The organism is Acinetobacter sp. P37 (assembly GCF_057480965.1).
In genome coordinates, this window is record NZ_JBLIYY010000010.1 from 57672 (window position 1) to 115342 (window position 57671).

At 40.1% G+C, this 57671-nt stretch carries 50 protein-coding genes, 2 pseudogenes and 1 riboswitch (2 of these 53 cut by a window edge); of the genes and pseudogenes, 30 read left to right on the forward strand and 22 right to left on the reverse strand.

Annotated features, from left to right (window positions below):
* The 6 genes from AC25JC_RS10705 to AC25JC_RS10730 all read left to right on the forward strand — a co-directional run.
* Positions 1-24 carry the 3' portion of a sensor histidine kinase gene (locus AC25JC_RS10705; protein ID WP_180066678.1) on the forward strand. Its footprint begins 1254 nt before the window's first position, so only the last 24 of its 1278 coding nucleotides appear in the window; the start codon falls outside the window, past its left edge; it ends in the stop codon at positions 22-24.
* Between the two features lie 117 nt (positions 25-141).
* Positions 142-2901, forward strand: coding sequence for a bifunctional [glutamate--ammonia ligase]-adenylyl-L-tyrosine phosphorylase/[glutamate--ammonia-ligase] adenylyltransferase (gene glnE / locus AC25JC_RS10710; RefSeq protein ID WP_180116405.1), 2760 nt, complete (start codon positions 142-144; stop codon positions 2899-2901).
* 18 nt (positions 2902-2919) lie between these two features.
* Complete coding sequence (locus tag AC25JC_RS10715; protein ID WP_078191262.1) at positions 2920-3846, forward strand: branched-chain amino acid transaminase; 927 nt, start codon at positions 2920-2922, stop codon at positions 3844-3846.
* A gap of 83 nt (positions 3847-3929) precedes the next feature.
* The gene (locus AC25JC_RS10720) at positions 3930-4817 is read left to right on the forward strand and encodes a mitochondrial fission ELM1 family protein (RefSeq protein WP_486924000.1); all 888 of its coding nucleotides are present in this window, start codon (positions 3930-3932) and stop codon (positions 4815-4817) included.
* Between the two features lie 96 nt (positions 4818-4913).
* On the forward strand, positions 4914-6635 hold the full coding sequence (locus AC25JC_RS10725; protein ID WP_486924001.1) for a sulfatase-like hydrolase/transferase: 1722 nt from the start codon (positions 4914-4916) through the stop codon (positions 6633-6635).
* A 170-nt stretch (positions 6636-6805) separates the two neighbouring features.
* Positions 6806-7612, forward strand: coding sequence for a polysaccharide deacetylase family protein (locus tag AC25JC_RS10730; protein ID WP_180106719.1), 807 nt, complete (start codon positions 6806-6808; stop codon positions 7610-7612).
* On the opposite strand, the gene AC25JC_RS10735 is transcribed toward AC25JC_RS10730, so the two are convergent.
* Positions 7613-8545 (reverse strand): glycosyltransferase family 2 protein, encoded by a 933-nt coding sequence (locus AC25JC_RS10735; protein ID WP_486924002.1) that lies wholly within the window; start codon positions 8543-8545, stop codon positions 7613-7615. It abuts the gene before it with no gap.
* Position 8546: 1 nt separating this feature from the next.
* Complete coding sequence (locus tag AC25JC_RS10740) at positions 8547-9518, reverse strand: ELM1/GtrOC1 family putative glycosyltransferase (RefSeq protein ID WP_486924003.1); 972 nt, start codon at positions 9516-9518, stop codon at positions 8547-8549.
* Between the two features lie 182 nt (positions 9519-9700).
* Between AC25JC_RS10740 and AC25JC_RS10745 the strand changes: the two genes are divergently transcribed.
* The 6 genes from AC25JC_RS10745 to AC25JC_RS10770 are packed head-to-tail and all read left to right on the forward strand — an operon-like array spanning position 9701 to position 15322.
* Positions 9701-10765 carry a glycosyltransferase family 4 protein gene (locus AC25JC_RS10745; protein WP_486924004.1) on the forward strand — a complete coding sequence of 355 codons (1065 nt, stop codon included), beginning with the start codon at positions 9701-9703 and terminating at the stop codon, positions 10763-10765.
* Positions 10766-10795: 30 nt separating this feature from the next.
* On the forward strand, positions 10796-11854 hold the full coding sequence (rfbB, locus tag AC25JC_RS10750; RefSeq protein ID WP_486924005.1) for a dTDP-glucose 4,6-dehydratase: 1059 nt from the start codon (positions 10796-10798) through the stop codon (positions 11852-11854).
* On the forward strand, positions 11854-12735 hold the full coding sequence (gene rfbA, locus AC25JC_RS10755) for a glucose-1-phosphate thymidylyltransferase RfbA (RefSeq protein WP_486924006.1): 882 nt from the start codon (positions 11854-11856) through the stop codon (positions 12733-12735). The genes rfbB and rfbA overlap by 1 nt, the downstream gene beginning before the upstream one ends.
* Positions 12732-13832 carry a DegT/DnrJ/EryC1/StrS family aminotransferase gene (locus AC25JC_RS10760; RefSeq protein ID WP_486924007.1) on the forward strand — a complete coding sequence of 367 codons (1101 nt, stop codon included), beginning with the start codon at positions 12732-12734 and terminating at the stop codon, positions 13830-13832. The genes rfbA and AC25JC_RS10760 overlap by 4 nt, the downstream gene beginning before the upstream one ends.
* A 1-nt stretch (position 13833) precedes the next feature.
* Positions 13834-14403: an acyltransferase gene (locus AC25JC_RS10765; RefSeq protein WP_486924008.1), complete on the forward strand. Its 570-nt coding sequence runs from the start codon at positions 13834-13836 to the stop codon at positions 14401-14403.
* Position 14404: 1 nt separating this feature from the next.
* Entirely contained in the window at positions 14405-15322 is a 918-nt protein-coding gene (locus tag AC25JC_RS10770; RefSeq protein WP_486924009.1) for a glycosyltransferase family 2 protein, read from the forward strand.
* Positions 15323-15326: 4 nt separating this feature from the next.
* Here AC25JC_RS10770 and AC25JC_RS10775 read toward each other — a convergent pair whose 3' ends face one another.
* The 5 genes from AC25JC_RS10775 to AC25JC_RS10795 all read right to left on the reverse strand — a co-directional run bounded on the left by AC25JC_RS10775 (position 15327) and on the right by AC25JC_RS10795 (position 20785).
* Positions 15327-16415 (reverse strand): glycosyltransferase, encoded by a 1089-nt coding sequence (locus AC25JC_RS10775; protein WP_486924010.1) that lies wholly within the window; start codon positions 16413-16415, stop codon positions 15327-15329.
* Between the two features lie 77 nt (positions 16416-16492).
* The gene (locus AC25JC_RS10780; RefSeq protein WP_111885360.1) at positions 16493-16711 is read right to left on the reverse strand and encodes a hypothetical protein; all 219 of its coding nucleotides are present in this window, start codon (positions 16709-16711) and stop codon (positions 16493-16495) included.
* A 125-nt stretch (positions 16712-16836) separates the two neighbouring features.
* Positions 16837-17703 (reverse strand): lysophospholipid acyltransferase family protein, encoded by an 867-nt coding sequence (locus tag AC25JC_RS10785; protein WP_486924011.1) that lies wholly within the window; start codon positions 17701-17703, stop codon positions 16837-16839.
* A 357-nt stretch (positions 17704-18060) separates the two neighbouring features.
* Positions 18061-19845 carry an aspartate--tRNA ligase gene (aspS, locus tag AC25JC_RS10790; RefSeq protein ID WP_078194161.1) on the reverse strand — a complete coding sequence of 595 codons (1785 nt, stop codon included), beginning with the start codon at positions 19843-19845 and terminating at the stop codon, positions 18061-18063.
* 160 nt (positions 19846-20005) lie between these two features.
* On the reverse strand, positions 20006-20785 hold the full coding sequence (locus tag AC25JC_RS10795; RefSeq protein WP_486924012.1) for a DUF4184 family protein: 780 nt from the start codon (positions 20783-20785) through the stop codon (positions 20006-20008).
* Between the two features lie 147 nt (positions 20786-20932).
* On the opposite strand from AC25JC_RS10795, the gene znuD reads away from it, so the two are divergent.
* Positions 20933-22993, forward strand: a complete 2061-nt coding sequence (gene znuD, locus AC25JC_RS10800) for a zinc piracy TonB-dependent receptor ZnuD (RefSeq protein ID WP_486924013.1) — start codon at positions 20933-20935, stop codon at positions 22991-22993.
* A gap of 109 nt (positions 22994-23102) precedes the next feature.
* A complete protein-coding gene (locus AC25JC_RS10805; protein ID WP_486924014.1) occupies positions 23103-24569 on the forward strand; it encodes a phospholipase D family protein in 1467 nt (488 codons plus the stop codon).
* Positions 24570-24656: 87 nt separating this feature from the next.
* Here AC25JC_RS10805 and AC25JC_RS10810 read toward each other — a convergent pair whose 3' ends face one another.
* Positions 24657-25115 carry a hypothetical protein gene (locus tag AC25JC_RS10810; protein ID WP_180035824.1) on the reverse strand — a complete coding sequence of 153 codons (459 nt, stop codon included), beginning with the start codon at positions 25113-25115 and terminating at the stop codon, positions 24657-24659.
* A gap of 183 nt (positions 25116-25298) precedes the next feature.
* Between AC25JC_RS10810 and AC25JC_RS10815 the strand changes: the two genes are divergently transcribed.
* Positions 25299-25763 carry an RcnB family protein gene (locus AC25JC_RS10815; RefSeq protein ID WP_486924015.1) on the forward strand — a complete coding sequence of 155 codons (465 nt, stop codon included), beginning with the start codon at positions 25299-25301 and terminating at the stop codon, positions 25761-25763.
* A 68-nt stretch (positions 25764-25831) separates the two neighbouring features.
* On the opposite strand, the gene AC25JC_RS10820 is transcribed toward AC25JC_RS10815, so the two are convergent.
* Positions 25832-26329 carry a phosphate-starvation-inducible protein PsiE gene (locus AC25JC_RS10820; RefSeq protein WP_078194156.1) on the reverse strand — a complete coding sequence of 166 codons (498 nt, stop codon included), beginning with the start codon at positions 26327-26329 and terminating at the stop codon, positions 25832-25834.
* 170 nt (positions 26330-26499) lie between these two features.
* Between AC25JC_RS10820 and AC25JC_RS10825 the strand changes: the two are divergent.
* Together AC25JC_RS10825 and AC25JC_RS10830 are read left to right on the forward strand one after the other, a co-directional pair.
* Positions 26500-27132 (forward strand): annotated as a pseudogene (locus AC25JC_RS10825) (FMN-binding negative transcriptional regulator).
* A gap of 14 nt (positions 27133-27146) precedes the next feature.
* Entirely contained in the window at positions 27147-27692 is a 546-nt protein-coding gene (locus tag AC25JC_RS10830) for a GNAT family N-acetyltransferase (protein WP_486924016.1), read from the forward strand.
* A 111-nt stretch (positions 27693-27803) separates the two neighbouring features.
* On the opposite strand, the gene AC25JC_RS10835 is transcribed toward AC25JC_RS10830, so the two are convergent.
* From AC25JC_RS10835 to AC25JC_RS10845, 3 genes are all read right to left on the reverse strand, one after another.
* Positions 27804-29585, reverse strand: a complete 1782-nt coding sequence (locus AC25JC_RS10835) for an acyl-CoA dehydrogenase C-terminal domain-containing protein (protein WP_180010979.1) — start codon at positions 29583-29585, stop codon at positions 27804-27806.
* Positions 29586-29778: 193 nt separating this feature from the next.
* Positions 29779-31581 (reverse strand): acyl-CoA dehydrogenase C-terminal domain-containing protein, encoded by a 1803-nt coding sequence (locus AC25JC_RS10840; RefSeq protein WP_078194152.1) that lies wholly within the window; start codon positions 31579-31581, stop codon positions 29779-29781.
* Positions 31582-31898: 317 nt separating this feature from the next.
* On the reverse strand, positions 31899-32507 hold the full coding sequence (locus AC25JC_RS10845; protein ID WP_486924017.1) for a hypothetical protein: 609 nt from the start codon (positions 32505-32507) through the stop codon (positions 31899-31901).
* A gap of 134 nt (positions 32508-32641) precedes the next feature.
* Between AC25JC_RS10845 and baeS the strand changes: the two genes are divergently transcribed.
* The 4 genes from baeS to AC25JC_RS10865 all read left to right on the forward strand — a co-directional run bounded on the left by baeS (position 32642) and on the right by AC25JC_RS10865 (position 38659).
* Positions 32642-34312, forward strand: a complete 1671-nt coding sequence (baeS, locus tag AC25JC_RS10850; protein ID WP_486924018.1) for a sensor histidine kinase efflux regulator BaeS — start codon at positions 32642-32644, stop codon at positions 34310-34312.
* Between the two features lie 12 nt (positions 34313-34324).
* A complete protein-coding gene (locus tag AC25JC_RS10855) occupies positions 34325-35011 on the forward strand; it encodes a response regulator (protein ID WP_486924019.1) in 687 nt (228 codons plus the stop codon).
* A 243-nt stretch (positions 35012-35254) separates the two neighbouring features.
* Positions 35255-36952: a peptidase associated/transthyretin-like domain-containing protein gene (locus AC25JC_RS10860; RefSeq protein WP_486924020.1), complete on the forward strand. Its 1698-nt coding sequence runs from the start codon at positions 35255-35257 to the stop codon at positions 36950-36952.
* A gap of 351 nt (positions 36953-37303) precedes the next feature.
* Positions 37304-38659, forward strand: a complete 1356-nt coding sequence (locus tag AC25JC_RS10865; protein ID WP_180116386.1) for an amino acid permease — start codon at positions 37304-37306, stop codon at positions 38657-38659.
* Positions 38660-38959: 300 nt separating this feature from the next.
* Here the strand turns inward: AC25JC_RS10865 and AC25JC_RS10870 are convergent, their stop codons facing one another.
* Positions 38960-39115 (reverse strand): 3-hydroxybutyryl-CoA dehydrogenase, encoded by a 156-nt coding sequence (locus tag AC25JC_RS10870; protein WP_257223815.1) that lies wholly within the window; start codon positions 39113-39115, stop codon positions 38960-38962.
* A 115-nt stretch (positions 39116-39230) separates the two neighbouring features.
* On the opposite strand from AC25JC_RS10870, the pseudogene AC25JC_RS10875 reads away from it, so the two are divergent.
* A pseudogene (locus AC25JC_RS10875) lies at positions 39231-40192 on the forward strand (IS5 family transposase).
* 241 nt (positions 40193-40433) lie between these two features.
* Here the strand turns inward: AC25JC_RS10875 and AC25JC_RS10880 are convergent.
* From AC25JC_RS10880 to AC25JC_RS10895, 4 genes are all read right to left on the reverse strand, one after another.
* Positions 40434-40805, reverse strand: a complete 372-nt coding sequence (locus AC25JC_RS10880; RefSeq protein WP_486924021.1) for an MmcQ/YjbR family DNA-binding protein — start codon at positions 40803-40805, stop codon at positions 40434-40436.
* Between the two features lie 35 nt (positions 40806-40840).
* Positions 40841-41446, reverse strand: a complete 606-nt coding sequence (locus tag AC25JC_RS10885) for a L,D-transpeptidase family protein (protein WP_486924022.1) — start codon at positions 41444-41446, stop codon at positions 40841-40843.
* A 112-nt stretch (positions 41447-41558) separates the two neighbouring features.
* Complete coding sequence (locus AC25JC_RS10890) at positions 41559-43004, reverse strand: protein adenylyltransferase SelO (RefSeq protein WP_486924023.1); 1446 nt, start codon at positions 43002-43004, stop codon at positions 41559-41561.
* Between the two features lie 122 nt (positions 43005-43126).
* Complete coding sequence (locus AC25JC_RS10895) at positions 43127-44287, reverse strand: acyl-CoA desaturase (RefSeq protein ID WP_486924024.1); 1161 nt, start codon at positions 44285-44287, stop codon at positions 43127-43129.
* Positions 44288-44476: 189 nt separating this feature from the next.
* On the opposite strand from AC25JC_RS10895, the gene AC25JC_RS10900 reads away from it, so the two are divergent.
* Positions 44477-45010, forward strand: coding sequence for an META domain-containing protein (locus tag AC25JC_RS10900; RefSeq protein ID WP_486924025.1), 534 nt, complete (start codon positions 44477-44479; stop codon positions 45008-45010).
* A 66-nt stretch (positions 45011-45076) separates the two neighbouring features.
* On the opposite strand, the gene AC25JC_RS10905 is transcribed toward AC25JC_RS10900, so the two are convergent.
* The 3 genes from AC25JC_RS10905 to AC25JC_RS10915 all read right to left on the reverse strand — a co-directional run bounded on the left by AC25JC_RS10905 (position 45077) and on the right by AC25JC_RS10915 (position 48461).
* Positions 45077-45790 (reverse strand): glycerophosphodiester phosphodiesterase, encoded by a 714-nt coding sequence (locus tag AC25JC_RS10905; RefSeq protein ID WP_180005543.1) that lies wholly within the window; start codon positions 45788-45790, stop codon positions 45077-45079.
* Positions 45791-45975: 185 nt separating this feature from the next.
* Positions 45976-46560 (reverse strand): cob(I)yrinic acid a,c-diamide adenosyltransferase, encoded by a 585-nt coding sequence (locus tag AC25JC_RS10910; RefSeq protein ID WP_111885379.1) that lies wholly within the window; start codon positions 46558-46560, stop codon positions 45976-45978.
* Positions 46561-46607: 47 nt separating this feature from the next.
* Positions 46608-48461: a TonB-dependent receptor plug domain-containing protein gene (locus tag AC25JC_RS10915; RefSeq protein WP_486924026.1), complete on the reverse strand. Its 1854-nt coding sequence runs from the start codon at positions 48459-48461 to the stop codon at positions 46608-46610.
* 236 nt (positions 48462-48697) lie between these two features.
* Positions 48698-48853: riboswitch (cobalamin riboswitch) on the forward strand.
* A gap of 126 nt (positions 48854-48979) precedes the next feature.
* Between AC25JC_RS10915 and AC25JC_RS10920 the strand changes: the two genes are divergently transcribed.
* The 6 genes from AC25JC_RS10920 (at position 48980) to AC25JC_RS10945 (ending at position 55426) form a co-directional block, all read left to right on the forward strand.
* Positions 48980-50800, forward strand: coding sequence for a TonB-dependent receptor domain-containing protein (locus AC25JC_RS10920; RefSeq protein WP_486924027.1), 1821 nt, complete (start codon positions 48980-48982; stop codon positions 50798-50800).
* Positions 50801-50959: 159 nt separating this feature from the next.
* Positions 50960-51601: a phosphoribosylanthranilate isomerase gene (locus AC25JC_RS10925; RefSeq protein ID WP_078194140.1), complete on the forward strand. Its 642-nt coding sequence runs from the start codon at positions 50960-50962 to the stop codon at positions 51599-51601.
* Positions 51585-52811, forward strand: coding sequence for a tryptophan synthase subunit beta (gene trpB / locus AC25JC_RS10930; RefSeq protein ID WP_486924028.1), 1227 nt, complete (start codon positions 51585-51587; stop codon positions 52809-52811). The genes AC25JC_RS10925 and trpB overlap by 17 nt, the downstream gene beginning before the upstream one ends.
* Before the next feature lie 211 nt (positions 52812-53022).
* On the forward strand, positions 53023-53748 hold the full coding sequence (locus AC25JC_RS10935; RefSeq protein ID WP_180103187.1) for a CPBP family intramembrane glutamic endopeptidase: 726 nt from the start codon (positions 53023-53025) through the stop codon (positions 53746-53748).
* A 21-nt stretch (positions 53749-53769) separates the two neighbouring features.
* Positions 53770-54288, forward strand: a complete 519-nt coding sequence (locus tag AC25JC_RS10940; RefSeq protein ID WP_078194137.1) for a DUF1543 domain-containing protein — start codon at positions 53770-53772, stop codon at positions 54286-54288.
* Between the two features lie 145 nt (positions 54289-54433).
* Complete coding sequence (locus tag AC25JC_RS10945; protein ID WP_078194136.1) at positions 54434-55426, forward strand: DUF2804 domain-containing protein; 993 nt, start codon at positions 54434-54436, stop codon at positions 55424-55426.
* 52 nt (positions 55427-55478) lie between these two features.
* Here AC25JC_RS10945 and AC25JC_RS10950 read toward each other — a convergent pair whose 3' ends face one another.
* Positions 55479-56354 (reverse strand): metal-dependent hydrolase, encoded by an 876-nt coding sequence (locus AC25JC_RS10950; RefSeq protein WP_486924029.1) that lies wholly within the window; start codon positions 56352-56354, stop codon positions 55479-55481.
* 145 nt (positions 56355-56499) lie between these two features.
* On the opposite strand from AC25JC_RS10950, the gene AC25JC_RS10955 reads away from it, so the two are divergent.
* Positions 56500-57528, forward strand: coding sequence for a helix-turn-helix transcriptional regulator (locus AC25JC_RS10955; RefSeq protein ID WP_486924030.1), 1029 nt, complete (start codon positions 56500-56502; stop codon positions 57526-57528).
* Between the two features lie 84 nt (positions 57529-57612).
* Here AC25JC_RS10955 and AC25JC_RS10960 read toward each other — a convergent pair whose 3' ends face one another.
* Positions 57613-57671 carry the 3' portion of a Na+/H+ antiporter NhaC family protein gene (locus AC25JC_RS10960; protein ID WP_486924031.1) on the reverse strand. It continues 1276 nt past the right edge of the window, so only the last 59 of its 1335 coding nucleotides appear in the window; its start codon lies beyond the right edge, outside the window; its stop codon occupies positions 57613-57615.

A 57671-nucleotide genomic window follows, 5' to 3' on the forward strand; every position in this document is an offset into this window, starting at 1 on the left:
GCACAGAAAGATGCGACCTTATAAAGATGGGACCTTAAGTGAACTTTAATACGCATCTATTGGTATAAAAGCCTAAAAATACTTTTCCCTAAGCGTTATCAACTGTTATAACTAGAAAAAAATCACGCTAGGGTTTGTGAAATGAATGCGGAGCAATTGCAGAAAACATTACGTGCCAGTCAATATGCTGAACAGGTGCTCGGAATCCATCAGGCCAGTTTAGAACAAGACTATGCAATTGATCAGTTTCAAACCTCGCTCAGTACAGCACAAATTCAACATTTTGTCGCAAGCAGCCTTGCCGATATCCAAGATGAAAATAGTTGGATGCGTGCAATTCGTGTGCTGCGCGCACGTCTGATGTTTCGTTGGATTTGGCAAGATGCCAATCAACTCACCGATGTCGTCACCTTAACTCGAGAGCTTTCAGACTTTGCCGATGCGTCCATCTGTGCGGCAAAAGATTTTGCGCTGAATCCGTTGATTGCGAAATATGGCGAACCGCTAGGCTATAAGGGGAAAGTTCAAGACCTAATTGTGGTTGCCATGGGAAAACTTGGTGCACAGGAACTTAATCTTTCAAGTGATATTGATCTTATTTTTGCCTTTGATGAACAGGGCGAAACCAATGGTCGAAAATGTATCGATGTACAGCAGTTCTGTATTTTGTGGGGACAAAAATTAATTTACCTGCTTGACCATATTACCGCAGATGGTTTTGTCTTCCGTGTAGATATGCGCCTTCGCCCATGGGGTGATGGTTCTGCCTTGGCAATCAGTCATGCGGCATTAGAAAAATATTTAAGCCAGCATGGACGCGAATGGGAACGCTATGCCTGGATTAAGGCACGTATCGTCACGGGCGGTAAAGAAGGCGCCGAGTTATTGGAAATGACCCGACCTTTCGTCTTCCGCAAATATGTCGATTACACCGCTTTCGAAGCTATGCGTGACATGAAAGCCATGATCGAACGTGAAGTGCTACGTCGTAATATCGAAGATGATATTAAACTCGGTGCAGGCGGAATTCGTGAAGTTGAGTTTATTGTTCAAGTCTTTCAGCTCATCTATGGCGGTTCAAAACTCGAGTTGCAAGACCGTCAATGTTTAGTGAGTCTGCATCATTTAGGTGAAGTTGGATTATTAGAAAAAACCGCAGTTGCTGATCTAGAAGATGCATATTTATTTTTACGTCGCATTGAACATGCGATTCAAGCGCTCAATGATCAGCAAACCCAATCGTTGCCACATGAGCCTGAACCCCGCCAACGTATTTTAGATACTTTAGGTTTTGCATCTTGGGATGACTTTTTGCATGTGCTCAATCAGAAACGTGCCAAAGTCATTTACCAATTTGAACATCTTATCAAAGAAAAAGAACCCGATCCGTTATTGGAAAGTTTTAGTCATTTAGAAGCCCAGTTGAACGATGTTCTAGATGATGATGCCAAAAATTTAATTCACGAATTTTGGTATGGACATGCGCTGAAAAAATTACCTGCCAAAGCTGTACAGCGCTTAAAAACCTTTTGGCCACATCTCATTGAGGCGATATTACAGTCAGATAAACCTCAGGTGGCCTTACTACGTCTCATGCCTTTGGTGGAGTCGGTGCTGCGCCGTACAGTCTATTTGGTGATGCTGATTGAGAGCAAAGGGGCATTACAACGATTAGTGAAAATGGCAACAGTGAGTCCTTGGATCTGCGAAGAATTGACGCATTATCCCGTGCTGTTGGACGAGTTTCTGTCGATGGATTTTGAGCTACCAAAGCGTAAAGATTTAGAAGACTCTCTACGTCAACAACTACTTCGAATTGAAATTGATCAAGTTGAAGATCAGATGCGTGTTCTTCGATTATTTAAAAAATCCAATGTCTTAGCAGTAGCTGCTAGTGATGTGTTGGCCGAAAGCCCATTGATGAAAGTATCGGATGCATTGACCGATATTGCTGAAGTGTCGGTGAATGCAACCTTGCATTTGGCATATCAAATTGTTGCCAAAAAACATGGTTATCCAATCGATGCAGAAGGGCAGCGTTGTTCGATTGATCACACGGCTTTCGCGGTAATTGGCTATGGCAAGGTGGGTGGCATCGAGCTGGGTTATGGTTCGGACTTGGATTTGGTGTTTATTCACTATATGGACGAACAAGCCGATACCGATGGACAGAAACCAATTAGTGGCTTTGAATTTGCCATGCGGGTGGCACAAAAATTTATGTCCTTAATGACCACGCAAACCCTAGATGGTCGAGTGTATGAGGTGGATACACGTTTACGACCTTCGGGAGAGGCGGGGTTACTGGTGACCAGCTTAAAAGCCTTTGAGCAATATCAACATAAAAATGCTTGGGTCTGGGAGCATCAAGCTTTAGTACGTGCCAGAACGATTGCAGGTGAGCACAGTTTACGGATTGAAATTGAAAACTTGCGCTGCAATATTTTGACTCAGCCACGCGATGAGAACAATGTTCGTGCAGAAGTGCTCAAAATGCGCCAAAAAATGAAAGACCATCTAGGTTCTTCTAAAGAGCAGCAAAAAGATGGAATTTTTCATTTAAAACAAGATGCAGGTGGTATCGTTGACATCGAATTTATGGCACAGTATGCAGTATTAGCATGGAGTGGGTCGAATCCCGATCTCGCCCATTACTCTGACAACGTACGAATCCTTGAGGATGCCGCAAGAACGGATTGCTTATCCAGCGCCGATGCGACAGCATTGATTCAAGCTTATCTCCGTGAACGAGCCGAGAGCCACCGTTTAGCACTTGCGAATCAATCCATGCAAGTTTCAGCTGACGATTGGCACGATACCCGAGTGGTCGTTTGCAAGCTATGGCAAAGATTAATTGATCCAACTGCAACGTTTGCATTGGATAAAAATGACTGTGTATAAAAATTTGGAGTGTGTGCCATGAACTTGGCTGATCGTGATGGTTTTATTTGGCAAGATGGACAATTGGTTGACTGGCGTGAGGCGAAAACTCACGTATTAACACATACATTGCATTACAGCATGGGTGTGTTTGAAGGCGTCCGTGCTTATGAAACTCCGAATGGAACGGCTATTTTCCGTTTAAAAGAACACACTAAGCGTTTATTAAATTCTGCAAAAATTTATCAAATGAAAGTCCCATTTGATCATGCAGCATTAGAACAAGCTCAAATTGATGTGGTTCGTGAAAATAAATTGGCTTCTTGCTATTTACGCCCAATTATTTTTATTGGTTCAGAAAAATTAGGTATTGCAGCAACTGACAATACAATTCATGCCGTTGTTGCTGCATGGAGCTGGGGTGCTTACCTTGGTGATGAAGCGATGGCGAAGGGTATTCGTGTTAAAACGTCTTCATTTACGCACCATCATCCAAACGTGACCATGTGTAAAGCAAAAGCATCTGGTAACTATACTTTGTCAATTCTTGCACACCAAGAAGTGGCACATGCTGGCTATGACGAAGCAATGTTACTCGACCCACAAGGTTATGTATGTCAAGGTTCAGGCGAAAACGTATTCTTAGTTCGTGATGGCGTGATTCATACTCCTGACATCGCGGGTGGTGCACTTGATGGTATTACCCGTCAAACCATTATTACGATTGCGAAAGACCTTGGTTTTGAAGTGGTTGAACGTCGTATTACACGTGACGAATTCTATATTGCTGATGAAGCATTCTTCACAGGTACTGCTGCTGAAGTGACGCCAATCCGTGAATATGATGACCGTCAAATTGGTGAAGGTTGTCGTGGTCCAATCACTGAGCAAATCCAAACTGCATTCTTTAATGCGGTTCAGGGTAAAGACCCTAAATATGCGCACTGGTTAACTTACGTAAAATAAGCTGATCGGTTAAGATGAAAAGGCGAAACTAAGTTTCGCCTTTTTTATTGGCTTGAAGATATTGAATTTTTGGGAACGTGACTATGCATATTGTTTATATCAGTGATGGTAAAGCAGGACATCGCTCACAAGCTTTGGGTTTATTTAAAGCCATGCAGCGCCAATCTCAGGAAATAGTCACATTTCAAGAAATTTCAATTGATGATTTGCCTATAGTGACACTTATTTCTGCGCTGTTTAGCCATCAGCTTCATACTGTTGAACACGAGCCAACCTATATTTTTGGCGTCGGTAGCCACACACATTTTCGAGTATGGCTGTTAGGCAAAGTGTATAACAAAGCCAAAACCATTATTTTAATGAAGCCAAGCTTGCCGTTTGCATGGTTTGATTATGCTGTGATTCCACAGCACGATGGTATTCAAGCATCAAATAAAGTACTAACGACACAAGGTGCGTTAAATCCTATTGTAAATGAAGAGCGGCATCAGCATGGTCGAATCCTAATCGCTTTGGGTGGCTCTTCAAAACGCCATCAGTGGAATGCAGCTAAAGTACTTCATGCAATTCAACAGATAGTCGAGCTGAATCCAAATTCAGAAATCATTTTGACCACTTCACGGCGCACACCAAAAGCGTTTTTAGCAGAATTAAAACAGTTAAAAAATATTGAAAAAGTACAGATTTTCCCAGTTGAAGTCACTCCGCAAGGTTGGATTTTCGAAGAAATGCAAAAAGCCGAAGCGGTTTGGGTAACTGAAGATAGTGTTTCAATGATTTACGAGGCTCTCACCGCGGGTTGTAAAGTCGGGGTGATTGAAGTGGATCGGTTGAAGGAAGATCGGATTACAACATCTGTCGATCACCTTTTTCATCAACAGTATATTACTCGTTTTACTACCTTGTCTCAATTAGCTCAACCACAATATTTTGCTGAAGCAACTCGAGTTGCAGTTGAAATATTCAAATAATGAACAGATTCTTTAATATAAACATCTAGATAAATTAAGATACTAAAATGCAATGACTAACGCTTACGCTTTTTTTGAACAATATCAATAAAATAAATGATGGAAAAAAAGCCGAAACTTAAGTACAGTGGCGTTCAAAATTTGTATCTAAGGAAAATAGCAGCAAGTCCTGATACAAGAACATTATTGGAGATAAGAATGACATTGCTTCTACATAAAAAGAGTGTAATTCACTTTTTTTATACATTTTTTTTAGTGCTTTTTTTGGGGGGGGCAGAATACTTTTTAACAAAGAATGGCGTAGTAAGTATTGAGTTCTCAAAATATGTTGAAAGTTACTTATTAGTTTTCATTTTATTTTATCTCTGTTTATTATCTGGGTATAAAACTTTTTCCTTAATTGTAACTAACTTTATCATTTACATTATTGGTTCCAATATTGTTTTTTTGACCTATTTTGGCCGTTTATTAATGCCTTATGATATTAGTCAATTTTTTTATGAATTTGCCGATATTATGGGAGGATTGTCTGGTGGAATAAAAATTTTCCTTATTCCGCTCTGTCTATATTTACTGCTGATTGTTTTAAATACTATTTATATTTTGAAATATGTAAACAATAAAGAAGCAGGATATAAAAAATACCTCTTTTTTATGGTTGCCGTATTAGGTTTAATGGGACTTATGGTTCCAGCCTTAAAGGGAAAAGTCTTTGAAAATAATCTACATTACCCAGTTGTGAGAAATACCATTAATTGTATTTCCAGCTTTTTAATTGGAAGCAGTAAATCTTTATTTTCAGAACCTGAAGCTAAAAAAGTATATTCAAAATACAGTGTTGAAAATATTGATACAGTGCAAGACTTTAATGTGATTGTGGTTGTTGGTGAAAGTACTGCATTTAAACATTTGGGCTTATATGGTTATGAAAGGCAAACCACCCCATTTTTGAGCTCACTTAATGGGCAATCAGGGTTTAAATATTTTTATGGCATCAGTCGAGGTTTTTCTACACGTATAGGTGTTCCACTTTTGCTTAATGTTATTTATGAACCAGATAATGCTGAGCAGTTATTATCCATGCAAACAAATTTATTTACGCTTGCTAAAGAAACTGGTCGCAATACCTTATATCTTTCTAATCAAAAGTCTGGCGTTCTCGCTTCTTTAGTAAACATGAAAGATATTGATCAATTCCATGATGTGTTCTCTAAAGAAATGCCAGAGAATACAACAGATATGCGATTAATCGAATTGATTGAAAAGAAAAAAGAGGCATTGGGGAAAACACCATATTTTATGGTTTTACATCAGCGTAATAGTCATTTTGCTTATGAAGAAAACTATCCGAAAGCTTATAATTTTTATACAGGCAGTAAAGATGAGTTTGCGAAATTGGTCGACACTTATGACAACTCAATGCATTTTCAAGATGACTTCTTTAAAGCTCTAAGAATATCTGCTCAAAAAGTTAGTTCTAAACCAACCCTCATTTTTTATACATCGGATCATGGCGAACTATTTGGTGAAGATGGTTTATGGGGACATGGTACACCAATTTTACAATCTGCTGCTGTTCCAGTTCTGATGTTTGGAGTCAACGGTGCTGAGAAATGGGTAGATAATCTTCAATATTCAAATTGTTATATGTCAAATTATGAATTGGGTAAAATTGTTGCGGCTTCATTGGGACGTGAAATTACCAATCCAAATGAAAGTAGTGATCAAATTTTTATTAATATCAATTTACCACAGGATGGTTCAAGTAAGTTTACTACGGTGAAAGCTAAAGAAGCTCAAGCATTATGTACACAATAATATTGAACTCACTTTAAAATACTCAAAAAGCTGATTTTTGTATTAAACAGAAATCAGCTTTTTTAATGGATGTTTAAATAGAAAATGGTGATCTCAAATTGAGATCTCTACTTTTCTTATGAGGAGGACTGTGGCACTATTTGGCAAGAAACTTTGGTTTGGTCCATGTCGTGATTTATATTTGTATTTTTGTCCTCATGATTTTACTCGTATTGAGTTATAAATATGCATGGTGGAAACCTGCAGTAGACTGGAAAAGACCACGTGTTTTAATGTATCACATGGTACGCGAGCATATTGATGGGGCGAAATTTAATAAGTTGCGGGTGAAACCTGAAGAGTTTGAAAAGCAAGTAGCTTGGATGAAAGCTGAAGGTTTTCATTTTGTGACGATGCATGAGTTGCAACAAAATTGGGGACGGCATCCAGAAAAAACTGTTGCCATTACATTTGATGATGGTTATCTGGATAATTTGGAAAATGCTTATCCAATCTTAGAAAAATATCAAGCCAAAGCCACCATTTATGTAGTGGTGGATCGTCATGATAGAGATTGGTCAACCTATAAAAAAGCCCATCATAATAGCGGTGAGTTAGCGCGTGAGCCGAAATTAAGTGATGAGCAAATAAAGCAGTTGGCACAGAGTGGTTGGGTTGAAATTGGTTCTCATACTTTGACTCATGCCAATTTGGATAAATTGGATGATGCAGCATGCTTATTTGAACTTACAGAATCTAAAAAACAATTAGAGCAGTTAATTGATACGTCTGTGAGTAGTTTTGCCTATCCATTTGGTATTTATTCGGACCGTGACGTACGTATGGCAAAGGAAGCAGGTTATAGCAATGCTGTGACCACCAAAGAGGGGATTGATGAAACCTCACTAGATTTCATGCAATTACAACGGATTAAAATTAGTGGAAAAGATTCAATGTTTGCTGTGAAGTTGCGGATGAAATTAGGTAAGAGAGCTTGATTACTCTCTATTATTAATTTTACGTACATGATCTAATTGGTTGAAATAAGTTATTAGTTTTGGACGATGTGTATCCCAAGTTGAAATTGGATTGATACGTGAAGTTAAATAGATGAAAAAGTCTGAAATTTTTTGTTTTGGAGTATGACGGATACTTTTCCAGTAGGTTGAAAGTGCCTTTTGAGTGAGTAGCTTTTTATCTTTTTCTAGAAGCTCTGGATTATCCTGAATAAAATCATTAATTGTAAAAAACATATCATGGTGCTGTTGTTCTAAGTGGCGAGATAAACGATTTTCACCACGAATGGTTTTTGTTTCAGATTTATCTAAGATAACAAACACACTATGTAAATCGCTAGAAATAATTTTTTGAGAATATCTGGCTAAGTTTAAAGCTAGAGATTCATCTTGAATAAATATATTTTCATTGCAGCCTCTAGACTTTAAAAATAATTCTCGCGTACACATGACGCACATCTGCATAATATTATTTTCAAGTACATAGCTTAAGGGAGTCGTACTAGATTCCCAGATTCCAGTAGTATGTTTTTGAATTTCATTGACATCGTGAATCTTTACTTTTTCTGCATAGCACAAATCCGCTTGCTGTTTTTGCATCTCTTGTAAAAACATATTTAAGCGATCTGGAGCCAGAATATCATCAGAATCCATGAAAAAGAGATAATCACCAGTTGCAGTAAATGCGCCTTGGTTTAGGCGAACAGCAGGACCTTTATTATTCGTATTTTGGATAATTTTGACTTTGGGATAATTGGTCAATAAGTATTGATAATTAGTCGGCCATTCTGGATCTGTAGAACAGTCATCCACCACAATAATTTCATGTAAATTTTCATCTTCGGGTTGTAGTGAGTCGATTGTTCTATTGAGCAATAAACCCTTATTGTAGTGAGTGAGGATGACGGAAATCATTTTAATATCCTAAATTACGTTTAAAAGCTTGAACAATCGGTCCAGTTAAATCAAAGTCTTGGGTATTTTTATATTTTGGACATTGAAAATCTTCTGCTAAGTTTTGTCGTTGCATGAGTTTATGTTGAAGGTATTTCTGATTTAAAGGTTCTAAAACAGATTTGGAGCTATAAATTGAACAGATAAAGCGCCCACTTTGAATGGTTTCAGCTAGCATTGAGGTGCTATCTTCTGTAACAAAAATATAAGTAGTCGGTTGAATAAGCTGAACAAGAGGTGGTGCATTTTGTGTTTGAACTAAATGCAATTGAATATTTTCAGGAAGATGATTTCTTTGAAAATAGCAATCTAAATTTGGTGTACGTCGTGAATTAGTAATGAGTCCTTTCAACTGATTTTGAGTACAAAACGCAATAAATTTATCGATAATTTTTTCAAAATCGTCATATGTAAAAGGATGCTCATCTGTTGGACCACCTAAGATTAATAAAGCTGTTGTTTGGTCGAGTTGGTCCTGTTGCAGATTAATAAAGTCTTTTTTAACTGGCGGGGTGGTAAGCACAACTTGGTCCGACGCAGTATTTTGTTTTAGTGCTGTAATTGTACAGTTCACCAGTTGTCCATTTACTTTGCGTAAATCACCTGCGTAAAACAATGGAACTTTTAATCTGCGACTGACAAAAATGCCATAGAGCAAATTCGGCATGCCTGAACAAATAATACAATCAATATTTTGCTTTGACTGAAAATTCTCAAAAAAAATGGCTGAGCAAAAATCAAAAAAAGCAGGATACCAACTAAGTTTTTTTAATAGGCTTATTTGCCACTTCTTTACGTTGGGAGTTTCGACTTTATTTAAGATTGTTGTATAAGCTGTTTCTAAGTAGTCATATACGCCAAGACTGGGATTTAAGTGTCCAGCACGTTGGTCGTGAATAACGAGAACCGAAAGGCTAGGTTTTCTTTTCATCATATTTGAGCGTTTGATCTATCTACTTTGTATGGTAACAAAATTCTATAATCTTGTCAGAAGTGAGATCTAACGAAAATAGGCAAAGGATTATTTTAAAATAGGTGATGGTTTCTCTTAGCTGAAAATATTAGAATATAGTTCTAATGAACAATTGGTAAAATTTACCGTAAAGGCTCCTTTTCTTGAAAAAATTAAAAATAGTTCACACAGTTTATGGAGATGCTTCAGGTGGGCGTTGGCAAGCAATGCTGAACACTTTTGATGCATTAGAAAGTAAGGGGCATGAAGATATTTTGGTATATGGTGATGAAAATAAAAAGTTAAAATCTGAAAATTATCCAAAGTTTCTTCTTAATAGCTCAGGATTTTATGACCTAATTGCTGCAGTAAAACTCGCTTTATGGCTACGTTCTTATCGTCCTGATGTTGTGATTGCTCATAGTGGGCGTGCGGTTTATTTATTTAAAAATGCAATGCTTTTTGCACGAATTAAATGCCCTGTTATTGCGATGAATCATAGTCATAACGTGAAAAGAACATTACGTGCAGATGGATTTATTCATATTACTCCTTATGTAGGACAGTGTGTTGCTGAGGCTGCTAAAAAGAAGGGTGTGGATTTGAGTCAAAGACCACAAGCAGTTATTCCAAATTTAATACATTTACCAGATGATGAACCTTCTTTTGCTAAAAACCTTGGGGAACCTGTGGTCTTAGGAATTATGACGCGCTTGGTTGAATATAAGGGTACGCACATAGCAATTTCTGCTGTGGAGCAGTTAAAGCAAAAAGGATACTTGGTTAAATTGTTGATTGCAGGGGATGGTGAACAGAAAGATTTTTTATTTCAGCAAGTTAAAGATTTGAATTTGGAGAGTGACGTAGAGTTTTTAGGTTGGATTGGTGAGGAACAAAAAAGAAAGTTTTATAAAGATATTGATATTGCACTCGTTCCTACAATGAATGATACCCAACCATTGGCTATATTAGATGCTTTTGCCTGGGGGAAACCAGTGGTTGCGAGTGATCATATTAGCGTTCAGCAGATTATTCGACAAGGTGAAAATGGATTGATGGCGGAGTGTGGGGATGTTGAAAGTCTAGCTGAAAATATTACTTTTTTAACTGAACATCCCGAGCAAGCTTATGAAATTGCACAGACTGGACGCCAAGATGCTGAAAATGAATATCAGTTTTGTAAAGTTGCGGATAAGTTGATTAATTTTCTTGATACTAAGTATATTTAATAATGTCATTATGGTTGATTTGAATTGGTTATGAAAATTTTAGTTACAGGCGGTGCAGGATTTATTGGTTCAGCTGTCATCCGTCATATTATTCAAAATACCAATAACCAAGTTCTGAATATAGATAAACTGACTTATGCGGGTAATTTAGAATCGTTAAAAGAAATCGATCAATACCCGAACTATGAGTTCAAACAAATTGATATTTGTGATACAGAACAAATTATAGCTGCAATAGATGCATTTCAACCTAATGCAATTATGCATTTAGCCGCAGAGTCGCATGTAGACCGCTCAATTGATGGCCCTGCAGCATTTATTCAAACTAATATTGTGGGAACCTATACTTTATTGGAAGCTGCTCGAAAGTATTGGGTGGGGCTTGACGTTGAAGCTCAACAAAACTTTCGTTTTCATCATATTTCAACAGATGAAGTATATGGTGATTTAGAAGGCACGGAAGATTTATTTACCGAAACAACCTCTTATGCGCCAAGCTCACCTTATTCAGCGAGTAAGGCTAGTTCGGATCATTTGGTACGCGCTTGGCACAGAACTTATGGTCTACCTGTCATAGTAACGAATTGCTCAAATAATTACGGTCCATATCATTTCCCTGAAAAACTAATTCCACTGGTGATTCTAAATGCGCTAGATGCTAAACCTTTACCTGTATATGGTAATGGTCAGCAAATTCGGGATTGGTTGTTTGTAGAAGATCATGCACGTGCTTTATATAAAGTGGTAACTGAGGGTGTAGTTGGAGAAACCTACAATATTGGTGGTCATAACGAAAAGCAAAATATTGAAGTGGTTAGAACTATTTGCAAGATTTTGGATGAGCTAAAACCACAAGCCAATGGTCAAGCGTATGAGTCACTGATTACGTTTGTAAAAGACCGCCCTGGGCATGACTTACGCTATGCAATTGATGCTACAAAAATTCAAAATGAATTAGGTTGGACACCAATGGAAACATTTGAAACTGGAATTCGTAAAACGGTAGGGTGGTATTTAAACAATTTAGACTGGTGTCGTCGCGTACAAGATGGCAGTTACCAACGTGAAAGATTAGGTGTGAGTTTGTAATGTCAAATACAACCAAAGGTATTATTTTAGCAGGCGGTTCGGGCACACGTTTATATCCGATTACCAAAGGGGTATCTAAGCAGTTATTGCCTATTTATGATAAACCCATGGTGTATTACCCGCTTTCGGTGCTTATGCTTGCGGGTGTTCGTAACGTACTCATTATTAGTACCCCTGAAGATATTGATGGTTTTAAGCGTTTATTGGGTGATGGCGCTCAATTCGGTATTCAGCTTGAATATGCAGTCCAACCTAGTCCAGACGGTTTAGCACAAGCATTTATAATTGGTGAAGACTTTATTGGAGATAGTAATGTTTGTTTAGTGCTTGGCGACAATATTTTTTACGGTCAAGGTTTTACCCCAATGTTGCGTCAGGCTGTGTCACGTCAAAAAGGTGCGACTGTATTTGGCTATCAAGTCAAAGATCCAGAGCGTTTTGGTGTGGTTGAGTTTGATGAGCAAAAACGAGTAATTTCTTTAGAAGAAAAACCTAAACAACCTAAATCTCATTTTGCGGTCACAGGTCTATATTTTTATGACAATGATGTGATTCAAATTGCCAAACAAGTGAAGCCTTCTGAACGTGGAGAATTAGAAATTACCACAGTTAATCAGATATATTTAGAGCGCGGTGATCTAAATGTGGAATTGCTCGGACGTGGTTTTGCATGGTTGGATACAGGTACACATTCAAGTTTACTGGAAGCAGCACAGTTTGTAGAAACCATTGAAAAGCGTCAGGGTTATAAAGTCGCATGTTTAGAAGAAATTGCCTTGAATAGTGGTTGGCTGAGCAAAGAACAGGTTTTAGAAATTGGGCAAAGCATGAGTAAAAACGATTATGGGCAATATCTCATTTCTTTGGTGAATGAGATATGAGTCAAGAGCCAATTTATGTAACACAACCTGTTTTACCTGAGCTTGCAGAGTTTATTCCTTATTTAGAGGAAATTTGGAAAAATAAAATTTTAACCAACTGTGGGCCTTTGCATCAGCAGTTGGAAAAAGAGCTTTGTGAGTATTTAGGTGTCGATTTTATTTCATTATTTAATAATGGAACGATTGCTTTAGTTACAGCACTTCAGGCATTAAATCTGGTTGATGGGGAGGTGATTACGACCCCTTATACATTTGTAGCTACAGCTCATTCAATAGTTTGGAATAAATTAACCCCTGTCTTTGTAGATATCGACCCTAATACTTCAAATATTGACCCACGAAAGGTTGAGCAAGCAATTACAGATAAAACAGTTGCGATACTTCCTGTGCATTGTTATGGAATTCCATGTGATGTCGATAGTTTGCAGAAAATAGCAGATAAAAATGATTTAAAACTTATTTATGATGCTGCGCATGCTTTTGGAGTGAGACATAACGGTCAAAGCTTATTAAATTATGGTGATTTAAGTGTAATGAGCTTTCATGCTACCAAAGTATTTAATACTTTTGAGGGGGGAGCTATTGTTTGCCATAGTGCTGAAATGAAACAACGCATTGACCGATTAAAGAATTTTGGTATTGTGAATGAGAATACAATAGACGATATTTCTTTAAATGGTAAATTGAGCGAAGTACATGCTGCACTTGGCTTATTGCAATTAAAATCTATTGATAGCACATTATTAGCACGTAAAAAAATAGATGAAACGTATCGTAAAGGGCTTGCAGACATATCAGGAATTCACTGTATTAAACGTCCGAGTTTAGAAAAAGATAATTACTCTTATTTTCCAATCGTTATTTCTAAGCCGTATCCGCTTAGACGTGATGAGTTGTTTGAAAAACTAAAGCTTAATGGGGTTTTTGCAAGAAAATATTTTTATCCGATAATGACTGATTTGACTATTTATAAGGAATATCAATCAGACACCCCTGAAGCGAAACTCTTATCAGAGGGAGTGCTTTGCTTACCGCTATATCCAAATCTTAGCCTAGATTCAGTACAGAAAATTATTGATTTAATTAAGGATAATTAAGATGGCTTTTTTAACAGAAGAGCAAATTAAAGCCATGGGCTTTCGTCATGTAGGTGAAAATTGCTTACTTTCAGATAAGGCTTCTTATTATAATTGTAAAAATATTAGTATTGGTAGTCATACCCGTATAGATGATTTTTCAGTACTATCTGCCGGGGATAGTGGTATAGAAATTGGGGATTATGTCCATCTTGCGATTGGTGTAAGTCTCATTGGAGCAGGGAAAATTTCAGTTCAAGATTTTGCAGGACTTTCATCTCGGGTTTCGGTTTATAGTAGTAATGATGACTATAGTGGGCAGTTTATGACTAATCCTACAGTACCAAGTCAATATACAAATGTAACGAGTTCAGATGTAATAGTTGGAAAACATGTGATTGTTGGCTCTGGAAGTGTAATTTTACCTGGTGTTACTTTAGAAACAGGTGTTGCTGTTGGTGCATTAAGTTTAGTAAATAAAAATTGTTCAGAGCTTGGTGTTTATATTGGGACACCTGTAAAACGAATTAAAGATAGAAAAAGAGATTTACTTGCGCTAGAAATAGAACTAAAAAAAGAAGGATCTATTTAGTATGGGTATATTAGTTTCAGTCTGTATTGTTACCTATAATCAAGAAAAATTTATAGAGCAGACTCTAAAAAGTGTTCTTAACCAAGATACTAGCTTTCAGTATGAAGTTATTGTAGGGGATGATTGCTCAACAGATGCAACTAGAAAAATAATAGAAGATTTTTTACTAAAATATCCTGATATTATAGTTCCAATTTTTCATGAGAGAAATATTGGTCCCTTAGAAAACCTTAAGACTGTATATAAAAAAGCCAAAGGTAAATATATTTATCATCTTGATGGAGATGATTTGGCTCTTCCAAATAAGTTGCAACGACAATTTGATATTATGGAGTCAAATTTAGATTGCTCAATTTGCACTCATAATATGCGATATATTGATGTCGAAGGAAATAGAGTGCGAGAATGGACCCATCAAAAGGGTAAATTCGATTTAGATTATTTATATTTAAATTTACCCTTTTTTGCTCATTCATCAAAAATGTTCCGAAATGATTTTATATTTGATTATTTTGATGAATTACATCCTCAAGCATTAGATATTGAAATACATATTGAGCAGGCTAGAAAGGGATTTATTTATCACATAGATGAGGAATTGGGTTCGTACCGTGTGGATGTTGGAATTAGTACTATTGGTAAAAAAATCAATCCAATTTTACCTATGGGAGTAATGAGAGTATATGATAAGAAATTGGTGGAAGAAAATGATTTATATAAACTTGAAAAATTAAGAAAAACTTATTCTAAGTACACACTTCAGTATGCCCGTCAATTTCATCAAACTGGCAGTGACTATGACTTATATTGTGAGTTGGTTAAAAAATCTCTATCTATAAGATATTACACCATCAGACAATTCAAATATTTTATACTAACCCTTTTGCCAAAGTCAGTCTACTTGATGAAAAGCAGATAAAATTTTAATTACATAGTCGAAGAATATTTTTCTGCATATTTTCCATGCATACTTTATCTATAGACTCTTTGCTATGTTTATAAGGATTTTGTATGCATTTTTCTAATGCATTACTTAAAGCTTGAATATTTTGTTTAGGAACTAATCCAAATTTTGCAGTATCTGTAGTAAATAAATCGGTAATACCTGCTGAAGAGTCATAACTAACAATTGGAACGCCAAGAGCAATTGCCTCTGCTAGAGTAACAGGGCTGCCTTCGTATAAAGATGACATTACTAGGCATTTACTTTGAAGCATAAGTTCTTGTGGATCATCAACCCATCCTAAGAAGTTAACTCTATCAGCAATACCTAACTCTTTACTTAACTCTTCAAGTTTTTTACGTTCTGAACCATCACCAACAATAGCCATTCTGCGCTTTGTTTCACACATGGCAAAAGCTTTAAGAGCATGATCAACTTGTTTAATTGGTACTAATCTTCCAACAAAAATGACGTCCCATTTTTTGTCTGTAGATGAATATTGATTTAGATATTGAGATGGAACCGTTACACCATTGGCAATAGTTTTGACTGAGCTTGGGTTAGCATATCTTTTAGCTTTATTTTCTAGATCACGGTTAACAGTGATTAAATTTCGATTGTGAAATAATTTAGAAAATTTTCTTTTATTTTTGAAAAAACGTAGGTATTCTTTCATTTGCTTCAAAGGGTTATTAAATTTACGAACTTCTAAAAGATCACCATGAATCCAGTGCCATACATTCCCTTTTAAATAAGGTGCCAACCAATGCCCGTTATTATACCCGGTTATAATAAGATCAAAGCTATATTTTAATAGTTCATTAATTTGGTGTTTCTCGTATTCATTTAGTGTTTTATTTTTCCACATTTTCCCCTTAGAAAAGGAAATTTGGACTTTAAGATCTATATATTTAATTGCTTTTGAACAAGAGTAATGATTTGAATTGCCATTTAAAACAGCGAGATGAATATCATGCCCATTACTAGCTAAATACTCTGCTAATTTGAGTGTAATTTTCTCTGCACCGCCACAGCCAAGATGGTCAACAATAAATAAAATTTTATGCATGATAAAGCAATAAGCAATCTAACTATTTTTTAGTATACCAGCCATACATAAAATACTGAATCCTAGAGTTTATTTAATCATTCCTTATCCGCATTACCTTTCAACACCATATAAATCAAACCGACAAAGATTAATAAGGCACCTGCAAGGCTGCTGACACAGAATAAAACAATACGGTTATAGGTGGTTAAGTTAAATAATTCGTTGGCTAAAATGTAGCGCATGAACAACCATTGTACGACAGAAAAAACAATCAACACGATTGCACGACGACGGACTTCAGGACGCATAGCCATATGAGAATCACTTAAAGTGGAAATTGAGGCTATTATGCCACTGTCGATAATCGATCTCAATTGAATAAGATTAATCCAAGCCCGTGCTACACAAATCTAAAGGTTGAATTTTATTCAGATCGCCTTTATTTGCGGTACATATTGATGTTGCCAAAGCAGACCCGAAAGCGTTTATAAGACCAGATATACTGTTCTGGCGCTTGGTTAATGATGTCTTGCATCGCGATGTTCAATGCGTCGACAGAGGATTGTAAATCTTTAGAGGAAATCTCTTCTGCTAAGGTTTGGCAATGCACATCAAAGTGCCTTAAGTTGGGTTGTCGGATACAACTTAAGCCGATGACATTACATTGGGTTTTTGCAGCAAGCTTTGAAACTAGCGTGATCGATAAAGTATTTTGCCCAAAAAAATTGGAATATATGCCGCCTGAAGCCTTCGGTAAATGGTCAGGTAAAATGACTGTTAGTCCACCTTGTTTCAAATGTTTAAAAATGGCACGGATCCCTGTTTCATCTGTCGGGACTAAGGTTGCACTAAACTTCTCACGTGCTTCTAACAGATAACGATTGATCCCTTTATTTTTATTCGGTTTATACATAATCATCGGTTCTGTATACAAGTTCAGCCATGCATTGAGTAATTCCCAGCAGCCAAAATGAGGAACCACCACGATCACACCTTTTTTATTCGCAAGTGCTTCCGTGAGGATATTTTCACCATAAATATTTTTCAGTAAGCTCAGGCTATAACTTGGTGGCATACCCCAACATTTAATAAATTCAATATAGGTCAAGCATTGGCTGCGGATACTTTGACTGACGAGCTGTCTCTTCGCTGTCGCTGACATATCTGGGTAGGCCAGTTGAATATTGATGCTGGTGATACGTTTGATTGATGAGTTAAACAGGTTAAGAATAAACGCGATCATCAAGGCCAAGTTTTGTAACAGCCAAAGTGGCAATAGCGCGATGATTTTGAATATAAAGTACATGGATCACAAGGTCTCAAAATTTACAGCATGGAATAAAATAAATTTTGCCAAGAGACCGGACTTATTCAGTGAAAAGTACAAAAAGATCTGAATCTAAAAACAAAATAATTGGAAGTGGAAAATTGAGCTGTCCATTGCTCAAAGGATGTAGTGAAACATCATAACGTACTTGAAGCGTTTTGATATTAGCAAAGTACATCAAATCTTAAATTTATGTTTTGTAGGTTTTCTACCACCTTTTGTAGGTTGACATAAAAAACCCTGCATAGCGCAGGGTTTTTTTAAACTTTTAAATCTAAATCTAAATCTAAATCTAAATCTAAATCTAAATCTAAATCTAAATCTAAAAATGTAAGATTATTTAGATTCTTCAGCTTTTGGTTTTTCACGTAAGCGAATACCTAAGTCACGTAATTGGTTCGCTTCAACTGGCGCAGGCGCTTGAGTTAAAGGACATTCCGCAGTCTTAGTTTTCGGGAATGCAATCACGTCACGGATAGAAGATGCACCAGTCATCAACATCACTAAACGGTCAAGACCGAATGCTAAACCACCGTGAGGAGGCGCACCGAATTTCAACGCATTTAACAAGAAGCTGAATTTCTCTTCTGCTTCTTCTTCAGAAATACCAAGCGCTTCGAAGATCGCTTTTTGCATTTCTAGGTTATAAATACGAAGTGAACCACCACCGATTTCAGTACCGTTCAATACCATATCGTAAGCAACAGAAAGTGCAGCACCTGGGTTGTTCTTCACTTCTTCAACGCTTGATTTTGGCAGCGTGAATGGGTGGTGAACAGACGTCCATTTACCGTCATCAGTTTCTTCGAACATTGGGAAGTCAACAACCCAAAGTGGCGCCCACTCGCAAGTTGCAAGTTTCATGTCGTGACCGACTTTAATACGTAAAGCACCCATCGCATCATTTACGATTTTCGCTTTGTCCGCACCAAAGAATACGATATCGCCATTTTCAGCGCCAACACGTTTCAATAGATCAAGCACGATTGGCTCGATGAATTTAACGATTGGAGATTGAAGACCTTCAATACCTTTTTCAAGTTCGTTGACTTTGATGTAAGCCAAGCCTTTCGCGCCATAAATGCCAACGAATTTAGTGTATTCGTCAATTTGGCTACGTGGAAGCGCGCCAGCACCTGGTACGCGAAGCGCAACAATACGGCCTTTAGGATCTTTTGCAGGACCTGCGAATACTTTGAACTCAACGTCTTGCATCATGTCTGCAACATCAACAAGTTTCAAAGGAATACGTAAGTCAGGTTTATCAGATGCATAGTCACGCATTGCATCTGCATACGTCATACGTGGGAACTTGTCGAACTGAACGTTTAGAAGTTCTTTGAACATCTTAACCGTTAAACGTTCCATTAAATCCATGATGTCATCGTCACTCATGAACGATGTTTCAACGTCGATTTGTGTGAATTCAGGCTGACGGTCAGCACGTAAGTCTTCATCACGGAAACATTTAGCAATTTGGTAGTAACGATCGATACCGCCAACCATTAACAACTGTTTGAACAATTGTGGAGATTGTGGAAGTGCGTAGAAGCTACCGTTAGAAACACGACTTGGTACTAAATAGTCACGCGCACCTTCAGGAGTCGCACGCGTTAAAATAGGTGTTTCCACGTCTAAGAAACCATTTTCTTCGAAGTAGTTACGAATTAGGTTAGTCAATTTAGAACGGAAACGAAGACGATCTAACATTTCTGGACGACGGATATCCAAGAAACGATATTTCAAACGTACTTCTTCAGAAATATTTGTGTTGTCGTCATTCAATGGGAATGGCGGAGTTTCTGAACCAGCAAGCACTTCGATTTCTTTACCAAGAACTTCGATTTGACCGCTAGTCATATTCGCGTTTTCAGTACCTGCGTAACGACGACGTACACGGCCTGTAATTTTTAATACGAATTCTGAACGTGCTTTGTCCGCAGTTGCGAATGCTTCAGGAGTATCTGGGTCAATAACCACTTGAACAAGACCATCACGGTCACGCATGTCAAGGAAGATTACACCACCGTGGTCACGGCGACGGTGAACCCAACCGCATAATGTAACGGTTTGGTCAATTTGAGCTTCGGTTAAAGAACCGCAGTAATGAGTTCGCATCATAGCGTTAGAAATCCAACTATATGGGTTAAGGTCAGCGAATACGTAAACAGCGTACCGCTTTTATTCGAATAGGGGATTATGCCTCTTTTTGGCTGTTTTGTCACAAGGACTTATTGCTAAAACTGCCAAATTTACAGCAAATTTTCGGTCAATGATGGGCTTAAGCCGATGACGTTGAAAAAATATTGGTGCTCTTGCTTAAGATCAGAAATATCAGACTACCGAAGCTAAACGTGGCTAAAAATGCACGGAAAAAATAATTAATGGCTTTGCCGACATAGGCATACAAGTCGTGTACAAAGGTATCAGAATAAATACTGTCAGCAAAATAAAAATAACTTGCGATGCCCGCAGCTAAAGACAGGGCCGCTAAACCATATACATAGACTTTGATGGATGTGGGGATGCTTACTGTACTTCGATAATGAAGATGATGACGATAAATCATCCATGCCAAAACGGGGAGTGCCAATCCAGATAATCCAATTTGCAACACGCGATGTAGGGGATATGAATGACCAAAAAATTGAATCGGTAGACTCAATAGATCCTTAAATGCAAAGGTACGAAAGTCAACATGGGTCAAGCCATCCCAAACAATATGCGTCGAAGTTCCAATGATGAGTGCGAGGATGAGACTGAGCATAAACCCACAGAATTGATTAAGACTCTGTAGATGCAGCGGCTTATTTAAACCAAAAAAAGCAAATAACATCGGGCGATAAAGCACATACCACAGCACACAAAACAGCAAACCAAGGATTAAGTTTGGAACAATTAACCCCGACCATTGATGTGAACCTGCATAGTCAGCATTAGTAAATAAACGGAATAAATCTGGCACCATGCTACCAATTGCGAGTGCTGCAATAGGCAGGCGGTTTCCGCTTAATTTGGAAATAGGCGGTGCGAGTACAGCATGGGATATGGTAAAAGGCATTGAACTAAAATAAATATATGAATAAATACAATGTAGTATCGGTGAGTGTATATGATTTGGGCAGATTAGAATGTTTTTTATTGCAAAAGTAATGAAATGTTATATTATAACATTTTTCAAAAATAGCCTGATTTGAGTCTCTCCAACATGTCTTTTCATAAGAATTTAATAACTGTTTCGATTTTTGCAGTGATTGCACCCAACCTTTATGCCGATGACCCAGAACAACAGGTACAAAAGCTCGAAGCCATTAATGTTCAGGTCCATCCCTTAAACCAAAGTGCGGCAGATTTTGCTGTTGCCGATAATGTCATTCAACATAAAGCCCTTGCACAAGGTGGAGTCACTATTGGTGATGCCATTGCCGGACAACCTGGAGTGTATTCAAATCAGTTTGGTGCAGGCTCAAGTCGACCTGTGCTGCGTGGTCAAGATGGGCCACGTGTCAAAGTGTTGGAGCATGCATCTGAAACAGCAGATGTTTCAACTTTATCCCCTGACCATGCAGTGACGGTTGATCCAATTTTAGCGAAACAAGTAGAAGTGATTCGTGGGCCATCCACTTTATTATATGCAGCTGGGACGGTTGGTGGGTTGGTGAATGTTACCGATCAAAAAATTCCAACGCAGATGCCTGAAAATGGCTCAGAGGGGCAGGTTGGGCTACGTTATAACTCAGGTAGTGACGAAAAATTAGCGAGTGCAGGTGTCACTGCTGCGCTAGGAGAAAATTTTGCACTGCGAGTTGAGGGATCAAAGCGTAAAGCCAATGACTATATTGCACCCAATTATTTCCATGATCATGATGGCGAATTAGAAAAAGAACGCCGCGTTGGCAACACCTTTGCAGAAGGGCAAAATGTCAGTGTAGGTGCGTCATGGATTCATGAGCGCGGTTTTGCTGGACTGTCTTATAGCAACCGTCAAGACCAATATGGCTTGCCGGGGCATAGTCATGAATATGAAAGCTGTCATCCACATGATGACCATTTACATTGTGATGGTCATGACAATCATGGGCATACCGATGAGCATGATCACGATCATGATGCCGCAGGCCCATGGGTCGATTTAAAGTCAGAACGTTATAATTTCCGTACCGAACTTGCGAATCCGTTTGCGGGCTTCCAAAAAATCCGTGCACATGCAAGTTATACCGATTATCAACATGATGAAATTGAAGGTGATACAGCGGCAACGACCTTTAAAAGTCAGGGCTATGATGGTCGTTTAGAGTTGGTGCATAACCCGATTGCGGATTGGGAAGGGGTGATAGGCGCACAATACAATCAGCAAAAGCTCAATATCAGTGGTGAAGAGTCATTGATGAACCCAAATAAAACCCAAAAATGGAGTGTGTTTGGTTTAGAGCATAAACAATTTGGTGATTTTCATGTCGAGCTGGGCGCCCGTGTCGATCAGCAGAAAATTCAAATCGATTCTGCACAAAAAGATTATGATGATTATGGCATCTCTTATTCAGGAGCTGTGAATTGGGCGTTTGCACCAAATTATAAATTATCCTTGGTGGGTTCTCATCAAGAGCGTTTGCCATTGGCGCAAGAGCTCTATGCAGATGGTAAGCACTTTGCGACCAATACCTATGAACGCGGAAATGAAAATCTGGATGTGGAAAAATCCAATAATCTAGAACTGGGTTTCCATTACGAAAAAGATCAGTTGGATTATCACGTTCATGTGTATCACAACTGGTATGACAACTACATTTATGCTGCAACCAAAGATAATTTTGAAAACTTCCGCTTAGTTGATTACACCCAAGACAAAGCCAAGTTCTATGGCGCGGAAGCTCAAGTGGGTTATGCAGTGAATGACATGTATAAACTGAGTGTATTTGGTGATTATGTTCGCGGCAAAATTGATGGTGAAAATGCGCCACGTGTGCCTGCAGGGCGCTTAGGAACCAAGGTCGATGTTGACTTTGCCGATGGTTGGTCAGGTCTTGCAGAATATTCACATGTATTCAAACAAGACAAAATCACTGCATTTGAGCGTGAAACAGATGGCTACAACATGGTGAATTTGGGTGTGGCCTATAGTGGTCAATTGAAAGATCAAAATGATTATCGAGTCTATTTCAAAGCCAATAATTTATTGGATGAAGATGTTTACTCTCATACGTCATTCCTTGCCAATATTCCACAAGTCGGTCGTAATTTTACGGTTGGTCTTGAATTTGGTTTCTAATTGAATTTGCACAGACTTCTCTAAGTAAGTCTAAGTAAAGTCACAGAAATCCTCTTGAAAAATCAATGAATAAAACCTAGTCTGAGCGCATTAGACTAGGTTTTTTCTTATGCGCATCATTCAACGAATACATCACAAGCTCAATTGGTCACGTCGTCGCTATGTGGGCGTGGTCATTGGTTTATTGGTTCTAGGTTATTTGGCATCGGCAACTTATCACACGCTAAAGCCACTCCCAGAAGGGTTGAACTACACGGGAAAACTTCGCCATGCTGAAGTGAACTTTTTAGTGGATGAAACCTATATCGATGCGCAAGGAAAGCAGCAACAGGAACATCGCATTTTTAAAGAAATGCTGAAAATGATTGAGGAAGCACAGTCGACCATTGTGTTGGATATGTTTCTCTTTAATCCGCAAGTTGGTGACTCTCAATTAAAACATGAACAATTAACACAGGAGTTGACCGATGCGCTGATTTTGAAGCGTCGACTATCTCCTCAAGTGGAAATTTTTGTGATTACTGACCCCGTCAATTCGGTATATGGCGGCATTCAACCTGAACATTATCGTCAATTGCGTCAAGGTGGAATTGAGTTAATCGAAACCAATTTGGTACCGCTTCGTGCATCCAATCCTGCATGGTCAGGCTTTTGGTATATCTGCTGTCAAGATATTGGCAATAATCCTGAACAAGGCTGGTTACCGAACCCATTGGGAACCGAGAAAGTGACGATTCGTAGTTATATGGATCTGTTTAACTTTAAAGCGAATCACCGAAAAACTTTGGTGGTGGATACCGTTGACGGTTGGAAAGGTTTGGTCACCTCTATGAATCCACATGATGGTAGCTCACGACATTCCAATGTGGCCTTAACCGTCAAAGGCATGACTGCAATTGACCTATTAAAAACTGAGCAAGCCGTAGGCATGATGTCCAATGCCAATATTCCATTTGTAGTGATTAAAGATGTTGAAGCGGCAAAAACTCAGCCACAGGTTCAAGTATTGACTGAAAAAGCAATTTATGATGCCACACTCGACTTAATTGATAGCGCGAAGAAAGCTGGAACTGAAATTGATATTGCCATGTTCTATTTATCTGAACGTAAAATTATCAAAGCACTGATTGCTGCGCATGAACGTGGTGTGAAAGTGCGTGTCCTACTCGATCCGAATAAAGATGCTTTTGGACGTACCAAAAATGGCATTCCAAATCGACCTGTAGCATCCGAATTACATGATGCGGGTATTGATGTACGTTGGTGTAATACTCAAGGTGAGCAGTGCCATAGCAAGATGATTTTAAAACGTACTGCTTATCAAGCCGATATGATTTTAGGTTCTGCCAATTTCACGGCGCGTAACTTGAAAAATTATAATTTAGAAACTGATTTACGCGTGATTGGTCTGAAAGATGCTCAAGTTTTTAAAGATGCATCACAGTATTTTAATACCGCTTGGTCAAATCTGGATGGTAAACAAATGAGTGTCGATTATAGTAAATATGCGGATGAATCGACCTTGAAATATATGTTGTATCGCTTTATGGAATGGAGCGGAATATCTACTTTTTAGAATTGTCTTAATCTCCCAAATCCCTCTTTTAAAAAGAGGGACTTTCCTCCCTTTTTTAAAGGGAGGTTAGGAGGAATTTAATCAGTTTTAATTCTTCGGTACAGGATTCGGCGGAACGATTTGATCTAAATCTTTATCTGACATTTGATCCAATTCTTTAATATCGGTTTTGATTTTCCATTTATCGGCATCATCTACTGGTTGTGGCAAACGAGCTTCTAACCAGTCACAGATGACATCTGGTGGAAAATCGGCGTGGTTACATTGAATCACCCAAGACAAGAATTGTTTTGCTTCGCCATTCATATATGGTGGCGGAGAAACCGGTAAAAATTGAGTCGGTAAGCGTTCATTTTTAGAAATATAGTTCAATACATGGCCCAATTCTTGAACAGTTTGCCATGCTAAAGGGTGATCTACATTAATTTGAAATTTAAACCACCACGCATTTTTGCCATCGGTGCCGTAGGAGTCGATTAAGGCTTCTTGGATACTTGGTACTTTCGAAAAAAATTGATGAAGTCGGTCAAAACTTAATTCAGACACAGCATTTGATCCACTACGAAATAAAATCAATCTTAGCATAATCCAATGAAAAACAGGCTAGCTTGAAGGTGCAATCAGCTTGGTCGGAAAATTAACAAATTCTTGCATTTGATGGATTTTTATTCATTTTTTCTCCTAAAATGGGTTTTATACTTAATCTATATACCGTGAAGGAGAGCTTGAGTGAAAGCAACATTATTCTATGCGATTGCAGGTGTGATGCTGATCAGTGCTTCGGCCAGTACTTTTGCGGAAAACAAATGGGCAAACTACCAAGGTGTGGATACATCAAAACCACAACACCGCCCACCGTCGATGAATCGGCCTGGCTATCCGCAGCATGCGCCGAATTATCCTCAACATTATCCTCATTATCCAAGTCGCCCGCCGGTTTATCCGCAATATCCAAATCGACCTTATCCGCAGTATCCACAAAGTGGCATTAGTATTCAATACAACGCGCCGACCACGATTACTCAAAATTCGCAGAGCTATAGTTGGGTCAATGGCGATCCTGCCAGCGCTAGTATTTCGAGTTCGACCTATACCTTTATCAGTGATTGGAAACGGATCGGTTTACCGGCACCCCCAAGTGGAATGTATTGGATCTTTGAAAATGGTCGCTATGTGCTTGTGCCTAATCGATAAGGTTTATAACCTCTTCCTTGCGTAGCAGTGCTATTCATCTCCTAAAAGGAGAGGGAACGATTTAGTGTTTAAGCCAATTCATCATCTTGTGGGCGAGGGGTTTTTCCTTCAGGTAATGGCTTCTCGGAATGCTTATCTCGAATAACCGAAGGGTAAGTCCAAGAGGCATAGCGCACAATCAAAATGGCCACTGCTAAAATTAGAATCGAACCTGTGGTAATGACCAAGCCCATATCTGCTTTATGGTCATGTTGAATGTCCGAAATCAGTAAACGAGTCAGGGCTGTGATAGCAATATAAATTAAAAAGCGTACAGGCATATGGTTGGTCTTAAAGTAAATTCCGACCATGGCCCCCAGTTCAAGATAGATAAATAACAGCAAAATATCATCAATTGTGGCGAATTGTTTAACCGTAATAATTTCAAAAATGGTATGACCCGCAGACCATAAAATCATACAGCCGATGACAAACAGCGCAAGATAATGAAAACCTTCTACAGCAATATTGCCAAGTCGGTCGAGGAGGGCTTCGATTTTTTCTACTTTAGGATCACGGTGTGTCATATATATTCCTCCTGTGTAAATTGCGTGAATATTCAATGAAGAACAAGTCATTAAATACCAAGCAAATTTCATGCACATGAAGCGAATATGACAAAAATATTTTTTAGGTTTAATAAAGGTTTTAATGTTAAGTTTGAGCTTAAATTTTGTCCTATAAGAATGAAGCGACGATGTATCAACCAACGCATTTTCAACATGATGAACTGCCTGATCTGATTGATCTAATGCGTAAGTATGCTTTAGCGACAGTAATATTGACTGCACCCGATGATGAGTTGGAAGTGAATCATTTACCACTAGAATATGACGCTGAGTCAGGCGAATTGGGCATATTGCGCGGTCATATTGCCAAGGCCAATCCAATGTTTGAATTGCTAAATTAGTCAGCACAAACCTATGTGATTTTTCATGCCGACGAAGCATATATTTCGCCAAGCTGGTATGAAGGAAAGCAGGAACATCATCGCGTTGTGCCGACATGGAACTATCGCGTGGTACATGTCAAAGGCACAATTCGTAAAGTTGACGATGAAAAATATTTACGAGGAGTTTTGGCTCGGCTGACTCGACAACATGAAGCTAGCCAACCCGTGCCATGGAAAATGGGCGATGCGCCTCATGATTTTATCGCGGAACAACTGGAAAAAATTATAGCGATTGAAATCGAAATAGACTCAATTTTGGGTAAGTTTAAAGTGAGTCAAAATCGCAGCGTTGTAGATGCAATGAATGTGGCAAAAGCTTTGGAAAGGTCGAATGCTGAAATGGCGGAGTCGATCAAAAAATTTTATCCCATGAAATAACAGGCTAAAGAATCATGCCCAATAGGATTGAAACTGAACGTTTATGCCTGAGAAAGTATCAGTTAGGAGATGAAATTTCATTATTTGATACATATTTTTCGAATATAGAAGCAACTCGTTATCTTCAGCGGTTACCACATTTAACGATTCAACAGACCAAGAGTGTTTTAGAAAAGTGGGCAGATCATTGTTGGTCGACAGATAATACTGATTTTGCATGGGTGATTAGTGATAAGAATACGCAGTTAGCGATGGGCTTACTGTATTTCTTCAATCAAGAAAACCATGGAGAAATACATTTTGGGTTAGGGGTGAATTTTCATGGTTGTGGTTATATGACTGAGGCCTTAATTGGGGTAATTAAGTATTTAAAGCAGAATCATGTCACGAAGGTTGTTTCATCGTTTTGTGCTGAGGAACATCTAGCATCACAAAATGTCTTAAATAAGGCCGGATTTAAATTAGATAAAGATAAAACGCATTGGGCGAAATTTCCAATGCTAGACGATCAGCTCCATCCTTGTTTTACATATCGAATGGAATTAGGAGATTGTGAATAAGTAAGTATGCTTATGATTTTTTGAAAAAATTGCACTCAGTGTTTATGTAATAAGAGCAGTAAAATAAAAAAATGCCCGATAAATCGGGCATTTTTGATTTTGTACGGCTAATTAAGCTTGGTTGGTAAAGTAATCTTCAGAGAAGTTCATGATCACTTCAGAACCTGCTTTTACTTTAGCAATGCGTAAAGCCAATTCAGGTAAAATACGCTGCGTGAAGTAAAGAGTCAGTGCAAGTTTGTTTTGGTAGAACTCGCCATCTTTGTCTTTTGCTGCATCTGCAATGCGGGCAAACATATAGGCAAAGCTGAGTAGGCCTACAGCATGTAGGTAATCAACTGCTGCTGAGTTCGGGAACTCAATGTTTTCACGAGCAGCTTCAAGTACATATTGAGTCACCGCTTCAACTTCAGCTGCTGCATCTAATGTTGCATCTTTGATGTAGTTCAAGCTGGCATCTAAGTTATTGGCAAAATCACGAATTTCTTGGATATATTCAGCAATGAATTCACCATTGCACTTAATGGTTTTACGACCAATTAAGTCTTGCGATTGAACACCGTTGGTCCCTTCGTAAATCTGTGCAATACGCAGGTCACGGATACATTGTTCCATACCCCATTCACGAATAAAGCCGTGACCACCGAAGACCATTTGGGCATCTAGCGTTGCTTGGAAAGCTGTATCTGTTAAATACGCTTTCGCAATAGGTGTTAACAGCGCAACACGGTTATTGGCTGCTTTGACTGCTTCTGGGTCAGTAGAGAACTTGGTAATGTCCAGTTGTTGACCAACATAAACCGCAAATGCACGAGACGCTTCATTGTTGGCACGTGCGTTCAGCAACATACGACGTACATCACCATGAACTAAGATGCTGTCTGCAGGTTTTGCAGGCGATTGAACGCCAGAAGCGCTACGGCCTTGTAAACGATCAGTCGCATATTGCGCTGCATTTTGATAAGCAAATTCAGAAGCACCTAGGCCTTGAATACCCATAGACAGACGTTCGTAGTTCATCATGACGAACATCGCTGCAAGGCCTTCATTTTCTTTACCAACCAGGTAGCCTTTCGCGCCATCAAAGTTCATCACACATGTTGCAGACGCTTTGATCCCCATTTTATGTTCAATAGAACCAGGGCCTACAGCATTACGCTCTCCCAATGAACCATCTGCATTCACCAAGAATTTAGGTACGATGAATAGTGAAATTCCGCGTGAGCCCGCAGGCGCATCAGGCGTTTTCGCTAAAACTAAGTGGATGATATTTTCAGAAAGGTCGTGGTCACCGCCAGTGATGAAGATTTTCGTACCAGTAATGTTATAAGTACCGTCTTCATTACGTTCAGCTTTAGTTTTGATAATACCTAAATCTGTACCTGCATGCGGTTCAGTTAAGCACATCGTGCCTGACCATTCGCCTGTATACATTTTTGGCAAATAAGTTTCTTTTTGCTCTTGTGATGCATAGCTGTTTAATGCCATGCCTGCACCTACAGAAAGAAGCGGGTAGAGCATGAATGATGGGTTGGTTGCAAACAGCATTTCGTCAGACAGAACAGTCAGCATTTTTGGCATGCCTTGACCGCCCCATTCTTCATCTGCGCCTAGACCAATCCAGCCGCCTTCTGCATATTGTTTAAATGCTTCTTTGAAACCAGCAGGAGTCGTGACATTGCCATTGCTATAGCTTGCGCCTTCTTCATCACCTGTGCGGTTTAAAGGATGAGTGACGTTTTGCGCAAATTTTGCCATTTCTTCAAGAATGGCTTCTGCAGTAGCAGCATCAACGTGAGCAAGATTTTCGTTGTTTTGCCAGAATTGTTCTGCTTTAAAAACATCATTTAAGATGAATTTCATATCTGCAAGCGGCGCATTATAAATTGGCATGTTCGTTCACCTGTTTATTGTTTGAATCTGTGGACTTGGGGCAATTTGTATCGACATAAAGCGTGGAGAAAATTGACCAAAGTAAAATTATGAGACTATTTATAAAGAAAAAGGACTGCCAATGCTATGACCGTCCTTTCTCTATTTCTGCACTCAAGAGTACAATTTTTTGAATATGTTTTAGATATTCACATTAGAATGCAAAGTGTTCTGCATCCAATGCCATAAGAGGATCTAGGCCACCTGCGATCACTTCTACATGAGAGCGAACGCGCGGTAAGATTTTCTTGAAGTAGAAGCGAGCAGTCGTTACTTTCGCATTGTAGAAATCAACATCTGTTGTTCCTGCAGCTAAAGTTTCTTGTGCAACTAGCGCCATGCGAGCCCATAAATAAGCAAGCGTTACATAACCAGAGAAGTAGAGGTAATCGACTGCAGCAGCACCCACTTCTTCAGGGTTTTGCATTGCTTTCATACCAATCTGCATGGTTAAGTCGCCCCATTCTTTGTTTAGCGCAGCAAGCGGCTCAACAAATTCTTTCATGGCAGCGTTGTCTTTGTTAGCTTCAACAAATTTATGGATGATCTTGGTGAAGTCTTTCAACATTGCACCTTGAGTACCCAATACTTTACGGCCTAACAAGTCAATTGCTTGAATTTCAGTCGTACCTTCGTACAAGCAAGAGATACGTGTATCACGTACGATTTGCTCCATACCGTGTTCTGAAATGAAGCCGTGGCCACCAAATACTTGAACACCGTGTTTTGCAGATTCAGAACCTGTTTCAGTCAAGAATGCTTTAGCAATTGGAGTTAATAATGACAAGATATTGTCAGAGAACTTACGTTCTTCTTCAGTTGCACCTTGTTCCACGATATCGGCATGGAAAGACAATAAGTAAACCAGAGCACGACCAGCTTCAGCAAATGATTTTTGCGTAAGCAGCATGTTGCGTACTGCAGGGTGAACGATAATTGGATCTGCTTCTTTTTCAGGTGCTTTAGGGCCTGAAAGTGAACGCATTGCCAAACGGTCTTTTGCGTAAGCAAGTGCACCTTGGAAAGCGCCTTCAGAAGCTGAAAGACCTTGTACAGCAGTACCGATACGTGCAGTGTTCATGAATGTGAACATGCAGTTTAGACCGCGGTTTTCAGGGCCAATCAAGAAGCCTTTTGCGTTATCAAAGTTGATGACACAAGTCGCGTTACCATGGATACCCATTTTGTGTTCAATCGAACCACAACGTACCGCATTGCGCTCACCAATTGAGCCATCAGCATTTACATTGAATTTAGGTACGATGAATAATGAAATACCTTTCGTGCCTTTTGGTGCACCTGGAAGACGAGCAAGGACGATATGGATGATATTTTCAGCCATGTCGTGTTCACCAGCAGAGATAAAGATTTTCTCGCCAGAAATTGCATAGCTACCGTCTGCTTGTGGTTCAGCTTTAGAGCGGATAATACCTAAGTCAGAACCTGCATGAGATTCTGTTAAGCACATCGTACCAGTCCATTCACCTGAAACAAGTTTAGGAAGGTAAGTGTCTTTTTGCTCTTGAGAACCGTGATGTTCTAATGTACGGACAGCACCATGAGATAGACCAGGGTACATACCCCATGCCCAGTTCGAAGTACCCACCATTTCTGAAATGATGTTGCCTAAAGAAACCGGTAAGCCTTGACCGCCGTATTGTTCTTCAGCAGATAAAGATGGGAAACCGAGTTCGATATATTTTTGATACGCTTCTTTAAAACCAGTTGGTGTTGTTACAACGCCATCATTCCAAGTACAACCTTCACGGTCGCCGACTTGGTTAAGAGGAGAAAGTTCATTTTCACAGAAGTCAGCAGCAGCTTCTAGATATTGGTCAACCAACTCACGGCTTACGGTGTCTGAAAATGCAGGCAGTTGTGCATAGTGATCTTCTGCTTTTAAAAGTTCATGCAGAACAAATTGCATATCACGTAAGGGCGCTTTGTATTGTGGCATATCGTTTTCCTCAATACTGGTTTCTACCAGCGTTAGTAATCCTAAATAAACATTTGAACGTGTCTTCAATGACACGTATTGGAATGGTTCTAATCGTGCAACATCTTCTTATTGGGTACAAGCATTTCAGGGTGATTTGTTGGTGACTGTAAAGTCAAAGAAATATCCCTTGAAAAAGCTAAGTGCATTGAGTGTAAACGCTTTTAGGTGAAAATGAATGACACAAATAGTCAAAAAGCGTAAAAAGATATGTCCAATAAAAAAGGCACTCATGGGAGTGCCTTTTTTACGCAATGATATCGCGATCTAAGTTTGGATTATTTCACTGGTGCTGGCGTTGGGACAACAGGGGCTTTAGGTTGGAAGCGAACTTCACATTTACCATTGATTTGCTGTTCGCCAACTTTAATGGCAACCGCACTGCCATCAGTCTTGCCTTGGCATGCTTTCATAATGGCTTGTTGCTTCGCTTGGCGTTCAGCTAAACGTTGATCAAACTGTTTAGTCAGTTCTGCACGTTTTGCATCAGTCAGTGGCTCACCGCGTTGCATCTGACCACGCATGTCGCCACGCATTGGATGATGTTCACCACGTGCTTTTTTCATGTCTTGACGGTCTGCTTTGAACACCATGGTACATGTACCATCAATATTTTTATCGCCAGCTTTTACTTGAACTGTTGAACCTGTAGCCTTGCCATCGCAGGCTTTTTGCATATCAGCAAACACTTGACGTTGCTCGGCACGCATTTGTTTAAAATGTTCACGTTGCTCAGGTGACATACGACGATCGTGATCACCATGATGTTGTTTCATCATACGGCCATGATCGTTATCTTTTGGTGCGGTTGTCGATTGACAGGCAGTTAATGCACCCATGCTCAGTACGCTTGCACCGATTAAAGCCATTTTGGTCATTAGTTTCATAGTCTTTACCCCACCAGATTAGATCTTTTTCCGATGGTTAAAGATTAAATAATAAAGATGTAGAAACAATGGAGAGTTTTTTAGTTGCGTGTTCGCTACAATAATGAATATAGAAGAAAAATGAGAGTTCTCGTTTGAAAATACGTCGTATCCCGATTGCCCTACGCTTGTTTCTGACTGTGCTGTTGACGACGCTCGTCATCACAACGGTAAGTCTTGGCGTTTTGCATTGGAATATGCAGCGTAATTTCACCAAATATGTGGCCGATGTCGAGATGCAAAAGCTTGACCATGTCATTGAAAATTTAGCCGATGTGTATACGGTCTATCATGATTGGGGCAATGCGATTCAGGCACAGATTCTGCAAATTGAAGGGCAGGCAGCGCCAGATGACTATGATCGTCTCTCTCGGTGGTGGTTACGTCGTCAATATGACATTGCATTGCAGCAGCGCTATTTCCAAGATCATAGTTTAAATGCAGCATCGATGCTGGCAACACCACAGCATACGGCAGAGCAAAAAATTGAAGAGCTGAAATGGCTGGAACAAAACTTACCATCTGAGTTCCAACCCTTTGAAGGTTTAAAATTTCCTTTAAGTACGAACCAAAATGTATTCCGTCCAAAAGAGTCGAACACGGATGAAAAAGATGCAGATCAATCCTCACAAAGTAACAGTAATAATGGTGGTAAGAAACAATTTATCCAAATGCCTGACCGCTTGGGCTTGAGTTCGCGTTTATCTTTATATGATGCACATCGCCAATTTGTTGTGGGTGAGCCGACAGATGAACAAATCTCTTATCGTCCGATTATGGTGAATAATCAAATCGTGGGATATTTGGGGCTCAAACCTGTCCTCGATCAAGATGATGCGATCAGTATTAACTTCTTTAGTAAGCAAAAACGTTATTTATTATTGGTTTATGCGCTTACGTTTATTGCAAGTTTGATTGCAGCATTGTTATTGGCAACATACTTTAAAAAACCGATTCAGCGTTTGTTAATGGGAACACGTGAATTAACCAAGGGCAATTATCAACATCAAGTTGCGGTGAACCGTAATGATGAGCTTGGTGATTTATCGAATGAATTGAATCAGTTGGCCGTAATTCTCGATCAGCATGAAACGTCACGTCGTCAATGGGTGGCTGATACTTCACATGAATTGAAAACGCCATTGGCCGTGTTACAGGCTCAAATTGAGGCGATGCAGGACGGTATTCGTAAGCCAACGCCAGAGCATTTTACTTCGATGCTGAATCAAGTGAGTAGTTTGAAAAAATTGACCAAAGATTTGGCAGATTTGGCACAAGCCGATGCACAACAACTGAATTGTTATTTGACCACGCTCAATCCTTGGGATGTAGTGATCCAAGAGGTTGAAAGCTTTAAGCCGAAGTTTGAGCAAGCAGATTTGAAAATTACCGCAATGGGCGAAGGGACTTCATTACAATTAGATATAGACCGTTTTAAACAGATTATGGTCAACTTATTGGGTAACAGTATTCGTTATACGGAAGCTGGTGGTGAAGTGCATGTTCATACTGAGCAAGACGAAACCCAGTGGACCGTGTATGTTGATGACAGCCCATTTGGTTTAACTGATGAACAGTTGGAACGTTTAGGTGAGCGTTTCTATCGTGTGGATGATTCACGTACGCGTGCAACTGGTGGTACAGGATTAGGATTGGCGTTATCCGTAAAAATAGCTAGAGCATTGGGTGGAGAGTTGAGTTTTGATCATTCTCCATTGGGCGGTTTGCGTTGCAAATTGACATTTCCCAAACAGATGAAATATTAAAAGGAAGCATGCATGAAACATATCATGTTGGTTGAAGATGAAGTGGAACTTGCACAGCTAGTGCGTGATTATCTAGAGGCTGCAGGCTTTGAAGTTAGCATGTTTCATGATGGTCAAGAAGCCTATGAGAGCTTCACGCAGCGTAAGCCGAGTCTAATGATTTTGGACCTAATGGTGCCACGTATGGATGGCTTAACCATTTGCCGTAAAGTCCGTGAGCAGTCTGATCTGCCAATTATTATGGTGACTGCACGAACTGAAGAAATCGACCGTGTATTGGGGTTGAATATGGGGGCTGACGATTATGTCTGCAAACCGTTTAGTCCGAAAGAATTGGTGGCACGTGTACAAGCAGTTCTGCGCCGTTTAGACCGTAAAGCTGAACCTGAAGCCAATGATTTATTCCGTATGGACAAAGCACAGCAACGCATTTGGTATCAACAAAAAGCGTTGAGCTTAACGCCAACTGAGTTTCGTTTACTTGAGTTGTTTTTAGAGCATGTAGGGCAGGTGTATTCACGTGCGCAATTGCTTGATCATATTAACCCAGACAGTTTTGAAGTGGCTGACCGTGTGATTGATAGTCATATTAAAAATTTACGTCGTAAGATTTCAGATGCAGCGGAAACCGGCAACCGTCATGAGTGGATTCAAGCTGTGTATGGCGTCGGCTACCGTTTTGAATATCCAGAAGATTAAAATAGATTGTAAATACTAAAAGGACAGGCTTCGGCCTGTTTTTTTTTGCTACGTGTATAGCTAGTTGCATTAATTTTAAATACAAGAAGAACCGAAAGCCATAAAGATATAAAATGCGAAATTTGCGCATTTAATGAAAATTGGTTATTATTTTGCTGGAATATTAACCAGTATGTTTGAGCTGGCAAAGTTCAATGTAGACATAACAATTTTTAAAAATGGAACAGCCAGAGGGCAGAACAGATGAAAAATAGCGCTTTTGTAAAAATAATAATGGTCACGGGTGTCTTGGGTTTAACGGCATGTGGTGGTAGTGATCGTGACGAGACAGGGAGTGTACCGCCAGAGCCAGTTGCCGATGCTATGGTACAAAAGAGCGTAGAAGAGCTGACTTTATTAGATGTGAATAATCTTGCTTTAAATGCTGCGTCGATTCAGATTTTAAGTGATGAAGAATGGCAAAAAGTACAAGCAGGCAGTCTGAAAACAGCAACAAATACAATCACAGCAGATGATTCTGAACAGTTCTTTCCACCGATCAATAGTTTACCGACAGCAACTCATTTTAAAGGTCAAAGTTATCTTGCCAATGCTCAAGGCATCGTTAAACTGCCTAAATTGGCTGCAGGCACATATTATGTTTTGGTCACTAAAAATGGACAGTCTGCAGTTTCGGCATTCTTGATCCATCCTAAAAATACCAATAAGAGCATTGTGTTGAATGTGGTTCTCAACTGCTTAGACCAAGACTGTCAGACACTAAGTGATGCACCAGTCAATGATGCAGTGGTCGGAACATTCTCTGGTCAAGTGATTTTTAAAGGGAAACCTTTGGCGAATGCGCAAGTGTCATTGTCTGGCGGTACAGCGACCAATGGCGCATTTGTTAGTGCTTTGACTGATGCCAATGGATATTTCACGCTTTCATTTAATGTGAGCAATGATCTGCTTGAAGCATTGAAAAATGCCACGCTCACCATTAACGGTGCAGGAATTAATGCTATTACGAAAAAAGTTACGGTCATTGCTTCTTCTGCATCGGGCTATCAATTTGAAGTACTGCCCGAAACAGCATCTGCAGATGTGGTATGGCGTGAAACTTTTGAAGTGGACTCAGCAACCCGCAATGCATGGACAAGGTCGCAGCCAAGTGTGGCCAATGTTGATTGGCAGTTGCTAAACAAAGGTCACAACATTCGTAATAATCAAGTGAATCAGCGTGTACGCTTAGCGCCAAATGACCAAAGTCAAGGCAAGGTGCCTGAGCCACTGCAAGGCAATACTGCATATTGGTATGGTGACAAAGTAAATGGCAACTTTATTGGCGCTTTAAGTGATTCATCTATGGCTCCAGAGTTTGATGGCGGAACATCTAATACCCATAATATGGGTGAGTTAATCTCACCTGCCATTAATCTAAGCCAGTATCAAGCGCCTTTGAGTTTAAGCTTTAAAACATGGTGGGAAATTGAGTCGGTCAATCCAAATAATCAAGGGTTCGATTTGATGAATATTTTAGTTTCTACCGACGGTGGCAACAGCTTTAAGACCTTGGCTCGATTAAACCCGCTGGCAGATCCATCCTCGGCATATGAGCGCGCGCCGATTCCATACAGTAATTTAGGCTTTAACCTCGCACCGGCTGCTGTTCAGCAAGAAGCAATTTCATTAGATGAATATGCAGGCAAGGCCAATGTTCAGCTGAAATTCCAATTTAGAACGGTCGATGGACTTTATAATGGTTTCCGTGGCTGGATGATTGATGATGTGGTGATTCAGAAAAAAGCCGGTACTTTCCCATTATTTGATGGTGCGAGTTTTGATGAATATTCAGATAGTTTCTCTCAGGACTATAGTGGCGTCGCTACAAAACAAGCGGACACTGTGCTGAAAAGCACGAAGAGTTATGCACGGTGGGCTGAAGTGCCACAGCGAAAATAAAGATTTACATGACACTGCAGCATGAATAAATAGGTTTGACGTTCTGCATTCACTATCAATCATCCATCAAGTGAAGTGAATGCTAAAAAGCAGCTCTCTATTGAGGGCTGTTTATATTTAAAGGGACAATATATTCAGCCACTTTAGTATACTGGCGGCTAAAGCTTCCGGCTGTTCGAGTGGAATCTTATGGCCCGTATTGTCCATCCTATCAATTTGACCAAGTGCTATGGAGAAATGCAGCTCACGCGCTGTATTCCATAATGATTCATACAGAAATGATCTGCGAATATTTGGCTGCAAAGAGCTGCACAGGCTACAATCCACTTTTTTATAAGATGAGAACGTGTTGTGAGCAGCGAAATGCCTCAACTGCAGCGCCGATTAAAGAACCGTCATATTCAGCTGATTGCAATGGGTGGCGCAATCGGGACAGGGCTATTTTTAGGCTCTGCGCATATTATTGAGTCGGCTGGACCATCGATAATTCTGGGCTATTTGATTGGTGGTTTGATTGCTTTTCTGATTATGCGCCAGCTGGGCGAGATGATCGTGCAAGAGCCAGTCACAGGTTCATTCAGTCATTTTGCTTTTAAGTATTGGGGCAAGTTTGCGGGCTTTTTAACGGGCTGGAACTACTGGATTCTGTATATTTTAGTAGTGATGACCGAGCTGACCGCGATAGGCAAATATATCAATTACTGGTGGCCGCATGTGCCTGCTTGGGTTTCAGTTTTGGTGTTTTTTGCTGTGATTACGCTAGCCAATTTAGCCAATGTCAAACTGTATGCAGAATCTGAATTTTGGCTGTCGATGATTAAGGTTGTGGCGATTGTTGCCATGATTATTTTTGGTATATACCTGCTACTTACAGCAGGCGCAGACTCTACCGCTTCGATTAGTAATTTATGGGTACATGGCGGCTTCTTCCCGCACGGTTTTGAAGGCTTATTCTACATGCTAGCCTTTATGATGTTTGCTTTTGGCGGCATTGAATTAATCAGCATGGCGGCGGCTGAAACTGAAAATCCTGATCAAAATATCCCGAAAGCGGTGAATCAGACCGTAATCCGCGTGTTCTTATTTTATATCTGTTCCTTGGCGGTACTGCTGTCGCTGGTGCCGTGGAATCAGTTGAAACTTGGCGGTTTGGATCATAGTCCTTTTGTGATGATTTTTAATCAGATGGGGATTGATTGGGCGGCGCATTTGCTGAATTTTATTATTTTGACGGCCTCCGTTTCGGTCTGTAATAGCGGCATGTATGCCAATAGCCGCATGCTGCTTGGTTTGGCAGAACAGGGCAATGCGCCAAAAGCCTTTAAACAGGTGAATAAGCACGGGACACCGATTGCTGCAGTTTTATTTTCTGCTTTGCTGATTTTTGGCTGTGTGCTGCTGAATTATTTCTTACCTGAAAAAGCATTGAGTTATTTGATTTATATCGTGGTGAGCGCTGCGGTGCTGAATTGGATGCTGATCAGCTTGATTCATTTGAAGTTTAGAAAAGCGATGCAGCAACAGGGCATACTGACCAAGTTTCCTGCTTTATTTGCACCGTTCACCAACTATTTTGTTTTGGTGTTCATGCTGATGATTTTATACATCATGTGGAATCAGGGCTTTATGCTGTCGGTGCTGATGCAGCCCGTATGGATTTTACTGCTGTATGTGCTGTTTAAAGTGATGCAATTGAAGAAGGTTTAATACCATGAAGGCTTAGGGAAGAGCCTTTGTTCACTGTCACTAAAAAATGATTTTGAAAAATTCTGACAAAATACGCAAATTGAGTGAATATTCATATAAAAACTGCTCTAGTGCATTCAATTCTAGGGCGAATTTATATAAGATTATGATTTATATTGGATAAAACAAATTATTTCGTATAACGTGTATTATGTTAATTTTAGGAAATCTTTAGAATCACTATGCAGATAATCAATTCAATTGCGAATCACTTTATATTGTTTTCTACACAATAGTTTTTCCATTTATTTTTAAAGTCTTCTATAGCTTTTTCTGCTTCTTCCTCTTTGGTATATAGACAGGTGATTTCTTCACTTCATCTACTATCTGATTGAAAATTTCACCTTCCTCTTTGAAGAGGTTGCTATAAATACTTTTAGCTTTTTCTACATCTGAACCCATTTGATGAAAAGTCATCAATGTGTCTGCTGCATATGCAATTCCATCACATTGTTCATTGTCATCCGCATATGAAAAGGGCTTTGTTGCACAAACCTATCTGTAAAGGCTTTTTCAGCGATATAATTTTCAAATGAAGAAGTCTACACACAAAATCTACCGCACAACCAATTGGCCCGCATATAACCGAGCACTCATGAGTCGCGGAAATATTGCCCTTTGGTTTGATCCTGTTACGCAATGGTATGCGCCATCAAAAGGCAAACAAGGGCGAAATCAAACCTACTCCGACGCAGCCATCCAATGCTGCTTAATGATTAAATCCTTATTTCGTCTGTCTTTACGTATGGTTACTGGCTTTGTGCAAAGTTTGATTAAACTTTGCGGATTAAATTGGATAGCTCCGAATATCAGTGATATTCGTACTCCACGCTTTGTAGAAGACAAAAGCATATTGATATTGTAATCAGCTACCAAAAAAGTAGCGATGGGCTGCATCTACTCATGGACTCTACAGGCATGAAGTTTCTAGGTGAGGGCGAATGGAAACGCAAGAAACATGGACCTGAATATCGTCGCCAATGGCGTAAACTTCATATTGGTATAGATGCTAAAACCCTACAAATACGAGCAGTTCAGCTTACAACCAATAATGTCAGTGATTCACAGGTGCTTGGTGATTTACTTAATCAGATTCCACAAGATGAGCGGATTGACTCTGTTTATACTGATGGAGCTTATGACACCAAGCAATGCCGTCAGGTCATTGCAGATCGGCAAGGGCATGCGGTGATTCCACCTAGAAAAAATGCGAAACCATGGAAAGATACAAAGAGTAGCTCGCTAGAGCGAAATGAATTGCTTCGAACGGTTAATCTTGCGAAGCAGTGCTTCTCAGGCAGGACACTATGGAAAAAATGGTCAGGCTATCATCGGCGAAGTTTGGTTGAAACTAAGATGCATTGCATCAAATTATTAGGAGATAAACTCAGTGCAAGGAGTTTTGATAGCCAAGTGAATGAGATCCATGCACGTGTAGCAGTCCTTAACAGATTTACGGAATTAGGTCGACCACTTAGCCAAGTTACGCCTTAAATTTGGCTTAATTAGGGGCGCTTTACCTTTCAAATCTTTGTGCAACAAATCCTATGAAAAGGAACAAGTTAGTAATAATATCGAAAAAATTATTGGTTTTTTCATAATGGGAAATTTCATTTTAAATATGAATACTAAAAGATTTCTATGGATATTAAAATCCATAGAATTTTACTTCATTTAACATAATTGCGATTATACTAAATTTGCAAAATCAACCAGATCGAAAGGGAAGTGTTATCTAAACACTCCTCAGCAATTCAATCCTCTGCCGCTGTCCTTTGTTTAACTTTGATACCACCAATTCATAAGAATTCAGTACCAAATCCTGCAGCAGTTCTTCTTCCAATTCTTCATCTGTAAAAACAGAAATCCAATGCTGCTTATTCATATGCCAGCCCGCACGAATAAAGGGATAAATGTCTTTAAGCATTCCGCCATTGTCTGGCAGCACTTTTAAATTGATAGCTGCTTTGCCTTCTAAATGAAAACTCAGCATAAAAACCTTATCCATCACTTTAAACACATCACAGCCTTCACCAAAAGGCTGGCTGCATGTGGTTTCTGGCAGGGCTAAGGCTGTCTTCGCAGCTACAGCATGTAATGCAATCATAGGGGATACCCAAAAATAAGCCTGAGCGTTAAAGCCTAAGGATGAATATGAATAACGGTCTCATTATTCACCAGTTGCCAAATTTCATCCATATCAATATTGCGCACTGCAATACAGCCCCAAGTCCAATCTTTTTGTGGGAAATACGTCATCAGTTGTGGTGCAGCTTTCATTTGTAAACTGGTCGCCGAACCATGAATCATAATGTCACTACCTGCAGAAACCCCTAGATTTTTAGCCTTCTGTTTATCGGCCGCATTGGGGTAAGAGATATGCAAAGATTTATAAAATGCGCTTTGCGGATTGCGCCAATCTATATGATAAGTTCCTTCTGGCGTCTTGCCATCACCTTCTTGAACTTTATGTCCAAGCGGTTGAAAACCCAGACGCATCGGGTAACGCCGAATGACCTGATCCTGATGTTTTAACTCTAAATAACGCTCAGCTTTATGTACCTGAATATTGTCGATCGGCGTTTCTGTGCGAATTTTTTGAATTTGCAAATCACTTAATTTAGGTGGAAAGGCCAGTGCATTGGCAGGTGTAGGTAGATATTTTTCAAATTTTTGATAGCCCAAATAGCTTGCAACAAGGCAGATTAGGATAGCGAAACTAAAGATCGTGATATTTTTTCTTGTCATTGTAATTTAGTGGATAAACTGCTTTCGCAGTCCATCGATTTCTGAATTGTGGATAATGTTTAAATTATCCACAATTTTGATTCGAGTGAAATGTGGATTTGTGGATAATTTTTTAAGACGAGCAGCTGACCATCACTTCAGGCACATCACTTGGTAAAGGTCCTAAATCTTCAGTTTTTTCTAGGTCAAGTTGTTTAGTAAATGGTTGGCTCAATAATGTAAACAAACGCTCAACTTCTGAAAAATCATTACGTTCAGCAAGCTCAATCGCCTTTTGCGCCATATGGTTACGCAAGAGATATTGCGGATTGGCCTGTGCCATTTCCGCATCTAAAGCATCGGTGTCCTGATGCTCACGGATACTTTCATATTGTGCCAAGAAACCTTCAAAGGCGCGGCGGTCTAAACAGTCATCTTTAATGGCTTCATATTCATGATTTTGCAGACGAATAAAGCTTTGCGTGTAGTCCAGCTGTTCACTTTGCAGAATACGCAAAAAGGCCATGGCGCAGTCAAAGCTGTCTTTATGGAAACTTGGCAAACCCATTTTCTGAGCTAAGCCCAATTTATAATGTTCCAAGAAGGTCAGTTCAAAATGCTCTAAGCACTTAGCTAAATCTTCTTTCCACTGTTCTTTGTCATAGTCCGTAGGGCAGAGCGGAATGAGATTATTCAGCCATTGCCAGAGATTCCAATGCCCAATACTCGGCTGCTGCTGATAGGTATAGCGGCCTTGGTAATCCGAATGGTTGTTGATCCAGTTTGGGCGGAAGCGCTCCATAAATCCATAAGGTCCAAAATCGAGCGTTGAACCAGTAATATTCAGATTGTCAGTATTCATCACGCCATGTGCGAAACCAATGAGCTGCCATTTGGCAATCATCACTGCGGTACGCTGAATGACTTGAGTGGCAAAAGCTAAAATCGGTTGTTCGGCATTCAAGCATTCAGGGTAGTGCCATTCGATGCATTTTTGCGTGAATTCAGGCAGTAAATCGCTTTGATATTGATTGATCCATTCAAAATGCCCCAATCGAATATGACAGTCAGATGTACGTAGCATCATCGCACCGAGCTCGAGTTTTTCGCGCTGTACACCTTGCTCAGAACTGGTAAAACCTACCGCATTGCTGGATGCAACGCCTAGGTTGTTCAGCGCATGTCCTGCCAAATATTCACGAATGGTCGAGCGCAGCACTGCACGTCCATCGCCCATGCGTGAGTAAGGGGTCGAGCCGGCACCTTTGAGATGGAGGTCAATGGTTTGCCCATGTTTATCGATGATTTGCGCAATCAATAAGCCGCGTCCATCGCCTAATTGGCCTGCCCATTGTCCAAACTGGTGACCTGCATAGACCATGGCCAAAGGTTCAAATTCAGCAAAGGTTTTTTGACCGCTGCAGATGTCTACCCACGCAGCTTGATCTTCTGCCGACCATTGCAGCTCATCTGCAAGAGCCGCATTAAAATGTCCTGCTTTTGAGCCTTTTAAGGGTACAGGCTGCTGATGATGGTACAGGCGAGGTGGCAGGGTGTTATAGCGGGCATTGAACAGCATAATGATCTTTAAAAATTCAAATTATGTTTAAACTATAGCAAAGACCAGATAGAAAAACTGTAGCTTAAAATCAATAAAGCCTCCACAAGGGAGGCTTTATCATTTGAGGAGCTTTAAAACAGTTAAGCGGTTTTCTTTTTCAAATTACGCATCAATTGATTCAGTGTTTCACGGTGCTGAGATAGGCGTTGTTCAACTTGCTGGAATTCAAGTTTGAGTTTGTCATCCATTTGATGAATTTTTTCAGCAACTGCTGTTTTCTTCGCTTGAATTTCCTGTTCTTTTAATTTTGCCCAGTCATTCAAAGTTTGCGAAAACGCATCATATTCTTGAGAAATACGTTGTTTTGCTGTGGCGATGTCATCGGTCATATTCAGACCATAAATCGCAAGGTCTTGTTCAGCATATTTAAACTTCATTGCCAACTCAGCTTTTTTAATATTAAAGCTTGGAATACGGCGTAAGTTCTTTGCCAAACCTAATTTAGAACATGACCAAATTAGCCATTTAGTTGGGTCATATTGCCACCATTTCACACCATTACGGTAGTCGTATTGGAAAATGTGATGGTAGTTATGATAACCCTCACCCCAAGTAGCAATAGCTAGAACAAAGTTGTCACGTGCCGTATTTTCATCAGTATACGGACGTTTTCCCCACATATGGCAAAGTGAGTTAATAAAGAAAGTTACGTGATGGCTTAAGATTAAACGCATTAAACCGCCCAATAATAGAACGCCCCACATGTCGCCTACAGCCCAACCAATTGGTAACAAAATAGCTGCGTGAACGGCAATCACTAAAGGGATGTAATATTTGTCTTGGAACATCACGACTTTATCTTTTAATAAGTCAGGTGCATTTTTATAGTTTGGTGCTGCTGCTGGATAATCACGAAGCATCCAACCAATGTGTGCATACCAAAAACCACGGTTGATTGAGTATGGATCTTGATCCACATCATCAACATGACGGTGATGTGTACGGTGGCCTGAAGCCCAAAATAAAATACTATTTTGAACTGCAAAAGTACCCATGAGCATTAAAATGATCTTTAAAGGCAAGGTTGCTTCATAAGCACGGTGTGCCCATAAGCGGTGATAACCTGCGGTAATACCTAAACTACTGAAACCCAGTAAAACAAACATACTGATCCAAGCAGCGGCACTAAAATCATGATTAATGGCATATAACGGAATTGCAATAACTGCGACGATAGGTAAAAACACCAATGCAAAAATGGCAATCCAGTTCATTGGGGCTTTGGGTAGGGGAGCATTCATCTCCAACAGCACTCCTGAAACCTTGGGAGGTATAGATAGGACGAATCCCATTAAATTTTTAAGGGATTTTAAACGTACAGAATAGTAGCACGGGAAAACCCGTTTTCACTACTGTTATTGTACAGTTGTATTGTTCTAAACAGTAACATAATACGACTGAAGTTATTTGACTTTTTGTGGAGTAAAAAGATGCCAAAAAATCAGCAAATTTGTCAAAATAATCTGAAATTACTTATCAAATACTGCATCTGGGGCAGCTTTCTGATCAGTTGTCTTGGACTGATGGCTTGTCAAAATTCTCCGACGCAGAAGGTGACTACAAAGTCACACGGAAAATCACTGGGCAACAGTATTGAGCAGCCATTAAAACTTATTCGCGTGAACGATGGGATACAAGATATTCCATGGACGATTGTGAAAATCGCTGGACAAAAAGCAAAGTTCTTTCATCATCAACCTTATCTTCAGTTCAATTCGCAATTTCGACAAATTCAGGGAAATACGGGATGTAACAATATCAGTGGCACTTATGTGATCGATACCTTAAAACACAGCATTGATCTGAATGCCCGAGCAGGTTATTTCAGCTGTGATTCGGCTTTGGCTCAAGAGGCTGAACTTTCAGATGCCTTGCAAGCCGCAACACAATTTCAAATAAAAGGGAAACACATGACGATGCAAAACAGTCTTGGACAAACTGTATTGGTTTTAGAAAGAAAATAGACCGATTGAAATAGCGACGTGTTGATCGAGAAGTGAATTACACAAATCTAGGTGAATAAAGCAGCATTAAAAATGCTGCATCATTAATTTAGGATAGTCGGTAATTAAACCGTTGATGCCCCAATCTTTAAGCTGTTTAGCACGATCAACGTCGTTGACGGTCCATACACTCACATTTAATTTTGCCTGCTGTGTGGCCTGAATAATGTCTGAATTGGCAAGTTGGTTCATCCAACCGATTTGGATACAACCTAATTCAAGTGCTTGTTCAATCGCTTTAAATTTTACGTCCGTTTCAACCAAAAGCCCGCGTTTGAAGCCGGATTTTTTTTGTTGCAAAGCAAGATGAATTTTAGGGTCAAAACTGGTGATCACCGCGGAATGTTCGAAACCTTGGAGCTGTTGTTCCAAGGTTTCAGTCAGCGCTTCAGCTTCAGTCTGTGTCTTCACTGCTTTCACTTCGACTTCAATATGATCGAAGTTATGAATAATTTTGAGCGTTTGTTCGAGCAGTGGCGTCGGCTCAACTTTATTCCATTCTGACCATGTCACTGCATGGTTATACGGTTCTAGTTCAGAACTTTCGCATTCATAAAGATACTTATCTTGGCCGGTGGTACGGATGAATTGATCGTCATGCATCACAATTAAGGCGCGATCTTTTAGCTGTCGCACATCAAATTCAACTGAGCGTATGCCTAAATCTTGAATATATTGGAAACCACCTAGGGTATTTTCAGGTGCTTCACCACGAGCGCCACGGTGACCGATTATGCGCATACGAGGCCTACAAAAAAGGATGTTAAGAACATAATGTCCTGTAAGAATGACAGGGAGATGACACTGTTATTTTGATCCGATCATCCTGAAATACAAGAATGATCGGACGAAATGTTTCGATTTATTTCAATGTAAAATAGACTTTTAATTGGTCAAAGGATTTGAGCAATTTTTGAATCCAAAAATTATTGATCAATCGTGTCATTAATATTTTTCTGCCACAGCACCTCAGAACCACCTTCAGCGCGTTGTAATGTACGCGATGCGACAAATAACCAGTCTGAAAGGCGGTTCAAAAGCTGCAATGACGGCGCTTGAATGTTCTGGTCACGGTTATGTACAGCCATTAAACGACGTTCTGCACGGCGGCAAACTGCACGAGCTTGATGGGCAAAGCTACATACTAAAGTGCCTGAAGGCAGGATAAAGTCTTTGAGCATTGGCAGCGCTTCATTCATACGGTCAATGTCATTTTCCAAAAACTCAATTGACACAGGTTGTACCAAGTTGAAGTTTGGAATGCAGACTTCACCGCCAAGGTCGAATAACCAATGCTGAATCAGGCTGAGCGATTTATCCCAAGCCGCTTTGTCTTCAATACTGCTAAGTGCGATGTGCGAACGCAGAATACCAATGCTTGAATTGAGTTCATCGACATCTCCTAAGGCTTCAATACGTAAATCATCTTTGGCTACGCGTGATCCGTCGCCAAGCCCTGTCGTACCTGAATCGCCTGTGCGGGTATAAATTTTACTTAAGCGGTGGCCCATTTTAATTGTCCATTTTTTGATTAAAAGTTGAATAAATCAGTGTGAAATTAATATCTAACTGTGATGCCAAAGGAAGCCAAACGGCCGCCATTTAAATAGAATTTGCCGTCGAAATTGCCAGCAGAAGCCGTTTTATATTGAACATCGCCGACATTTTGAATATTGGCAAAGAAGCGCAGTTGCTCGTTGGGTTGGTAATAACTATTGAAATCAATCTGAGCATGTCCAGGGATCACATCCTCATCATAATTACTGCTGTCTGAATGGCTGTTCGCACTCAGCGTTGTTGACAGCCCATAATGTTCATCAGCCCAACCAGCTGACAATGCCAGTTTTTGACGTGGGCGGCGGCTCAAATCCAAACCTGTTTTATCATTTTTTGCTTGATTGTAGCTATAACTGGCCTTTGTAAAAAATGCCTCATTGCTCCAATTCACATAGACTTCTGAACCTTGAATGGTCACTGCATCAATATTGGCAAACTTCCAGTTATTGTTGGGATCAGAATCAATAAGGTTATCAATTTCAGTTCTGTAGATAGACATACCAGTTTTTAGTTGTGGTGTCATTTGTAGGTCTAGCCCAATTTCATAGGATTGACTTTCTTCGGGTTTTAAGTCAGGGTTTGCATAGTCGCCATAATATAAGTCGTTCATGGTTGGCGCTTTAAATGCTGTACCAATATTGGCATAGCTACTAAACAACGGCGTGAAAAAATAACGCGCAGCAACTTGTCCGACCGTGTGTTGACCATATTTTTCATGGTCTTCACGACGAATACCCGCTTGAGTTTTTAATTTATCAGTTTGATATTGGTGCTGTAGATAATAACCCGTACTGTTTAAGTCTTGATGAAAAGACTCTGCAGTTTTTAGCGTTGATGTTTCTAGCTGCCGATGGGTGATGCCTGCGATGATGTTCTGAGACGGCGTCATTTGCTGTTTTGCGGTCAGTTCATATTCAGTGGATTCATAATGGGTCTGTTCAAAGATTTTGAGCTGTTCCAACTCATCTTTAAAATAAGACACGCGAGCATTCAGGGTCAGCTGATCTGTGGGGTTGAAGCGTGACTTCAGGGTTGCAATTTGATTTTTAAAATCTTGCGACTTTTGCTCATATTGCAGTGAATTCCAGCTGTATTGCTCATATTGAGCATTACCTTGGTTTTCAGAATAATCCAATGAAGTGCCAAAGCGTGTTTCTTCATAGCCAAATTTGGCAGACACGCCTTTTTGATTAAAGCTAGAAGCTCTGGCATTTTCATGTTCATGAATCAGTGTGCCGTCGGTTTCTAAACGCTGTCCACGAATTTGCGCATAAAAACCTTGCTTGGCTAGGTCTACCCCGACAGTACTTTTATAGCTTTGATTTTCACCTATTTCAGCGCTGATAAAAGCTGCATTTTTTTCAGGGGTTTTGCTAATGATTTGTACCACACCACCAATGGCATTGGTGCCATAAAGGACAGATGCTGGGCCTTTTAAAACCTCAATCTGCTTAATGTCTGTGGTATCTATAAAATTATTTGGCGCTAAACCGCTGGCATCATTATTTAAACGGACACCGTCACGCAATACCAAAGTGTGGTCTGACTCTGTGCCACGTAAAAAAAATGAAGCTTGTTGTCCATAGCCACCCAGCTGCACCATATTGATAGAAGCATCACTCATTAATAAATGTGGAAATGATGCAATTGGTGATTGATCTATGAGCGACTCATCAATAATGGAAATACGTGCTGGCACATTTTCTAATTTTTCTTGTGAGCGTGTTGCAGTCACCACAATGGTATCCATTGTTGGTTGAGCAATGCGCGATTCATTTGCAAAACAAGATGTAGAAAAAGCCCAAGCGGCAGCAATGCCTGTAGCGAGTGCTGTAGGGCGAGCTAAATTTGACATGCGATGCTCCATACATTTACCCCACGTAAATGATTGAGTGATAGAACACAGTGAGCAGGTATCGGACTGGCAAATTTACTTTTGCGCACCGTTGCGGGGGCAGTGTTGTGGAAACTTCCCATGCCAACTGTTGTGAATGGCTTAAGTATAGAGAACTCCGATTTATCGAACAATCAAATCTATCGGGCATTTTAGTGTTGCTGCATATTCAGCTTGACTTGCTGTGGGGCAGAAACTAATCTGCCCATGCTTCAGGTGCTTCCTTAATTGAGAAGTGAAACTGGGAAGTCAGTCCAGCAGTATAGAGCTGTTGTTATCTGACACTGCCCCCGCAACGGTGAATCGTTATTCATAACGTAAGTCCGGAGACCGGCCTGATGCAGACCTATTCATAATGCGGCGGGCGTTATAGCGGGATTGCATCATTGCGCCAATATTGGCCTTGCATTGCTGACCCTGAATCCGCCTGCGTTATCCATTTTATTATTCGCACGGGCGGTGCGATCGGGGAATACAGCATGCATTTTTTCTCTAAGACTCTTGTCGGGTCGCTTTTTGTTTTATCTCCACTTTCTGCTGCGATGGCAGCAGACCAAGTTTATCAACTTCCAGTGATTACAAACACGGTTGCCAATATTGTTGAGCAAGACGCACAAAAAACTTTGGCAGCAGTCACAGTCATTAATCGTGAAGAAATTGAACGTAAGCAATTTACTTCTTTACAAGAATTGCTTCGTACAGTGCCGGGCGTAACGTATACCAACTCTGGTGGTTTAGGTCAGCCAACCAGTATTTCAATTCGTGGTACAGGTTCTACTGCGGTATTGGTATTGGTGGATGGTCAAAAACTGGGTTCGGCAACTTCAGGCCAAACTTCATTTGAGCATTTGCCAGTTGATCAAATTGAACGTGTAGAAGTGGTCAAAGGTCCGCGCTCAAGTTTATATGGTTCTGAAGCTGTAGGCGGTGTGATTCAAATCTTCACCCGTAAAGGGACGCAAAATGGCGTAAAACCATTTGCTTCGCTCAAGTATGGTTCACATGAAACTTACGATGCAAATGTCGGTGTGAATATTCGTCAGGATAATTCTTGGGCGACGCTGAGTTTGGCAGGCTTGAAAACACAAGGTTTAGATGTAACAACTTTGCCGACTGAAACAGATAAAGATGGTTATGAAAACTATTCTGCGTCCATCAAAGCGGGTCATCAATTTAATGATCAATTTGCAGCTGATTTTAATGTTCTCTATGTAAATGGTGAAACAAATTACGATAGTCCATATAACGTAAATCCTTACAACAAGGTCGAGCAAAATGTGTATGGCGTAGGCTTTAGCTATTCTCCTGTAGATCTTTGGAAAACGCAGCTTAAATTTGGCCGTTCAGAAGATAAATACGAAACCTTTAGTGCAGATAAATCAACTGGTGTATTTGATACCACAAAAGACAGCATCAGCTGGTTAAACACATTATCTTTCAATGCCAATAACACACTATTGGTGGGTGTGGATTACTTAAATGATCAAGTCGACAGCACCACCAATTACGATGAAAAAGAGCGTGATAATGTCGGTTACTATGCGCAATATCTTGGTGATTTTGGTCGAGTGAACCTGCAAGCTGCTATTCGCTTAGATGATAACGAACAGTTTGGTGATCACACCACAGGCAATGTCGCTGTTGGTTATTCATTTAATGACAACTACAGCACTTATGTTTCATACGGTACCGCTTTCCGCTCACCAACATTTAATGACTTATATTATCCGGGCTGGTCAAATCCAAACTTAGTCCCTGAAGAGTCTGAAAATATTGAAATTGGATTCAAAGGGTCGCAATGGCTGAACTGGTCTGTTTCTGCCTTCCATAATGAAATTGATAATATGATTTCAGGCGGAACCAATATTGCGAAAGCAAAAATTAAGGGTGTGGAAGCTGAGTTCGGACAGTCACTGGACAACTTCACGTGGAACTTAAACTATACGTATCAAGAGCCTGAATATAATTCGGGGGCGACAAAAGGCAATCAAATCGCGGGTCGTGCAGGCCAATTATTGAATGTATCTGCAGATTATACGATGGATAAATGGACGCTAGGTGGCTCTGTACACGCAGAAGACCAGCGTTATAAGGATGCCGCTAATACAACAAGCTTTGGCAGTTTTGCGACAGCAGATGTACGTTTAACCTATCAAGCGACTCCTGAATTTTCTGTACAAGCGAAGCTTGCTAATATGTTTGATAAAGAATATTACACGGTGTATGACTCTTGGAGTGATTATTACTACCGTCAAGAAGGCCGTACTGCTTGGGTAACATTACGTTATGCAATGAAATAATTCATTAAAATGTCAAAAGGCCCTGATCATTCAGGGCTTTTTATTTTTGCAGTGGAATCATGCTGAAAATCCACGCAATGCATGAAAATTGCATTACAATGATTCGCCTTCATATTCATAGATAGGCTATGAATAGGGCGGAGTCAGAGCCAAAACAATATGCGAACCCGTGCCAAAATCTGCGGAATTACACGTATTCAAGATATTCAATCTGTCGTCCAAGCTGGCGCAGATGCGATCGGATTTGTATTCTTTGCGCCAAGCCCGCGCAGTGTAACGGCAGCGCAAGCTGCTGAGCTGATTCAGCATGTGCCGCCGTATGTGCAGACAGTGGGTTTATTCGTGAATGCATCGGCTGCAGACATACAGAATATTTTAAAAATTTCACCTGTAGACATCCTGCAATTTCATGGTGATGAAAGCCCTGAACAGTGCCAAATAATTGCGCAGACCGTTGGACGCCGCTGGTACAAAGCCATTCAGGTCAAGCCTGATTTAGATGTGATTAGCAAGATTCAAGCCTTTCAAGAAGCAGGGGCAAGTGCCGTACTGTTAGATGCATGGCATCCTGAGCTGAAAGGCGGTACAGGGCATAGCTTTGACTGGGCACAGTTCCCAAAACTCGATATTCCTTTAATTTTGGCGGGCGGTTTAAAGCCTGACAATATTGAAGAAGCGATTCAAATCACTGGTGCTTACGCCGTAGATGTGAGTGGTGGTGTAGAATCGGCAAAAGGTATTAAAGACCAACAACTCATAGAACGCTTTATGCAAGGAGTCCATCGTGGATCAGCAAAATAAGATTGACTATACCCAATTCCCTGACGCACAAGGGCATTTCGGTATTCATGGCGGGCGTTTTGTGTCAGAAACTCTAATGGCAGCACTTAAGGACTTAGAAAAGCTCTATTTCCGCATGAAAGATGATGCCCAGTTTTTGGCAGAATTCGACCGTGACTTGGCGTATTACGTCGGTCGTCCTAGTCCTTTGTATTATGCTGAGCGATGGTCGAAAGAGTTGGGTGGTGCGCAAATTTATTTAAAACGTGAAGACCTGAACCATACAGGTTCACATAAAGTGAATAACACCATTGGTCAGGCTTTGCTGGCTAAACTTTCAGGAAAAAAACGTATTATTGCGGAAACAGGCGCAGGTCAGCACGGTGTAGCAACGGCAACGATTGCTGCGCGTTTAGGCCTTGAATGCGTGGTGTTCATGGGTGCAGAAGACGTAAAACGTCAAGCCATGAATGTGTACCGTATGCGTTTGCTTGGAGCGACAGTTGTATCTGTAGAAAGCGGTTCAAAAACATTGAAAGATGCCATGAACGAGGCGATGCGTGACTGGGTAACCAATGTTGATTCAACTTATTACGTGATTGGTACAGTTGCAGGTCCACATCCATATCCGCAATTGGTACGTGATTTCCAATCGATCATTGGCCGTGAAGCGCGTAAACAGATTCAAGAACAAGCAGGCCGTCTGCCAGATGCTCTTGTTGCATGTGTGGGTGGCGGTTCGAATGCGATGGGCTTGTTCTATCCATTCTTAAATGATGAAGATGTGAAAATGTACGGTGTTGAAGCGGCAGGCTACGGCATTGAAACGGGCAAGCACTCTGCACCATTGAATGCAGGTCATGTCGGTGTACTTCACGGTAACCGTACGTACTTGATGTCAGATGATCAAGGTCAAATCATTGAAACACATTCAATTTCTGCAGGTCTAGATTATCCAGGTGTAGGCCCTGAGCATAGTTTCCTCAAAGATATGCACCGTGTGAACTATGTGCCTATCAATGACACTGAAGCGTTACAAGGCTTCCGTGATTTAACCCAAATTGAAGGTATTATCCCTGCATTAGAAAGCTCACATGCGATGGCTTATGTGACGAAACTTGCACCGACCATGGACAAAGACCAAATCATTATTGCGACTGTATCAGGCCGTGGCGATAAAGATTTAATGACCGTTGCCCGCATTGATGGCGTGGAAATGGTTGAGATGTAAAATCTCCCCCAACCCCTCTTTAATAAAGAGGGGAAAAGCCCTGCTTTGTTAAAGGTGAGGATTAAAAAATCGCGCAGAAGCAGTTCCGCGCGATTTTTTTTTGGCTGAAAATTTTATTAAGGCAAATCTCTACAAAACAGATGCAGAATAAAAGTGTGAAATAAATCACAATACTGTGTAAATTTTATTGCTTTAGAAAGACTTTATAACAATGACGTTTACCCAATTGGTTCGTGCAGAATCCTTTCCAACCCATATTTATTGGCAATGGCGTGATACTTTTGCGCTGTGCATTCTTCCGCTGATCTTGTTCAACAGTTATGTCTTAGACCAATTTTTTGGTGTTTCAGCTCAGGTTGCTTTGGGTGATTCGATCTTTCGCGGTATTTTATTTATTGCCGTGTGTTGGCTCTATAAAACGATGCTGTATACGCACTGGCAAAAGTATAAACAGGCCTTTTGGCGTTCAAGCCTGTTGGTGGTTGTCGGTGCAGTCGTCTTACAAGTAGTGATTTCTTTTACACGCAGTCTGTTGCCCGTTGGTGAGAGCATTGAAAAAGAATCGACCATTGATCCTAATACGATTGCGTTTTTTAGCTTGCTGATCATCAGCCTTGGGCCATTATTTACCGCTTTGCTTGAAGATATTATTTTCCGCTATACCTTGCTGCAAAAGCTGTTTGTACAGCCGTGGCTTTGGCGAGTGATTTTGGTCTTGCTGAACTCAATCTTATTCGGCTTGATACATTATCATAATTTTGATGGCGATTTGATTGCGACCATCAGTTTTATGGCGGCAGGCCTATTTCTCAACCTCATCTATTTGTGGACGCGTAACATTTGGCATGTCTTACTCATTCATTTCGTCAACAATGCAGTACTCTCTTTAGGCGGCGTGATTTTGTTGAAATTACTTCAGCCCTATGTGGGCAGTTGAAGTCAAAAATAGGGGGAGATTGTGTCCAGTTTATTTATGGTGATGCTCGGCGGACGCCATCCAAGAGCAAATATCGAAGTGCATGATGTCATTCTTGCAGTGGGTAACGCATTAGAAGAGGTTTATCCACAACTGAGAACGGCATGGTTTGGTGAGCAAAAAGGCTTACATATTGATGCTTGGGCACAGGTACATACAGTCAGCACTGAAAATCGGCATTATCGTATCCAATTTTGTGATGCCGCGCCCCGAGCTGAAGATGAAAAATTATGGCTGATTAATCTCGGGGGATATGATGCCCGCGAATTTGGTGAATTACATCGTTATGTTTTGGTGACGGGACAAAATGCCAGCGTTGCAAAACAACGGGGCAAGGCTTTTTTTGAGTCACATTGGCAAAAACAACATACCGACCGAACCCTAGATGTCGATGATTGTATTGCGATTGATCATGTCTATGGGCGCTATATCGAATTGGTTGAAACCCCGCATAGCCAGCAAAATTCATGGAAAAATGATTACATCTTAATAAATGAATAATTGTGATGATTAAGAGCTGAAATGTCAGCTTTTATATTTTTTTGTGATATTCGCCTGAAATCAGATGGATTGTCTTTTCAGGCGTTAAATAATAGGCATAATAACATTCAGGATTTAGACCTTAAACCTCAATGGAATGGCGTATATGGATTTAATACGGCCGAATGGACAGCCGCATTATGGGCGTTTTAGTGAACTTCCCAATCGCATCGATTTAAGTAAGTATGAATATAAGACACCGTATGGAAAACGACTTCAAGGTTGGCGTAAGCGTTTAAAATATAAAAAATTTAAATTTTGTTGTATTCAGCATGAACATTATACGATTGGTCTAGCGATCGCCGATATCGCGTGGGCAGGGCACGGTTTTGTCTATGTGTATGATCATATTACGAATGAAGTGTTGGAATGGAATTCGATTAATTTCCTGTCACGCAATACCGTTTTAGATGAACAACCTTTATTTAATCAGAGTCATTTTATTAAGTCAGGGATTCAACTGGACATTCAGCATGCCAATGGTGTGCGATACATTCAAATGTCGAAACATGGCGAACTCAAACTGAGCGCTCGAGTGTTTTGTGCAGGGACTGATCCGCTAAGTATGTGTAGCCCCACAGGGATTAATGGTTGGACCTATACTCAAAAACTAACGACGTTAGGCTGTGAAGGTTTCTTTATCAATAAGCAAGGCAAGACCATTCAATTCCATGACCGGACATTGGTGTCTTTAGATGATACCTGTGGTTTTCTTCGTCCTGAAACCGCATGGTTCTGGCTGTCGTGTAACTTTTGGGACAGTCAAAATCGACGCGTTGGGATCAATCTTGCCTCTGGGGTAAATGAAAGCTTTGGCAATGAAAATTGTCTGTGGGTCAATGGACATCTGTATGCCATGTCTGATGTGCTGTTCCAGCAACAAGGCGATAATCAATGGAATATTAGTTCATTAGATAACAGCTTAAATTTGATCGTCACCACAGGTTGGCGGCGCTATGAAAACCTGAATTTAAGATTGGTCGGTAGTCAGTTCAGTCAATGGCAGGCAAAAATTAGCGGTACAATTCAACGTGATGGCGAAGAAATTGTATTCTTAAATGAATATGGTTTACTTGAGCAGCACTATGCCAAATGGTAAGTCTAAGCCTATAAAAAAGCCGCAATCGATGCGGCTTTTTTTTATTCAATTTTTATTTTGCAGCTTGCCAAAACACTTCCGCAGCTTGAATTGGATCATTGGTTTCTTCATAAGTTTTTAACCAAAGATCATAATTTTGCACAATGGGATGCTGACTCGGATGGAAGTCTTTTTTAAACCAATCTCGATATGGTTTGCTCATTCGGGTGAGGGTGCCATTTTTACCAAAGAACCACGGTAAGCCTTTCATATTTAATTTTAAACGTTCAGTGAAACTGAAGCCGTCCTGTTTCAGCATCACATTGGCACGGTATAAGGTAAAGCCGAGCATCAATCCACTGGTCCAAACCAAAGTGAATTTCTTTAAATTTTCATCGACCTTAGCCACATCTTTCATCACATCAAAAGCTACATCGCGATGTTCCATTTCTTCTATCGCATGCCAAATAAATAATGCACGGACATAAGGATGCGCAGATTCTAGTACGGACTTTTGGCTACAGAACGTTTCAGCCATCAGCGCAGTCAAATGCTCGGCAGAAGCCGTCATGGCAATGTTGTATTCAGGTGAGCGTTTGCTCAGTTCAAATTTAAAAATTTTATTTAGACGTTTAATGAACGCATCGACAGGCATGCCTTGTTGTTTCATTAACATGTTCATTTTGTCATGCGCCATACCGTGCTGTGCTTCTTGACGAATAAAGTCAGCGACACGTTGCTGTAAATCAGGGTCTTGAATTTGACTACGGAACAGACGTACAGATTCAATGAAATAGCGCTCGCCATCAGGAAAGGTCAGGCTCAAGGCATCAAACATACGTGTTAAAAAGGGGTCTCCGCCAAACCAATAGCGCGGGATTTCTTCTAACTTAAAATTCAGCTTTGTGCGAACAATGGGTTCGACTTGATATTTGACGATAGCATTCATGATATTTTTTCTGTGCGAGTCGTATTGATTGCAGTATGTCGGAGAAATTGCACTTTGTTTTGACAGATATTGCCAATTTTTATACATTTTACGCCATGATGAAAATATAAAATGTCAGAATTGGCAGGTCAGAAAGAGGGGCGAGATGGCTGAAATTCAGATCCCAAACGGTTACTTCCAACTATGGAATATGGTCTTAATTGAGCGTGAATTAAACTATACACAGCTCGAATGGATTGCGCCGTATGCTGCGCAAATTCAGCATGTGCTGTCTTTGCCGATCGACTCTCAATCGCCGAATTCTTTTTTTAATACCATCATGCAACTGACTCAGCAGCATCTGGATTGCCCGCAATTGGTTTTTGAAATGGCCAAGTATATTCGTGCGGAGCATTTTGGGGTGTTAGGCTATATGGCGACACTGAGTAATAGCGTAGCAGATGCTTTGCAATATGTGATGCGGTTTAGTCGTTTGGTGATTGATGGGGCGCAAATTGTGCCGATGAATATGAGCCATCAAGATCATCAAATTATACTGTCTTGGCCTCAGCATGATGAAGAGTATGCTTTGGTGAATGAATTAACGATGGCCTGTATGGCACATTTGGCCAAGCAAATTTTTCCAGATTCTTTAAAGTTACTCTGTATTCATTTTGCCCATGCACCGCGGATGGCTCGTTATCACTATGAAAAGTTTTATGGCTGCCAAATGGAATTTTCGACCCTTAAATATTCATTTGTGATTCATGCAGACAGTTTGGATTTAAAATCAGAACTTGCTGATCCGTCACTGATGCAATTGTTATTACGTCAGGCCGAAGAGGCGATCGCCGCTCGTCCGCAACATGCAGATCCAATTCTACAGATGCAACAATGCATCGCTGATCATCTCAAACGAAAACAGCAAGCCCCTAAAATAGAGTGGTTAGCAGAGGAGTTGCATCTGTCAGTGAGAACCCTGCAACGACAGCTACAGGAGAAAGACACATCTTTTAAGCGGCTTTTGGAGCTTGAACGAATGAAACGCTGTGAATATTTACTTTCACAACAAACCATTTTGACGGATATCGCGTTGCAGTTAGGATATTCAGATCAGTCTGCTTTGGCACGTGCTTTTAAGGCATATAGCGGAGAGACATTATTAGCGCGAAAAAAAGCCTTGAGATTAGAATAAAACTTGCAGATTGCTCGTTAAGAAAAGCCTTTCAAACAACATTAAAAAAAGCGGTCAAACGACCGCTTTTCTTTAAGGCCAAACTTATGCCGCAGCTTTTAATTTTGGATACCGAAGTAAAATGGCAAGGATGGCAAAGATTG

Excerpts from the sequence above, each read along its gene's own strand:
- glnE (WP_180116405.1), top strand. The coding sequence starts at position 142 with ATGAATGCGGAGCAATTGCAGAAAACATTACGTGCCAGTCAATATGCT.
- AC25JC_RS10715 (WP_078191262.1), top strand. The coding sequence starts at position 2,920 with ATGAACTTGGCTGATCGTGATGGTTTTATTTGGCAAGATGGACAATTG.
- AC25JC_RS10720 (WP_486924000.1), top strand. The coding sequence starts at position 3,930 with ATGCATATTGTTTATATCAGTGATGGTAAAGCAGGACATCGCTCACAA.
- AC25JC_RS10725 (WP_486924001.1), top strand. The coding sequence starts at position 4,914 with ATGATGGAAAAAAAGCCGAAACTTAAGTACAGTGGCGTTCAAAATTTG.
- AC25JC_RS10735 (WP_486924002.1), bottom strand. The coding sequence starts at position 8,545 with ATGATTTCCGTCATCCTCACTCACTACAATAAGGGTTTATTGCTCAAT.
- AC25JC_RS10740 (WP_486924003.1), bottom strand. The coding sequence starts at position 9,518 with ATGATGAAAAGAAAACCTAGCCTTTCGGTTCTCGTTATTCACGACCAA.
- rfbB (WP_486924005.1), top strand. The coding sequence starts at position 10,796 with ATGAAAATTTTAGTTACAGGCGGTGCAGGATTTATTGGTTCAGCTGTC.
- rfbA (WP_486924006.1), top strand. The coding sequence starts at position 11,854 with ATGTCAAATACAACCAAAGGTATTATTTTAGCAGGCGGTTCGGGCACA.
- AC25JC_RS10760 (WP_486924007.1), top strand. The coding sequence starts at position 12,732 with ATGAGTCAAGAGCCAATTTATGTAACACAACCTGTTTTACCTGAGCTT.
- AC25JC_RS10765 (WP_486924008.1), top strand. The coding sequence starts at position 13,834 with ATGGCTTTTTTAACAGAAGAGCAAATTAAAGCCATGGGCTTTCGTCAT.
- AC25JC_RS10770 (WP_486924009.1), top strand. The coding sequence starts at position 14,405 with ATGGGTATATTAGTTTCAGTCTGTATTGTTACCTATAATCAAGAAAAA.
- AC25JC_RS10775 (WP_486924010.1), bottom strand. The coding sequence starts at position 16,415 with ATGCATAAAATTTTATTTATTGTTGACCATCTTGGCTGTGGCGGTGCA.
- AC25JC_RS10780 (WP_111885360.1), bottom strand. The coding sequence starts at position 16,711 with ATGGCTATGCGTCCTGAAGTCCGTCGTCGTGCAATCGTGTTGATTGTT.
- AC25JC_RS10785 (WP_486924011.1), bottom strand. The coding sequence starts at position 17,703 with ATGTACTTTATATTCAAAATCATCGCGCTATTGCCACTTTGGCTGTTA.
- aspS (WP_078194161.1), bottom strand. The coding sequence starts at position 19,845 with ATGATGCGAACTCATTACTGCGGTTCTTTAACCGAAGCTCAAATTGAC.
- AC25JC_RS10795 (WP_486924012.1), bottom strand. The coding sequence starts at position 20,785 with ATGCCTTTTACCATATCCCATGCTGTACTCGCACCGCCTATTTCCAAA.
- znuD (WP_486924013.1), top strand. The coding sequence starts at position 20,933 with ATGTCTTTTCATAAGAATTTAATAACTGTTTCGATTTTTGCAGTGATT.
- AC25JC_RS10805 (WP_486924014.1), top strand. The coding sequence starts at position 23,103 with ATGCGCATCATTCAACGAATACATCACAAGCTCAATTGGTCACGTCGT.
- AC25JC_RS10820 (WP_078194156.1), bottom strand. The coding sequence starts at position 26,329 with ATGACACACCGTGATCCTAAAGTAGAAAAAATCGAAGCCCTCCTCGAC.
- AC25JC_RS10830 (WP_486924016.1), top strand. The coding sequence starts at position 27,147 with ATGCCCAATAGGATTGAAACTGAACGTTTATGCCTGAGAAAGTATCAG.
- AC25JC_RS10835 (WP_180010979.1), bottom strand. The coding sequence starts at position 29,585 with ATGCCAATTTATAATGCGCCGCTTGCAGATATGAAATTCATCTTAAAT.
- AC25JC_RS10840 (WP_078194152.1), bottom strand. The coding sequence starts at position 31,581 with ATGCCACAATACAAAGCGCCCTTACGTGATATGCAATTTGTTCTGCAT.
- AC25JC_RS10845 (WP_486924017.1), bottom strand. The coding sequence starts at position 32,507 with ATGAAACTAATGACCAAAATGGCTTTAATCGGTGCAAGCGTACTGAGC.
- AC25JC_RS10855 (WP_486924019.1), top strand. The coding sequence starts at position 34,325 with ATGAAACATATCATGTTGGTTGAAGATGAAGTGGAACTTGCACAGCTA.
- AC25JC_RS10860 (WP_486924020.1), top strand. The coding sequence starts at position 35,255 with ATGAAAAATAGCGCTTTTGTAAAAATAATAATGGTCACGGGTGTCTTG.
- AC25JC_RS10870 (WP_257223815.1), bottom strand. The coding sequence starts at position 39,115 with ATGACTTTTCATCAAATGGGTTCAGATGTAGAAAAAGCTAAAAGTATT.
- AC25JC_RS10880 (WP_486924021.1), bottom strand. The coding sequence starts at position 40,805 with ATGATTGCATTACATGCTGTAGCTGCGAAGACAGCCTTAGCCCTGCCA.
- AC25JC_RS10885 (WP_486924022.1), bottom strand. The coding sequence starts at position 41,446 with ATGACAAGAAAAAATATCACGATCTTTAGTTTCGCTATCCTAATCTGC.
- AC25JC_RS10890 (WP_486924023.1), bottom strand. The coding sequence starts at position 43,004 with ATGCTGTTCAATGCCCGCTATAACACCCTGCCACCTCGCCTGTACCAT.
- AC25JC_RS10895 (WP_486924024.1), bottom strand. The coding sequence starts at position 44,287 with ATGAATGCTCCCCTACCCAAAGCCCCAATGAACTGGATTGCCATTTTT.
- AC25JC_RS10900 (WP_486924025.1), top strand. The coding sequence starts at position 44,477 with ATGCCAAAAAATCAGCAAATTTGTCAAAATAATCTGAAATTACTTATC.
- AC25JC_RS10905 (WP_180005543.1), bottom strand. The coding sequence starts at position 45,790 with ATGCGCATAATCGGTCACCGTGGCGCTCGTGGTGAAGCACCTGAAAAT.
- AC25JC_RS10910 (WP_111885379.1), bottom strand. The coding sequence starts at position 46,560 with ATGGGCCACCGCTTAAGTAAAATTTATACCCGCACAGGCGATTCAGGT.
- AC25JC_RS10915 (WP_486924026.1), bottom strand. The coding sequence starts at position 48,461 with ATGTCAAATTTAGCTCGCCCTACAGCACTCGCTACAGGCATTGCTGCC.
- AC25JC_RS10920 (WP_486924027.1), top strand. The coding sequence starts at position 48,980 with ATGCATTTTTTCTCTAAGACTCTTGTCGGGTCGCTTTTTGTTTTATCT.
- AC25JC_RS10925 (WP_078194140.1), top strand. The coding sequence starts at position 50,960 with ATGCGAACCCGTGCCAAAATCTGCGGAATTACACGTATTCAAGATATT.
- AC25JC_RS10935 (WP_180103187.1), top strand. The coding sequence starts at position 53,023 with ATGACGTTTACCCAATTGGTTCGTGCAGAATCCTTTCCAACCCATATT.
- AC25JC_RS10945 (WP_078194136.1), top strand. The coding sequence starts at position 54,434 with ATGGATTTAATACGGCCGAATGGACAGCCGCATTATGGGCGTTTTAGT.
- AC25JC_RS10950 (WP_486924029.1), bottom strand. The coding sequence starts at position 56,354 with ATGAATGCTATCGTCAAATATCAAGTCGAACCCATTGTTCGCACAAAG.
- AC25JC_RS10955 (WP_486924030.1), top strand. The coding sequence starts at position 56,500 with ATGGCTGAAATTCAGATCCCAAACGGTTACTTCCAACTATGGAATATG.